Origin of the sequence: Lysinibacillus sp. NPDC056185 (assembly GCF_047737915.1) — a bacterium.
Lineage (GTDB): Bacteria > Bacillota > Bacilli > Bacillales_A > Planococcaceae > Lysinibacillus.
The window spans coordinates 57672-115342 of the sequence record NZ_JBLLLQ010000014.1 but is presented as its reverse complement, the minus strand read 5'-3'; the positions used below and the strand labels follow the sequence as shown (position 1 = coordinate 115342).

At 37.3% G+C, this 57671-nt stretch carries 48 protein-coding genes and 5 pseudogenes (1 of these 53 only partly in view); 44 read left to right on the top strand and 9 right to left on the bottom strand.

Annotated features, from left to right (window positions below):
* Both ACMZ42_RS14940 and ACMZ42_RS14935 read left to right on the top strand, forming a co-directional pair.
* Nucleotides 1–136 carry the final stretch of a metal-dependent hydrolase gene (locus ACMZ42_RS14940; RefSeq protein ID WP_370075701.1) on the top strand. It extends 548 nt beyond the left edge of the window, so 136 of the gene's 684 nt are visible here — the last part of the coding sequence; the start codon falls outside the window, past its left edge; its stop codon occupies nucleotides 134–136.
* 153 nt (nucleotides 137–289) lie between these two features.
* The gene (locus tag ACMZ42_RS14935; protein ID WP_370075699.1) at nucleotides 290–1597 is read left to right on the top strand and encodes a DRTGG domain-containing protein; all 1308 of its coding nucleotides are present in this window, start codon (nucleotides 290–292) and stop codon (nucleotides 1595–1597) included.
* 98 nt (nucleotides 1598–1695) lie between these two features.
* Here ACMZ42_RS14935 and ACMZ42_RS14930 read toward each other — a convergent pair whose 3' ends face one another.
* A complete protein-coding gene (locus ACMZ42_RS14930; protein ID WP_370075697.1) occupies nucleotides 1696–2001 on the bottom strand; it encodes a YtpI family protein in 306 nt (101 codons plus the stop codon).
* 90 nt (nucleotides 2002–2091) lie between these two features.
* Here ACMZ42_RS14930 and ACMZ42_RS14925 point away from each other — a divergent pair, with 90 nt between their 5' ends.
* The 8 genes from ACMZ42_RS14925 to ACMZ42_RS14890 all read left to right on the top strand — a co-directional run bounded on the left by ACMZ42_RS14925 (nucleotide 2092) and on the right by ACMZ42_RS14890 (nucleotide 13182).
* Nucleotides 2092–3036, top strand: coding sequence for a DHH family phosphoesterase (locus tag ACMZ42_RS14925; protein ID WP_370075695.1), 945 nt, complete (start codon nucleotides 2092–2094; stop codon nucleotides 3034–3036).
* A 317-nt stretch (nucleotides 3037–3353) separates the two neighbouring features.
* A complete protein-coding gene (gene dnaE, locus ACMZ42_RS14920) occupies nucleotides 3354–6437 on the top strand; it encodes a DNA polymerase III subunit alpha (RefSeq protein ID WP_415731920.1) in 3084 nt (1027 codons plus the stop codon).
* A 486-nt stretch (nucleotides 6438–6923) separates the two neighbouring features.
* Nucleotides 6924–7565, top strand: coding sequence for a FadR/GntR family transcriptional regulator (locus tag ACMZ42_RS14915; RefSeq protein WP_370075691.1), 642 nt, complete (start codon nucleotides 6924–6926; stop codon nucleotides 7563–7565).
* A 21-nt stretch (nucleotides 7566–7586) separates the two neighbouring features.
* The gene (accD, locus tag ACMZ42_RS14910; RefSeq protein ID WP_415731919.1) at nucleotides 7587–8435 is read left to right on the top strand and encodes an acetyl-CoA carboxylase, carboxyltransferase subunit beta; all 849 of its coding nucleotides are present in this window, start codon (nucleotides 7587–7589) and stop codon (nucleotides 8433–8435) included.
* Nucleotides 8428–9384 (top strand): acetyl-CoA carboxylase carboxyltransferase subunit alpha, encoded by a 957-nt coding sequence (locus tag ACMZ42_RS14905; protein WP_415731918.1) that lies wholly within the window; start codon nucleotides 8428–8430, stop codon nucleotides 9382–9384. Before accD ends, ACMZ42_RS14905 begins: the two co-directional genes overlap by 8 nt.
* Before the next feature lie 266 nt (nucleotides 9385–9650).
* A complete protein-coding gene (gene pfkA, locus ACMZ42_RS14900; protein ID WP_415731917.1) occupies nucleotides 9651–10610 on the top strand; it encodes a 6-phosphofructokinase in 960 nt (319 codons plus the stop codon).
* Nucleotides 10611–10638: 28 nt separating this feature from the next.
* Nucleotides 10639–12399, top strand: coding sequence for a pyruvate kinase (gene pyk, locus ACMZ42_RS14895; RefSeq protein ID WP_370075683.1), 1761 nt, complete (start codon nucleotides 10639–10641; stop codon nucleotides 12397–12399).
* Nucleotides 12400–12792: 393 nt separating this feature from the next.
* Nucleotides 12793–13182: an FxsA family protein gene (locus tag ACMZ42_RS14890; RefSeq protein ID WP_402868379.1), complete on the top strand. Its 390-nt coding sequence runs from the start codon at nucleotides 12793–12795 to the stop codon at nucleotides 13180–13182.
* Here the strand turns inward: ACMZ42_RS14890 and ACMZ42_RS14885 are convergent.
* A complete protein-coding gene (locus tag ACMZ42_RS14885) occupies nucleotides 13166–14131 on the bottom strand; it encodes an AI-2E family transporter (protein ID WP_402868381.1) in 966 nt (321 codons plus the stop codon). The genes ACMZ42_RS14890 and ACMZ42_RS14885 overlap by 17 nt on opposite strands.
* 251 nt (nucleotides 14132–14382) lie before the next feature.
* Here ACMZ42_RS14885 and citZ point away from each other — a divergent pair, with 251 nt between their 5' ends.
* The 25 genes and pseudogenes from citZ (at nucleotide 14383) to ACMZ42_RS14760 (ending at nucleotide 42294) form a co-directional block, all read left to right on the top strand.
* Nucleotides 14383–15498, top strand: coding sequence for a citrate synthase (citZ, locus tag ACMZ42_RS14880; RefSeq protein WP_370075677.1), 1116 nt, complete (start codon nucleotides 14383–14385; stop codon nucleotides 15496–15498).
* A gap of 80 nt (nucleotides 15499–15578) precedes the next feature.
* The gene (icd, locus tag ACMZ42_RS14875; protein ID WP_370075675.1) at nucleotides 15579–16841 is read left to right on the top strand and encodes an NADP-dependent isocitrate dehydrogenase; all 1263 of its coding nucleotides are present in this window, start codon (nucleotides 15579–15581) and stop codon (nucleotides 16839–16841) included.
* Nucleotides 16842–17157: 316 nt separating this feature from the next.
* Nucleotides 17158–18096, top strand: a complete 939-nt coding sequence (gene mdh / locus ACMZ42_RS14870; protein WP_370075673.1) for a malate dehydrogenase — start codon at nucleotides 17158–17160, stop codon at nucleotides 18094–18096.
* Nucleotides 18097–19227: 1131 nt separating this feature from the next.
* Nucleotides 19228–19668, top strand: coding sequence for a MaoC/PaaZ C-terminal domain-containing protein (locus ACMZ42_RS14865; RefSeq protein ID WP_402868386.1), 441 nt, complete (start codon nucleotides 19228–19230; stop codon nucleotides 19666–19668).
* A gap of 52 nt (nucleotides 19669–19720) precedes the next feature.
* The gene (locus ACMZ42_RS14860; RefSeq protein ID WP_370075669.1) at nucleotides 19721–20437 is read left to right on the top strand and encodes a response regulator transcription factor; all 717 of its coding nucleotides are present in this window, start codon (nucleotides 19721–19723) and stop codon (nucleotides 20435–20437) included.
* On the top strand, nucleotides 20434–21969 hold the full coding sequence (pnpS, locus tag ACMZ42_RS14855; protein ID WP_415731916.1) for a two-component system histidine kinase PnpS: 1536 nt from the start codon (nucleotides 20434–20436) through the stop codon (nucleotides 21967–21969). Before ACMZ42_RS14860 ends, pnpS begins: the two co-directional genes overlap by 4 nt.
* Before the next feature lie 438 nt (nucleotides 21970–22407).
* Nucleotides 22408–22776, top strand: coding sequence for a CidA/LrgA family holin-like protein (locus tag ACMZ42_RS14850; protein WP_370075665.1), 369 nt, complete (start codon nucleotides 22408–22410; stop codon nucleotides 22774–22776).
* Nucleotides 22773–23486: an LrgB family protein gene (locus ACMZ42_RS14845; protein WP_415731915.1), complete on the top strand. Its 714-nt coding sequence runs from the start codon at nucleotides 22773–22775 to the stop codon at nucleotides 23484–23486. The genes ACMZ42_RS14850 and ACMZ42_RS14845 overlap by 4 nt, the downstream gene beginning before the upstream one ends.
* Before the next feature lie 178 nt (nucleotides 23487–23664).
* On the top strand, nucleotides 23665–24654 hold the full coding sequence (gene hflK / locus ACMZ42_RS14840) for an FtsH protease activity modulator HflK (protein WP_415731914.1): 990 nt from the start codon (nucleotides 23665–23667) through the stop codon (nucleotides 24652–24654).
* Nucleotides 24654–25664: a protease modulator HflC gene (gene hflC / locus ACMZ42_RS14835; protein WP_402868393.1), complete on the top strand. Its 1011-nt coding sequence runs from the start codon at nucleotides 24654–24656 to the stop codon at nucleotides 25662–25664. The genes hflK and hflC overlap by 1 nt, the downstream gene beginning before the upstream one ends.
* Nucleotides 25665–26625: 961 nt before the next feature.
* Nucleotides 26626–27057 (top strand): DNA polymerase I, encoded by a 432-nt coding sequence (locus tag ACMZ42_RS14830; RefSeq protein WP_370075657.1) that lies wholly within the window; start codon nucleotides 26626–26628, stop codon nucleotides 27055–27057.
* A gap of 200 nt (nucleotides 27058–27257) precedes the next feature.
* Nucleotides 27258–29885, top strand: a complete 2628-nt coding sequence (gene polA, locus ACMZ42_RS14825; protein WP_415731913.1) for a DNA polymerase I — start codon at nucleotides 27258–27260, stop codon at nucleotides 29883–29885.
* A 12-nt stretch (nucleotides 29886–29897) separates the two neighbouring features.
* Nucleotides 29898–30770, top strand: coding sequence for a DNA-formamidopyrimidine glycosylase (gene mutM, locus ACMZ42_RS14820; protein WP_415731912.1), 873 nt, complete (start codon nucleotides 29898–29900; stop codon nucleotides 30768–30770).
* Nucleotides 30771–30783: 13 nt separating this feature from the next.
* Nucleotides 30784–31380 (top strand): dephospho-CoA kinase, encoded by a 597-nt coding sequence (coaE, locus tag ACMZ42_RS14815; protein WP_370075651.1) that lies wholly within the window; start codon nucleotides 30784–30786, stop codon nucleotides 31378–31380.
* A gap of 874 nt (nucleotides 31381–32254) precedes the next feature.
* Nucleotides 32255–33277, top strand: coding sequence for a glyceraldehyde-3-phosphate dehydrogenase (locus ACMZ42_RS14810; RefSeq protein ID WP_370075649.1), 1023 nt, complete (start codon nucleotides 32255–32257; stop codon nucleotides 33275–33277).
* 303 nt (nucleotides 33278–33580) lie between these two features.
* Nucleotides 33581–34051 carry a transcriptional regulator NrdR gene (nrdR, locus tag ACMZ42_RS14805; RefSeq protein WP_370075647.1) on the top strand — a complete coding sequence of 157 codons (471 nt, stop codon included), beginning with the start codon at nucleotides 33581–33583 and terminating at the stop codon, nucleotides 34049–34051.
* An 18-nt stretch (nucleotides 34052–34069) separates the two neighbouring features.
* Nucleotides 34070–35440: a replication initiation and membrane attachment family protein gene (locus ACMZ42_RS14800; protein ID WP_370075645.1), complete on the top strand. Its 1371-nt coding sequence runs from the start codon at nucleotides 34070–34072 to the stop codon at nucleotides 35438–35440.
* A 24-nt stretch (nucleotides 35441–35464) separates the two neighbouring features.
* Entirely contained in the window at nucleotides 35465–36394 is a 930-nt protein-coding gene (dnaI, locus tag ACMZ42_RS14795; RefSeq protein WP_370075829.1) for a primosomal protein DnaI, read from the top strand.
* A gap of 449 nt (nucleotides 36395–36843) precedes the next feature.
* Entirely contained in the window at nucleotides 36844–38775 is a 1932-nt protein-coding gene (gene thrS / locus ACMZ42_RS14790; RefSeq protein WP_402868402.1) for a threonine--tRNA ligase, read from the top strand.
* A gap of 781 nt (nucleotides 38776–39556) precedes the next feature.
* Entirely contained in the window at nucleotides 39557–40060 is a 504-nt protein-coding gene (gene infC / locus ACMZ42_RS14785; protein WP_025114499.1) for a translation initiation factor IF-3, read from the top strand.
* A gap of 31 nt (nucleotides 40061–40091) precedes the next feature.
* On the top strand, nucleotides 40092–40292 hold the full coding sequence (rpmI, locus tag ACMZ42_RS14780; RefSeq protein ID WP_004226312.1) for a 50S ribosomal protein L35: 201 nt from the start codon (nucleotides 40092–40094) through the stop codon (nucleotides 40290–40292).
* A gap of 54 nt (nucleotides 40293–40346) precedes the next feature.
* Nucleotides 40347–40706, top strand: coding sequence for a 50S ribosomal protein L20 (gene rplT / locus ACMZ42_RS14775; protein ID WP_370041477.1), 360 nt, complete (start codon nucleotides 40347–40349; stop codon nucleotides 40704–40706).
* 755 nt (nucleotides 40707–41461) lie between these two features.
* Nucleotides 41462–41536 (top strand): annotated as a pseudogene (locus ACMZ42_RS14770) (IS607 family transposase); the annotation flags it as partial.
* Nucleotides 41535–41888, top strand: a pseudogene (locus tag ACMZ42_RS14765) (RNA-guided endonuclease InsQ/TnpB family protein); the annotation flags it as partial. The pseudogenes ACMZ42_RS14770 and ACMZ42_RS14765, both read left to right, overlap by 2 nt.
* 151 nt (nucleotides 41889–42039) lie before the next feature.
* Nucleotides 42040–42294 (top strand): DUF1294 domain-containing protein, encoded by a 255-nt coding sequence (locus ACMZ42_RS14760; protein WP_370075641.1) that lies wholly within the window; start codon nucleotides 42040–42042, stop codon nucleotides 42292–42294.
* Between the two features lie 82 nt (nucleotides 42295–42376).
* Here ACMZ42_RS14760 and ACMZ42_RS14755 read toward each other — a convergent pair whose 3' ends face one another.
* Nucleotides 42377–42769, bottom strand: a complete 393-nt coding sequence (locus ACMZ42_RS14755) for a sigma-w pathway protein ysdB (protein WP_370075639.1) — start codon at nucleotides 42767–42769, stop codon at nucleotides 42377–42379.
* A 103-nt stretch (nucleotides 42770–42872) separates the two neighbouring features.
* On the opposite strand from ACMZ42_RS14755, the gene ACMZ42_RS14750 reads away from it, so the two are divergent.
* Together ACMZ42_RS14750 and ACMZ42_RS14745 are read left to right on the top strand one after the other, a co-directional pair.
* Nucleotides 42873–43358: a dUTP diphosphatase gene (locus ACMZ42_RS14750; protein WP_415731911.1), complete on the top strand. Its 486-nt coding sequence runs from the start codon at nucleotides 42873–42875 to the stop codon at nucleotides 43356–43358.
* A 99-nt stretch (nucleotides 43359–43457) separates the two neighbouring features.
* Nucleotides 43458–44546 carry a M42 family metallopeptidase gene (locus ACMZ42_RS14745; protein WP_402868406.1) on the top strand — a complete coding sequence of 363 codons (1089 nt, stop codon included), beginning with the start codon at nucleotides 43458–43460 and terminating at the stop codon, nucleotides 44544–44546.
* A gap of 199 nt (nucleotides 44547–44745) precedes the next feature.
* Here the strand turns inward: ACMZ42_RS14745 and ACMZ42_RS14740 are convergent, their stop codons facing one another.
* The gene (locus ACMZ42_RS14740) at nucleotides 44746–45120 is read right to left on the bottom strand and encodes a peptidylprolyl isomerase (protein ID WP_402868408.1); all 375 of its coding nucleotides are present in this window, start codon (nucleotides 45118–45120) and stop codon (nucleotides 44746–44748) included.
* Between the two features lie 144 nt (nucleotides 45121–45264).
* Between ACMZ42_RS14740 and ACMZ42_RS14735 the strand changes: the two are divergent.
* Nucleotides 45265–45447, top strand: a pseudogene (locus ACMZ42_RS14735) (peptidase M28); the annotation flags it as partial.
* A gap of 54 nt (nucleotides 45448–45501) precedes the next feature.
* Here the strand turns inward: ACMZ42_RS14735 and ACMZ42_RS14730 are convergent.
* Together ACMZ42_RS14730 and ACMZ42_RS14725 are read right to left on the bottom strand one after the other, a co-directional pair.
* Nucleotides 45502–46206 carry a 4'-phosphopantetheinyl transferase family protein gene (locus ACMZ42_RS14730; RefSeq protein ID WP_415731910.1) on the bottom strand — a complete coding sequence of 235 codons (705 nt, stop codon included), beginning with the start codon at nucleotides 46204–46206 and terminating at the stop codon, nucleotides 45502–45504.
* Between the two features lie 8 nt (nucleotides 46207–46214).
* Complete coding sequence (locus ACMZ42_RS14725) at nucleotides 46215–47177, bottom strand: helix-turn-helix transcriptional regulator (RefSeq protein ID WP_415731909.1); 963 nt, start codon at nucleotides 47175–47177, stop codon at nucleotides 46215–46217.
* 171 nt (nucleotides 47178–47348) lie between these two features.
* Here ACMZ42_RS14725 and ACMZ42_RS14720 point away from each other — a divergent pair, with 171 nt between their 5' ends.
* The 5 genes from ACMZ42_RS14720 to ACMZ42_RS14700 all read left to right on the top strand — a co-directional run bounded on the left by ACMZ42_RS14720 (nucleotide 47349) and on the right by ACMZ42_RS14700 (nucleotide 53878).
* Complete coding sequence (locus tag ACMZ42_RS14720) at nucleotides 47349–47957, top strand: MptD family putative ECF transporter S component (protein WP_415731908.1); 609 nt, start codon at nucleotides 47349–47351, stop codon at nucleotides 47955–47957.
* A 16-nt stretch (nucleotides 47958–47973) separates the two neighbouring features.
* Entirely contained in the window at nucleotides 47974–48717 is a 744-nt protein-coding gene (locus ACMZ42_RS14715; protein ID WP_415731907.1) for an energy-coupling factor transporter transmembrane component T, read from the top strand.
* Nucleotides 48711–50171 (top strand): ABC transporter ATP-binding protein, encoded by a 1461-nt coding sequence (locus ACMZ42_RS14710; RefSeq protein WP_415731906.1) that lies wholly within the window; start codon nucleotides 48711–48713, stop codon nucleotides 50169–50171. Before ACMZ42_RS14715 ends, ACMZ42_RS14710 begins: the two co-directional genes overlap by 7 nt.
* Before the next feature lie 87 nt (nucleotides 50172–50258).
* A complete protein-coding gene (locus tag ACMZ42_RS14705) occupies nucleotides 50259–52010 on the top strand; it encodes an ABC transporter ATP-binding protein (RefSeq protein WP_415731905.1) in 1752 nt (583 codons plus the stop codon).
* 155 nt (nucleotides 52011–52165) lie between these two features.
* Nucleotides 52166–53878 carry an ABC transporter ATP-binding protein gene (locus ACMZ42_RS14700; protein WP_415731904.1) on the top strand — a complete coding sequence of 571 codons (1713 nt, stop codon included), beginning with the start codon at nucleotides 52166–52168 and terminating at the stop codon, nucleotides 53876–53878.
* Between the two features lie 165 nt (nucleotides 53879–54043).
* Here ACMZ42_RS14700 and ACMZ42_RS14695 read toward each other — a convergent pair.
* From ACMZ42_RS14695 to ACMZ42_RS14685, 3 genes and pseudogenes are all read right to left on the bottom strand, one after another.
* Nucleotides 54044–54547: pseudogene (locus ACMZ42_RS14695) on the bottom strand (IS30 family transposase); the annotation flags it as partial.
* Between the two features lie 14 nt (nucleotides 54548–54561).
* Nucleotides 54562–54630 (bottom strand): annotated as a pseudogene (locus tag ACMZ42_RS14690) (ATP-binding protein); the annotation flags it as partial.
* Between the two features lie 344 nt (nucleotides 54631–54974).
* Complete coding sequence (locus ACMZ42_RS14685) at nucleotides 54975–55970, bottom strand: serine hydrolase domain-containing protein (RefSeq protein WP_415731903.1); 996 nt, start codon at nucleotides 55968–55970, stop codon at nucleotides 54975–54977.
* A 608-nt stretch (nucleotides 55971–56578) separates the two neighbouring features.
* Here ACMZ42_RS14685 and argF point away from each other — a divergent pair.
* Nucleotides 56579–57544, top strand: a complete 966-nt coding sequence (argF, locus tag ACMZ42_RS14680; RefSeq protein WP_415731902.1) for an ornithine carbamoyltransferase — start codon at nucleotides 56579–56581, stop codon at nucleotides 57542–57544.
* The last annotated feature ends 127 nt before the right edge of the window (nucleotides 57545–57671 follow it).

Genomic DNA, 57671 nt, shown 5'->3' with positions numbered 1-57671 from the left:
GAAGCCGAAAATTGTCGTACCAGTTCATTACAATACATTTCCTCCAATCGAGCAGGATCCACAAATTTTTGCGGATTTAGTGCAAAATGCAGAGGTTCAAATATTAAAAGCGGGTGAAAAAGTAAACTGTTCCTAATTAGTGACACTGCTGTACTATATGAGTTGGCACCACGTGCGTAGTTGAAACGATGGGAAAAGTAAAACAAATTCATCACTTTATATTAAATATTTTTATAAAAAATATGGTACACTAAGAGCAGAATTTGATGCTTGAGAAATAGGTGATATTTTGTCTACAAAACATGAGAGAATTTTGCAATACATCGAATCATTACCCGTGGGTGATAAAATTTCAGTACGTCAAATTGCAAAGGAAATGCAAGTGAGTGAAGGAACGGCATACCGTGCCATTAAAGAAGCGGAAAATCGCCGTTTAGTAAGCTCTATTGAACGTGTTGGAACAATTCGTATTGAGAAGAAAAAGAAAGAAAATATTGAGCGATTAACCTTCGCTGAAATAGTTAACATTATAGACGGCCAAGTTTTAGGTGGAAAAACAGGTCTACATAAAACGTTAACGAAATTTGTTATTGGTGCCATGCAATTAGAAGATATGATGCGTTATACAGATGCAGGAAGCTTGCTCATCGTTGGTAACCGTATTAAAGCACATGAAAATGCACTGCGAGCTGGTGCAGCTGTTTTAATTACAGGGGGCTTTGATACAACCGAGGAAAACAAGTTACTCGCAGATTCTTTGGACTTACCGATCATTTCAACAAGCTATGATACCTTTACTGTGGCAACAATGATTAACCGTGCAATTTATGACCAATTAATCAAAAAAGATATTTTATTTATTGAAGATATTTTTGTGCCAATGACGGATACTTCTGTTCTTCGAAATGATGAAACAATTCAACATTTCCATAAGTTAAATGAACGAACAACTCATGGTGCATTTCCTGTTGTGACAGCAAACAATAAGCTTGTTGGGATGATTACCGTAAAAGACGTTATTGGTCGAGAAGAAAACGAGCTTATTGATAAGGTTATGACTAAAAATCCGATTGCTGGATCGATGAAAATGAGCGTTGCCTCTGCAGGACATCGTATGATTTGGGAAGGGATTGACCTATTACCAATTGTTGATGATGACAATGTTTTGCAAGGTGTGATTAGTCGACAAGATGTACTAAAAGCGCTTCAGCTTGCTCAAAGACAACCGCAGCATGGTGAAACGATTGATGATTTAGTGAAAAACGAGATGAAGGTACTTGGCGATGAAGAATTAATCGTAGAATTTAAAGTAACACCACAAATGACAAATCAATATGGGGCAATTTCTTATGGAGCATTTACAACTTTGTTAGCGGAAGTTGGCTCATTCGCATTAAAACGCCGTAAACGTGGGGATGCAGTTGCCGAAAACATGACGATTTATTTCATCAAGCCTGTGCAAATGGAAAGTACACTTACTGTAAAGCCTCGAATATTAGACATGAGTCGTAAGTTTGTGAAAATGGACTTCGAAGTGTTTAATCAACAAATGCTTGTTGGGAAGGCTATGATGATGTTCCAACTACTGGAACGTTAAGAAAACACAAAAAGGGATGGTCTAGGGTAAATGCTAGACCATCCCTTTCACTTCTTTCAGCGGGTGTCCAAACACCCGTCGGAGGCATATTTGATTATTTATTGGTTAATTCGGTACTCTTCGTCAACAAATTGACCGTAGTGACGAACCCTTTTAATATTTTCCATAACAACAAAGATGCCTAAAACGACAAGAATTGCTACAATAATAAATGTATATAACCCAGGGAATAAATAGGCTTGGTTTAAACCAAATAAAAGAATAAATGCACCGAAACTTACATTAGCTTTACTTTTGTACCAATTTTTAGCAATTGGTAGTGAAGAACGAAACTGTTTTGTTTTAAAATAAAAATAAAAAACAAATGATATGATTATTGTAAACACAAATATTAAATTGAGCATAGTAAACCTCCTAGCATAACTAGTCATTATTGTAACGATAATTAAAGAAAAATGCTAACGGTTATTACTATCATTTTGGGGGAAATTAATTTGAAAAGACAAATCATCGACACAATTGCTTCATATGAAACAATCATTATTCATCGCCATGTGCGTCCAGATCCAGACGCATATGGATCTCAGCAAGGGTTAAAAGAGCTTATTTTAGCAAATTATCCAGAAAAGAAGGTTTTTGCTGTAGGTGAGCATGATGAATCTTTATCATTTTTAGCAAATCCAGATCATATTACGGATGATAAATACGACGATGCTTTAGTTATTGTGACAGATACGGCTAATACTGAACGTGTAGACGATCAACGCTATACAAAAGGTAAAATGATCATTAAAATAGATCACCATCCAAATGATGATCCGTATGGCGATTTACTTTGGGTGGATACGAATGCGAGCTCATGTAGCGAAATGATTTATGAGCTTTTTGAGGAAGGAAAACAAGTAGCAAACTGGATTCTACCTGATGCCTCCGCTAGATTATTATTTGCCGGTATTGTAGGGGATACAGGACGTTTCCAATTCCCTAGCACGACCGTAAAAACGTTTAAAATTGCAGGAGAGCTTATTACATATAATTTTGATCGAAATCAAATTTTCGATGGAATGTATGAAATGGAGCAAAAGCTATTAAATTTACAGGGCTATATTTATCAAAATTTCAAAATGGATGAGTATGGAGCAGCACATATCAAGCTGACAAAGGAATTGCTGGCAGAATTCAATGTTGTACCGTCAGAGGCGTCACTGTTAGTTGGCTGTCTTGGAAGTGTGAAAGGTATTTGTGCATGGGTGGTCTTCATTGAAGAGGCCGATCAAATTCGTGTGCGTTTACGTTCAAAAGGTCCTATCATTAACACTTTGGCGAAGGAATTTAACGGTGGAGGACATCCGCTTGCATCTGGGGCTACAGCTTACACATGGGAAGAAGCAGAGCATGTTATAACGAGATTACAGGAAATTTGTAAGGCATATCAATAAACATGATTATTTGGGCTCATCACTAAAATTTATGGATGACATTTGTTAAACGTATGCCATATATAAGTTGATTGGAGTGGAGGCTGGGCGACTCCTTGGGGATTAGCGTCACAGATGAGACCCTGCAGCGAAGCGAAGCGGCTCATCGGACGCCCCCAGGAAAGCGCCCAGCCGGAACGGAAATCAACCTCTCATTATGGTGATTATCCAATATTTGGCGATGATTTGTAAACTCAATAGAATAAGAACGTGCTTCTACCATAATAATAAAGCTTTGAAATTAACATTTTTTAATACCTAGAAAGGAAGGGATTCATTTGACACATGTATACACGAAAATGCATACGAGTGCGGATTTATTGAAAAGTACGATTCGGCTTGAACAATTGATCCCTTTTTTACAAGAGCAAAATACTCAGGCCTGTGCAATCGTCAATTCAAAATTGTACGGGCTTTTGCCTTTTTGTAAAGCATTGCAGCAAGCGAACATTCATGCTGTATTAGGGCTTACGATAAATGTACAGTGGCAAGCAAGAAAGGTTCCACTTGTGCTCTATGCTCAGACGCTAGAAGGCTATCAGCATCTTTTGAAGATTAGTAGTGCAGTTTCGATTAGAGAGGATGAGACACTTCCGTGGAAATGGCTTGAAGGATATGCAGCGGGCTGTGTGGCATTACTTTCTTCGGATGACTTAATAGAAATTGAGGATTGGACAGAAGTAGCAAGTGCTCTAAACAAGGTGTTTGGTAAGCACTTGTTTATGGGGATAGCAAGACCTGCAGGGATGATAACTGAAAAAGAGGAAACGTATGTAGCATGGTGTGAAACTATGAACATAACACTGGTTGCCTCTCAGAGCTGCTATTTTTTACGCCCAGAAGATCATTTTGCCTTTGAGGTTGCAAGAGCGATAGATTCAGGTGACAAGATTACCGACACAATGTTATCAGCTCATTTACAAGGTTATTTCGCTCCAACGAAAGAGGAATGGCGAAGTTGGTTTGCTGATCATCCGGAATGGCTTGAGTCTAGTGCGATGATGCTTGCTAGCTGTACGGCGGAAATTCCTGAAATGCACGTTCAAATGCCTAAATTTCCTGTGCCAACAGAGGAAACGGCGGAAAGCTTGCTTGTCAAAGAGGTTTTTGCAGGATTGGCAGAACGTTTAAAGCAAACTGAAATTCCTCAAGTTTATCGGGAGCGACTTCAATATGAGCTTGAAACTATTTGTTCAATGGGCTTTGCAGATTATTTTTTAATTGTTGCAGATTTCATGCGTTTTGCTAAAGAAAATCGTATTTTAACAGGTCCTGGTCGTGGTTCATCGGCGAGTTCTCTTGTTGCTTATAGCTTATCTATTACGCAAGTAGATCCATTAGTTTACGGCTTATTATTTGAACGATTTTTAAACCCTGAACGTGTTACACTGCCAGATATAGATATCGATTTTGTCGACAGTAAAAGACAAAAAGTTATCCATTATGTCACTCAAAAATATGGGAAGGCAAATGTAGCGCAAATTATTACGTTTGGTACTTTATCTGCTAAGGCAGTTGCTAGAGATGTTGCCCGTGTTTTTGGTTTTGACGCTGAAACATTGGAGAAAATCTCAAAAATGATTCCGAATAAACCTGGGATAACATTGCAAAAAGCACTGGCCGAATCACAAGGTTTACAAGGCTGGCTAGCCGAGGATGAAAAACATCGTCGCTGGTTTGAAGTGGCGTTAAAACTAGAAGGGTTGCCAAGAAATTCTTCTACTCATGCGGCTGGGATTGTGCTGTCACCTTCACCATTAGTCAATACGATACCGATTGAAGAAGGACATGATGGAATATATTGTACGCAATGGCCGATGGGAGATGTAGAAGCTAGTGGACTTGTCAAAATGGATTTTCTAGGATTGCGCAACCTGACAATTTTAGAGCAGATACGTTGGTCGATTTATAAAGCTGGTGGTCCTTGGATAGAGTTTGAGCTTATTCCAATGCAAGATGAAAAGACATTTGAACTTCTTCAAAAGGGAGATACACTAGGGATTTTTCAATTAGAATCGGAAGGTATGAAGCAAGCTTTACGTGATATTCATCCGAATCATTTTTTAGATATAGTGGCAGTCAACGCGTTATATCGCCCTGGTCCGATGGATTTTATTCCTGTATATGCAAGACGAAAAGCAGGAAGGGAATCGGTTACTATGCCACATCCAGCTTTAGAACCCATTTTACGAGAGACGTTTGGTGTCATAGTTTATCAAGAACAGATCATGCAAATTGCTTCGGTGATGGCTGGTTTTACGATGGGACAAGCGGACTTACTGCGTCGAGCGGTAAGTAAGAAAAATCGTCAAGTATTAGAGGAGCAACGTGCCGCATTTGTAAAGGGAGCAATGAAGCAAGGCTTTGACGTTCATGTGGCAGAAGAAGTGTATGCATTAATTGTGCGCTTTGCAGACTATGGTTTCCCTAAAAGCCATGCTGTCGCATATAGCGTTATTTCCTACCAAATGGCTTATTTAAAAGTACATTTCCCACAAAGCTTTTATACAGCACTTTTATCAAACGCAACAGGAAATGTGGAGAAAATCCTACAGGTTGTGAGTGAGGCGAAAGAGAAGGGGATTCCATTTTATCCACCGTCATTGAAACAGAGTACAAAATTTTTTACTGTTGAAAAGGATGGAATTCGCTATAGTTTATCCGGAATAAAGGGTGTACCTCATACATTTATAGAGACAGTGAATGCCTTACGCCAAACGAATGTAGAAGCATTTGATAATTTATTTGACATGGCAGTTGCCTTAAGTGCACAGCAATTTAAACCAAAAGTAATGGAAGCTTTAATTTTCGCCGGAGCTCTCGATTATATAGGGAAAGATCGTGCTGTACTAATAGCAACATTGGAGGCAGCCTTAAAGCAAGCTGAGCTGCTAAGACCAACTGAGGATATTGATATAGAATCGGCTACTGCCTTTAGCTTTGGTAAGCCGAAGTATATGGAAGCGGAAGCGATGCCACAAAAGGAAAAATTACTTCATGAAAAGGAAAGTCTTGGTTTTTATATTTCTGCACATCCGGTCTCAGAGGAAAGAGCTTTTTGGAATGAAGTAAATAGTACATGCCGAGAGTTGAAGCATGCTCGTGAGGGAACGTATGTAAAAATGATTGGCATAATAGAAGAAATAAAAAAAATACGCACAAAAAAAGGTGAGCAAATGGCTTTTGTTCAGCTTCAGGATGAGTTTGGAACGGTATCTGTAACCTTATTCCCGCAAGTCTTTCATCTTGTTCAAGAGCTGTTACTCGAAGATGAATTGCTTTACATTGAAGGAACGCTTGAAAGACGCTTTGGTAAACCTCAAGTGAAAGTAAAACATGCACAGACGACGAAAAGAATATGAAATTGAAGAAAATTATAGAAACTGCATAAATTTTTATGCAGTTTTTTCTTTACTTTTTAATAATTATTTTGTAAGCTAGAGTCAATGTCGAAAAGTGGTCAGACCACTTTTTCTCTTCATTCGGTAGGAGACGCCATCTTCTGAAGGTGGTGGATTTAGTTAGGTATCCAAACACTTATTGAAATAGAGGAACTCAGTCTAAGAACGCCACGTCCTGTGGCAACGACTGAGTGACCAACATCATGTTGGCCCAAGCCTTTGGACGCATTGATTATCTGAGCGAAGGATAAGCGACAGCAACAAAATGTTTTCTGTGCGAAAGCGAAGCGACAGCAACAAAATGTTTTCTGTGCGAAAGCGAAGCGACAGCAACAAAATGTTTTCTGTGCGAAAGCGAAGCGACAGCAACAAATGTTTTCTGTGCGAAAGCGAAGCGACAGCAACAAATATGCCAAGGCGAAATTGATAGAACGAGGAGTTGATCGTATGGATAAAAAAACCGAACAAAAGAAAGTTTTTTTAGATATCGTCCAACAATTACGACAACTTATTAAAATGGAAAAAATACAGGCTGGTGAAAAGCTACCTTCCGAACGAGTCCTTTCAGAACGTCTAGGTGTCGGGCGATCCTCCGTGAGAGAGGCATTGCGAAGCTTAGAGTTGTTAGGTCTTATTGAAACGAGACATGGGGGAGGTACATTCCTAGCTTCCACACAAAAACATCAGCTCGTAGAAATATTGTCGATGTTTATATTAGAAGATGAAAAATCAAAAAAGGATGTCGAATTAACGCGAGAAATTCATGAAAAGGAAGCCATTCGCGTAATAAGTTGTACAGAGACTCTGAGAACACTACCTGTGTGGGAAAGTTTTTTTGTAAAGCTTGAGATAGAAAGCGCGATTAATTGTCGAGACGTTTTACGGGAAATAATAATCACGTCAGGAAATCGTCTTTCACTAAAAGTATGGTTTCAGTTAGCAGTTTATGACGGTGACCGTTTAAATCGAAACTCAACAGAAGAAGAAAAATTAATCATTCAAACTATGTTGAAATCGATGCAGCTCGGCTATGAAAAAGAAGCATTACAAGCTTACGAGCAGTGGATGAAGACTGTACGAAGTAATTAGACAACAAAGGGGGAGTCAAACATGGCAATTCGCAGCCTATTTACTAAAAAGAAAGAGGATGGACAAGAAAAGGGATTTCCTGAAGGACTTATGACAAAATGTCCAGAATGCCGTCATATTCAATTAACGAAGGAATTAGAAAAAAATCATAAAGTATGTTCAAAATGTGACCATCACTTCAAAATGACAGCGCAGGAGCGCGTAGCAGATTTTTTAGATGAAGGTTCATTTGTTTCAATGGACGATCATTTACAAACAAGTAACCCACTTAATTTCCCTGCTTATGTAGAAAAAATTTCAGCGGATCAACAAAAAACGGGATTAAACGAAGCTGTGATGACTGGTTTAGGTACCCTGGACGGAGAAGAAATTGTTGTAGCAATTATGGATTCTCATTTCCGTATGGGCTCAATGGGCTCAGTTGTCGGAGAAAAAATCACACTAGCAGTTGAAAAAGCTACTGAATTACGTCTACCATTTATTATCTTTACTGCTAGTGGTGGAGCGCGCATGCAAGAAGGTATTCTATCATTAATGCAAATGGCAAAAACGAGTGTGGCATTAAAACGCCATAGCGATGAAGGACTATTGTTTATTTCTATCTTAACGCATCCTACAACAGGTGGCGTTTCTGCAAGCTTTGCCTCTGTTGGAGATATAAATATTGCTGAACCACAAGCATTGATTGGCTTTGCTGGTCGCCGTGTCATTGAAGAAACAGTAAGAGAAAAACTGCCAAGTGATTTCCAAACGGCAGAATTTTTATTAGCTCATGGACAGCTTGATGCCATCTTCCATCGAAAAGATTTACGAAACCAAGTAGCAGTGCTTGTGAAAATGCATACGAAAGGCGGCTTGCAACATGTCTAAAAATTTAGCTTTTGAAGAACCAGTAGTACAATTACGTGAAAAAATTGATGAGTTAAAAACGATTGCTGCTGATGCAGATGTAGATATGACAGGCGAAATCGAAACTTTAGAAACACGTCTAACACAGTTAGAACAATCCATTTATGCCAATATGAAGCCGTGGGATCGTGTACAGGTTGCTAGACATCCAGAACGACCAACGACATTACAATATATAGAGGCTATGTGTGAAAACTTTATTGAGTTACATGGTGATCGTACGTTTGGTGATGATGCGGCTATTCTTGGAGGAATTGCTCTTTTTGAAGGTCAGCCAGTAACAATTGTTGGACATCAACGCGGAAAATCAACGAAAGAAAACATTCGTCGGAATTTTGGTATGCCACATCCAGAAGGATATCGTAAGGCATTACGTTTAATGAAACAGGCCGAAAAATTTAAGCGCCCAATTATTTGTTTTATTGATACGAAAGGTGCTTATCCCGGTAAGGCTGCTGAGGAACGAGGTCAAAGTGAAGCGATTGCCAGAAATCTAGTTGAAATGGCGGGCTTAACAGTGCCAGTTATTAGTATTGTTATTGGAGAAGGCGGTAGTGGAGGTGCGATTGCATTAGGTGTAGCGAATCGTGTCTTTATGTTAGAAAACTCAACGTATTCGGTTATCTCGCCGGAAGGGGCTGCATCGATTTTATGGCGTGATGGTAGCCTAGGAAAGCAAGCAGCAGAAGCAATGCGTATAACAGCACCTGACTTAAAAGAGCTTGGCGTTATCGATGGAATTATCCCTGAGATAACAGGTGGAGCTCATCGCAATGTAGCGAAGCAAGCACTTTATATAAAAGAATGTATAAGCGACACACTAAAAGTATTGAATTCTTTAAATGGCGAACAATTAATTGAGGACCGTTATGAGAAATTCAGAAAGATTGGACAATATACAGAAGCTTAAATTACAGTTTTAGGTTTTTGGATATGTAAATTTGCTCGAAAATAGTTAAAAATTGTGATTCGTATTAATAAAAAAAATAGAGTGAATAGCACGAGAAATAAGGAATAAATGTTAAAATTAGGATGTTTTTGACTAGAAAGAGTGTGTGAAAGCGCATTCTTTTTATTTTTTATGTAAAAGTTATGTTTTTCTAGCCTCAGAACCCTTACATAGTTTGTTTTTTCATGTTAATGTGAATAATAATAGTATCTGCAGGAGGTTCGACAATGAAAAAAATTGCGGTATTAACAAGTGGTGGAGATGCGCCAGGAATGAATGCAGCTATTCGTGCAGTCGTTCGTAAGGCAGCATATCATGGAATTGATGTTGTCGGAATTAAGCACGGCTATGATGGCTTAATAAAAGGAAGTATGGAAAATCTTGATTTAGGTTCGGTAGGTGGCATTATTCAACGTGGTGGTACACATTTAAATTCTGCAAGATGTCCCGAATTTAAAGAAGACGCTGTTCAGCAGCGAGGCATTGACAATATGCGTGAAGCTGGCATTGAAGGACTAGTCGTTATTGGCGGTGATGGTTCTTACCGTGGAGCTTTGGATTTAGTGAAAAAAGGCTTTCCTGTTGTTGGCGTACCAGGAACAATTGATAACGACGTACCAGGAACCGAGTATACGATAGGATTCGATACTGCACTAAATACGGTTGTGGAATCCATTGATAAAATCCGCGATACAGCAACTTCCCATGAAAATTCCTTTATCGTTGAGGTGATGGGGCGAGATGCAGGGGACATTGCTTTATGGGCAGGTCTTGCAGCTGGAGCTGAAACAGTTTTAATTCCAGAAGAAGATTATAATTTGGATGATATTGTGGCACGCTTAGACCGTGGTGCAGCTCGCGGGAAAAAGCATAGCATTATTATCGTCGCTGAGGGTGTCATGTCTGGTAACGAATTGGCAAAGCTATTATATGAAAAAACAGGAAAAGAAACGCGTGTTTCTGTTCTTGGACATATCCAACGTGGTGGTTCACCTACTGCGCGTGATCGTGTTCTAGCGAGTCAATTTGGTGCACATGCAGTTGAATTGCTAATGGAAGGAAAGTCTGGCAGGGCGGTAGGTATCCGTAATCATCAAGTGATTGACTATGATATGCCTGAGGCTTTCGAAAAAAATCATGAGGCAGATGTAAGCTTATATACTTTAATGAAAGAACTATCAATATAATTTGTTATAAAAACGGAGTGGGCAGAAAATGAGAAAAACAAAAATCGTATGTACAATTGGTCCAGCAAGTGAGTCACCAGAAATTTTAGAGAAACTAATTGAAGCAGGTATGAATGTTGCCCGCTTAAACTTTTCGCATGGTTCCCATGAGGAGCATGAAGTACGTATTAATTTAATTCGCGAAGTAGCACAAAAATTAGGGAAACCAGTTGGGATTTTACTCGACACAAAAGGCCCTGAAATTCGTACACACAATATGAAAAACGGAGAATTGCATTTAGCAGCAGGGCAAGTCATTGATATTTCAATGACTGAAGTGGAAGGAACGGAGTCAAGCTTCTCTGTAACGTATGATCGTTTAATCGAAGACGTTGAACAAAACTCCATTATTTTATTAGATGATGGACTAATTCAACTACGCGTATTAGCAAAAGATATGGAAAAAGGTCTTATTCATACGATTGTAGAAAATTCAGGTGTCTTAAAAAATAAAAAGGGTGTTAACGTTCCAGGTGTTTCTGTACAACTTCCTGGAATTACAGAAAAAGATGCACAGGACATTCTATTCGGTAGTAAGCAAGGTGTTGACTTTATTGCAGCCTCGTTCGTTCGTCGAGCAAAGGATGTACTAGAAATTCGAGAATTACTTGAACAAAATGGCGGTAGCCACATTCAAATTATCCCGAAAATCGAAAACCAAGAGGGTGTCGATAATATCGATGAAATCATCTTAGTTTCAGATGGATTAATGGTAGCACGTGGTGACCTCGGTGTAGAAATCCCAGCAGAAGAAGTACCACTTGTACAAAAGAAATTAATTTTAAAATGTAATCAAGTAGGTAAACCAGTTATTACAGCTACACAAATGCTAGATTCGATGCAGCGTAATCCACGTCCGACACGAGCAGAGGCTAGTGACGTAGCAAACGCAATTATTGATGGTACAGATGCAATTATGCTTTCTGGTGAAACTGCAGCAGGGCTTTATCCAGTAGAGTCCGTACAAACAATGAATAAAATCGCACTGCGTACAGAAAATTCATTAGACTATAAGGCAATCGTCTCTACACGTAGTCGTGAAAAAGAGGCAAATATGACTGAGGCGATTTCTCAGGCAGTAGCATACACTTCGATTAACCTAGGCGTAAAGGCAGTACTTGCACCAACAGAAAGTGGTAACACAGCTAGAATGATTGCAAAATATCGTCCTGGTGTACCGATTGTTGCTGTAACAGGTTCTGCTAATACAGCTCACGCATTAACACTAGTTTGGGGTGTGAACCCAGTCGTTTGTCAACGAGTTACGACAACAGATGAAATTTTAGAGCTAGCTGTTGATGAAAGCTTGAAGCATGGTTTTGTAACGCACGGTGATGCAGTTGTCATTACAGCAGGTGTACCAGTAGGTGAAGCAGGTACTACTAACTTAATGAAGGTACACATCATCGGCGATTTATTAGCTCGTGGTCAAGGAATCGGTAAAGCTTCTGTAGTAGGTAAAACAGTTGTTGCTAAAAATGCAGCAGAGGCACTAGCTTATGACACAGACGGATGTATTATAGTAACGGTTGGTTCCGATCGTGATATGATGCCAGCACTTGAAAATTGTATTGGTTTGATTACAGAAGAAGGCGGGCTAACAAGTCATGCAGCGGTTGTAGGACTAAGCCTTGGTATCCCTGTTATCGTCGGGGTAAAAGAAGCCACTACATTGATTCGCCACGGTCAAGAAATTACAATGGATGCTGAAACAGGAGTTATTTACAAAGGGCATGCAAGTGTTCTTTAATCTATAATAAAAAGCTCTAGTGCAACTTATTTGCACTAGAGCTTTTCTTATAATAAAGAAGTAATTGCGGTCTTTCAATGAAATCTAGGGATGACATTTTGTTAAAAAGTATGTCGTGTGTATAAGTTGATTTCCGTTCCGGCTGGACGCCCTCAGGAAAGCGCCCAGCCGGAACGGAAATCAACCCCGCGTTATGGTGATGAGCTAATTTTGCCTAGTTTAAACTTACTTTACTAAATAAAAATTATTCCCTTTCTCTCATGGAACGAGATTTACTATAAAAAGAATAACGTCATCGTCTCCTTAAATAGGACCCATTGTTTTTTTATGAAACTTATTGGGCTATAATAACGTATATAAGGTATAGCTTTTTTAGCTAGAAAGGAGAAAAATATGAGAAAAGTTTTTCTTGGTTTCATTGTCTATGCATTAGCCGAGTTGGCGTTATTAATAGTAATCGGTCAAAATATTGGTGTTCTAAATACATTATTGCTTATAGTCGCTACGAGTATTATAGGTATTTATATAGTGAAAAATAAAGGTATGAATTCTGTACAAAAGGTAAAAAATACGATAGCACGCGGAGAAGCTCCGGGACCAGTATTAGTTGACACAGTATTAAATTTCAGTGGTGGTGTACTTCTAGCATTACCAGGTTTTATAACAGATCTTGTTGGTTTATTACTGCTCATGCCTTTTTCTCGCAAAATGTTCCAGCCAATCTTTTATTATTGGATGCGGAAAAAAATGAAAAAAGGTCAATTTATCATCGTTCAAAAATAGCATTATCCTTTAGTTTAACCGCCAAAAATAAAAATATAGGGCTCAGTAAGATGCCGTAAAAACCAAATAATAAAATAGAGGCAGCACTGATGAAAAAAGTATGGAATGTACGTAATTGTAATGTATTTGACCAAAGCATGGATTCAGCTAGCTGCCTTGTTAATTGAACGAAGAGATACAAAAGTAAAATAGCTACACATAAAAAGGTATTGCCTTTTAAGTAAAAATAAATGCTCATAGGTACAAGAAATACCCCAATCCCAAAGAACGGAAGTACATCTGCAAATGCAACTATAAAAGCTTTAATGATGGCTTGTTCAAATTGGAGAATCATAAATCCCGCACAAAGGATGAGCAGTGTAATCGTGAATAGCTGAAACTCCACGTACAAAAAGTAATGAAATAGCTGCATTATTTTAGAAAAATGCTTCTGCCATTCATTGCGGAATTTTTTTGGCACATATTGAAAAAACCAATATCGGGATTTGCGAGTTTCCAATAGGGCGAAATAGTAAGCAACAAGGAATATAAATACTTCAATTACATGCTTCATGAATAGTTGGAAAATATTAGCTGTATATAAAAAGATTGAATCGAAAATGGAAAGCGATTTTTCCTTTAAAACTTGAATGAACATTGATTCATATTCATTGAAAAGTGGGAAATTTTGCAATGTATCTCTGATTTCAGGGAAGACAAGAATAATACTGTTTATCGATATGATAACGAGAAGAAAAACGCAAGCTAGTATAAGTGCTTCCACAATAATTGCTGCAAGCCAATAGGTGATTTTACAATAAGAGTGAAGGAATTTTATGATAGGATAAGTAGAAAAAGACAAAAATATCGCAAGTGATACAGGTAATACGAACCACAATATCACTAAATAGAATATAAAAAACAAAGCACTTGTAGTTCTTTCGTATGAAAAATATTTAATATTCCTCATTTTTACAAATTCACCCCGTTTCAATTGATAAATCAATATTGAAATATGCAAAAGAATCTCTTTGAAGCCCATTTATAATCGCTCGTGCACCTTTTTCTTTATTCGGAGGTTTTTCATTCACAAAGCTGTCAAAAATGATTATAATAGCAATGTAAGCGATTAACTTAATGGTTCATATGAGCAAAAAACGTAAATGCGAGCTAATAATTGCATTTACCACAAAAAAATATATTATGAGGGAGCGATAATTTATGTCAGCAACTAAAGGTTTAGAAGGTATCGTAGCAGCGGAATCTAAAATCAGTTCAATTATCGATGACACACTTACATATGTTGGTTACAACATTGATGATTTAGCAGAGAATGCGTCATTCGAAGAGGTAATTTATTTATTATGGCATACTCGTTTACCAAAAGCGGACGAGCTAGCTGAATTAAAACAACAATTGGCAGACAACATGTCTATTCCACAAGCAATCGTAGATCAATTCAAAACATACCCACTTTCAACTGTACATCCAATGGCTGCACTACGTACTGCAGTATCTTTACTTGGTGTATTCGATGAAGAAGCGGATGTTATGGATACAGAAGCTAACTACCGTAAAGCAATCCGTTTACAAGCTAAAATTGCAACAGTAGTTACTGCATTTGCGCGTGTTCGTAAAGGTTTAGAGCCAGTTGCACCAAAACCAGAATTAGGATATGCAGCAAACTTCTTATACATGCTTAAAGGTGAAGAACCAGCAGCAATCGAAGTTGAAGCATTCGACAAAGCATTAGTATTACATGCTGACCACGAATTAAATGCATCTACATTCACAGCACGTGTATGTGTAGCTACATTATCAGATGTTTATTCTGGTGTAACTGCAGCTATCGGTGCATTAAAAGGACCACTTCATGGTGGTGCAAATGAGCAAGTTATGAAAATGTTAACTGAAATCGGCTCACTTGAAAACGTTGAATCTTATATTCAAAATAAATTAGATAACAAAGAAAAAATCATGGGCTTCGGTCACCGCGTATACCGCAAAGGCGACCCACGTGCACCACACTTACGTGTAATGTCACAAAAATTAACTGAGCTAACTGGTAAACCAGAGCTTTATGAAATGTCAGTTAAAATCCATGACATGATCGTAGAACAAAAGAAATTACCTGCAAACGTAGACTTCTTCTCTGCGTCAGTGTATGATTCTTTAGGTATTGATCATGACCTATTCACACCAATTTTCGCAGTATCACGTACTTCTGGTTGGGTAGCTCATATTTTAGAGCAATATGCTAACAACCGCCTAATCCGTCCACGTGCAGAGTATGTTGGACCAGGCATGCAAAAATATGTTCCAGTCAGCGAGCGCTAATTCGGAAAATATGCTAGAATATTTGGGACTGTGTTACTGAAAACACAGTCCTATGATTATGAATTTAGGAGGCAACATCAATGTCAAACAAAATTGTAGTTGAAAATGGCGTACTTAATGTACCAAACAATCCAGTAATTCCTTTCATCGAAGGTGACGGAATTGGTCCAGATATTTGGGCTGCAGCATCACGCGTAATCGACGCAGCAGTAGAAAAAGCTTACAATGGTGAAAAGAAAATTGAATGGTTAGAAGTTCTAGCTGGTGAAAAAGCATTCAACCAAACTGGTGAATGGTTACCACAAGAAACTTTAGACAAAATTAACGAATACCTAATCGCAATCAAAGGTCCTCTTACTACTCCAATCGGTGGTGGTATCCGCTCTCTAAACGTAGCATTACGTCAACAGCTTGACCTATATGTATGCTTACGTCCAGTACGTCACTTTGATGGAGTACCTTCTCCAGTTAAACGCCCAGAAGACGTTGAAATGGTTATCTTCCGCGAAAACACAGAAGACATCTATGCTGGTATTGAATTCGAATCTGGCTCTGAACAAGCACAAAAAATCATCAACTTCCTACAAACTGAATTTGGTGTTAACCAAATCCGCTTCCCAGAAACTTCTGGTATCGGTGTAAAACCTGTATCTAAAGAAGGTACTGAGCGTTTAGTACGTTCTGCTATCGAATACGCTATTAAACATAAACGCCCATCTGTTACTTTAGTACACAAAGGTAACATCATGAAATTCACTGAAGGTGGATTCAAAAAATGGGGTTATGAATTAGCTGAAAAAGAATTTGCTGATCAAACATTCACTTGGAACCAATATGATGCTATTAAAGCTGAACAAGGTGAAGAAGCAGCAAACAAAGCACAAACTGACGCTTTAGCAGCTGGTAAAATCTTAGTTAAAGATTCTATCGCTGATATCTTCTTACAACAAATCTTAACTCGTCCAACTGAGTTCGACGTAGTTGCTACAATGAATTTAAACGGTGACTATATCTCTGACGCATTAGCTGCACAAGTTGGTGGTATCGGTATCGCTCCAGGCGCAAACATTAACTATGTAACTGGACACGCGATCTTCGAAGCTACTCACGGTACAGCTCCAAAATATGCTGGTCAAGATAAAGTAAACCCATCTTCAGTATTACTTTCAGGTGTATTAATGCTTGAACACTTAGGATGGCAAGAAGCAGCTGACATGGTTACTAAATCTGTAGAGAAAACAATCTCTTCTAAAGTTGTAACTTACGACTTCGCTCGTTTAATGGACGGCGCTAAAGAAGTAAAATGTTCAGAATTCGCTACTGAATTAATCAAAAACCTATAATTTTCTATTCTAAAATAGAAATTATAGTTAAAGCGGAAGTATATTCTGCCGATATAATTAGGGTGAAATGTAAATTTCTATTGACCTTAGCTTAATAAAATATTTACGATGAACTTGTTTGATCGAGGGAGGAGAATTTATTCTCCTCCTTCTTTTAATTTCTTTCAGCGGGTGTTTAAACACCCGCTGAAAGAAGCCTCCGGCGGATGTCATGGAATCGGAAAGGAGTTCTTTGTGCTTGCACAAAGCCGATTCCTGACGCAATTATGCCGAGGCATAATTGATTAAATAACCTAATTTAAAGGAGCGTATTCGAATGTCTCTGAAACGAAAAAAAATCTCAGTAATCGGTAGCGGTTTTACTGGCGCTACTGCAGCATTTTTAGCGGCTCAAAAAGAACTTGGTGATGTAGTGTTAGTGGATATTCCTCAAGCTGAAAATCCAACTAAAGGTAAAGCTCTAGATATGTGGGAAGCTGCACCAGTGCAAGGCTATGATTCTTATGTTAAAGGTACTTCTAATTATGCAGATACTGCAGATTCTGATGTAGTAATTATCACTGCTGGCGTTGCTCGTAAACCAGGTATGAGCCGTGACGATCTTGTTCAAATTAACCAAGATGTAATGAAAGCTGTTTCTAAGGAAATTGCTAAGTACTCACCAAATGCAACAATCCTCGTTCTTACAAACCCAGTTGATGCAATGACTTACACAGTATTCAAAGAAACTGGTTTCCCTAAAAATCGTGTAATAGGTCAATCAGGTGTACTTGATACAGCTCGTTTCTGTGCGTTTGTAGCTGAAGAACTGAATATCTCAGTAAAAGACATCACAGGTTTTGTGTTAGGTGGTCATGGTGATACAATGGTGCCACTTACTCGCTACTCGTTCGCTGGTGGTATTCCATTAGAATCATTAATTCCAGCAGATCGTCTTGAAGAGATTGTAGACCGTACACGTAAAGGTGGCGCTGAAATCGTTAACCTCCTTGGTAATGGTTCTGCATATTATGCTCCTTCAGCGGCGCTTATTGAAATGGCGGAAGCTATCATTAAAGACCAAAAACGTATACTTCCATCTATTGCATACTTAGAAGGCGAATATGGCTACAATGATTTATATCTAGGTGTTCCGACATTATTAGGTGCAAATGGTATAGAAAAAATCTTTGAGCTTGATTTAACAGACAATGAAAAAGCAGCTTTAGATAAATCGGCAGAGGCTGTCCGCGACGTTATGAAAGTTTTAGCTTAATAAGAGTTTATGAAATCGAGTGGGATTCATTCCTACTCGATTTTATGTTGTTGAAAAACTATTATTTCAATGAAATTAAAGTCATATTAATTAAAGTATGACTCTTTTGCAAAGCGAGTGGTTGATTTCCGTTCCGACTGGGCGCTTTGTAGCTGACGCTTTGCTTTCGCTACAGAAACACATTTGTTGCTGCCGCTTCGCTTTCGCACAGAGCAAAGCTTCCTGGGGGCGTCCGATGAGCCGCTTAGGCCAACACGATGTTGGTCACGAAGGCGTTATCACAGGATGTGATGCTCTTAGCCTTCGTTCCCCTATTTGCTCGCTCCAGGGTCTCGGGCCAACACGATGTTGGTCACGAAGGCGTTATCACAGGACGTGATGGTTTTAGCCTTCGTTCCTCTATTGCTGATCCCCGAGGAGTCGCCCAGCCTCCACTCCAATCAACCACTTCATATAGCATGTATTTTCTGACATATCTATTAAGCGATAAAACGAAACCTTTGCAATGTTCTGTCTGTGTAAAAGTAAAGTGCTAACGAAGCTATAGCAATAGATTTACAATTGCGTCACTGTTATATGTCTGTTCGATTTTGGTGAGTAGCCATGGCGATAATAAATGCGCTTGTAAGTATGCTCGTATAACAATGTACATTTTTGCTCACCAATGTATATTACAACTTTACTTGGATTGGCTAGCATGATAGCCTTGTTCGGCTATGTAGTCGCTGGTTTTGGCTGATATTTATGAGAGTAGAGGTTTCAATGTCAAGTTGTAAATATTCATACACATGAATATTTGAGAGAAAGTGTACATACTAAGACAAACAAAAATGTACATTTCGATGCGAACATTTATAGCGTTGAAATATATAAATTTATAAGAAATTCTACGCTATCGCAAGGCTACTCGACTCCCGTGGGAAAGCGAGTAGCCTGGAACGGAAATCAACCCCACGTTTTGGTAGTAAACTTTTATCATTTTCGCTTTGGTGTAATGGTAGCTGTCGCGTTCTATTTGTTACAAATAAAAAATGCTAAATGAAGATAAAATGGTTCTTCTGCTTTTCGTTGTACTTTTGGAATAAAATTGATACTATGAAGGTATATGATAGAAAAGGGGTTGGCGTATTTTTGCTTCAAAAAAACAGTAAGCTTGGTCTCACTATTGATGAAATTACAGTTGGCGAGAAGATTCATATTACCGAAAAGATAGAAGATAAGGATTTACTGCTTTATTTAGGACTTACGAATGATAATAATCCGCTTTATATTCAACATGATTATGCAGCGATGACACCTTTTCAAAAGCCAATCGTACCAACAATCATGTTAAATGGCATTATTACTTCAGCTGTGTCAAAGTATATCCCTGGACCAGGTGCACGAATTATTGAGCAACATATAAAATATTTAGAACCGCTCTATCATTATGAATTATTTGATACTCTTTTAGAGGTAACAGAAGTAAATAAATTGCAAAATACAATTACTGTATCGGTACACTCTTATAATGAGCAGAAGCAGCTTATGATTGAGGGTACTTTGCTGGTGACACCACCGCTTACTTTATAGACGTCTTGAGATTTGAAATGGGGGTTTCAAATCACTAACGGAGGCTTTAAACATGACAAAAACGATTTTAGTTGTAGAAGATGAATTTTCGATTGCGACATTATTGAAATATAATTTAGAACAGGCTGGATATCTTGTAGAAACAGCCGCAGACGGTCAAGAGGGTCTAGATAAGGCAATCGACTTACAACCAGATTTAATTTTATTAGATTTGATGCTTCCAAGGCTTGATGGTATGGAGGTTTGTAAACAGATCCGTCAACAACGTATGAATACACCTATTATTATGCTAACAGCAAAGGATGATGAGTTCGATAAAGTACTTGGTCTAGAGCTAGGAGCAGATGATTATATGACAAAGCCCTTTAGTCCGCGCGAAGTGTTAGCACGGGTAAAGGCGGTTTTAAGACGTTTTACACAAAATGTAGTGCCAGAAGAGAAGAATGGGCCACAAGAGAAAATGTTTGAATTTGGACAATTGCGTGTTTTTCCAGAGCGTTTTGAAGTATTTTTACAGGATGAGGCACTGGAATTTACACCAAAGGAATTTGAGCTACTCATTTATTTACTTGAAAATAAAAACCGGGTTTTAACACGTGATCAGCTATTAAGTGCTGTATGGAAGTATGACTTTGCTGGTGATACTCGAATTGTAGATGTACACATTAGCCACCTTCGCGATAAAATCGAAGAAAATAGCCGTAAGCCGATGTTCATCAAGACAATTCGTGGCCTTGGCTATAAATTCGAGGAGCCGAAGACGACATGAAATCAATGAGCAACCGCTTATTCTTGACATTCATGCTATTGCTTGGATCGATATTAGCTGTCCTAATGATTGTTATAGGTCAGCTTTTTCCTGTTTATATAGAACAGTACAATGAGCAAGCTAGTTCACAGGTGCAAGAATCCGTTAACCAAGTATTAGATGAACGAAAGATTGAACTATCAAAAGAAGATAGAGAGGCACTGTATACTGCTCAAAACATTGAGGCAACAGATTCTCTAATATCGACTGTTCATGCGCGACTTTATGTTGTGCTAGCGATTCTTTTTTTTATAGCGCTTATTTTAATGGCTATTGTAAGTCGCTATATGATTCGAAATTTCACTGCTCCTATTGATAACGTGACAGATACAGCACTTGAACTGGCGAAGGGAAATTACCGTGCTCGTGCCCATGAAAATGAGCATGAACGCATGATGCCACTTAGTCACTCCATCAATATTTTAGCGCGTAACTTACAGGATATTACGGCGATTCGCGAGGTAGAAGAGGAAAGGCTTAAAACGTTAATTGAAAACATGGGAAGCTCCCTCATGATGATTGGACGTGAGGGGAATATATCTATCGTGAACCGTGTATTTTTAGAGCGTTTCGGTATGCAAATTGACGATGTACAAGGGAAAGTTTTTCGTACAATTGGCTTACCTAAATCCCTGGAGCAATTTATCGACCATGTGTTTCTAACTGAAATGCCTTATCGACAACAAATTAAAATGGAGGTCCAACAGGAGCTGTACAATAAGGAAGTGTATGGAGCACCTGTTATAGGGGATCATGGTCGATGGCTTGGTGTTGTTATCGTTATGCACGATATTACAGAGCTTGTTCGTTTAGAGCAGATTCGTAAGGATTTTGTAGCAAATGTATCCCATGAATTGCGTACACCTATTACATCTATTAAAGGCTTTTCTGAAACTTTACTGGATGGTGCATATAAGGATGAAAAAATGCTGCTATCTTTTTTAGAGATCATTTATAAGGAAAGTAACCGTCTGCAGATGCTTATCCAAGATTTACTAGAATTATCGAAAATTGAACAGCATGGTTTTACCGTTAATATTATGCCGATGGGCTTGCAAGATGTACTTATACGTGGAGCAGAGCTGACTGGACCTCGTCTGGATGAGAAAAATATGAGCTTTCATGTTGATATAGAACGTGATGTTCAGGTAATGGGTGATGCGAATCGTATCATTCAAATTGTCACTAATTTAATTACTAATGCTATTACGTACTCTCCGGAAAATACAATCGTTACGATTCGATTAAAGGAAAATGAAACGTACGGTATTCTTGAAATTGAAGACCAAGGTATAGGAATTGAAAAGAATGAAATTGCCCGTGTCTTTGAACGGTTTTACCGTGTGGATCGTGCACGAAGTAGGAATTCTGGGGGTACAGGTTTAGGGCTTGCTATTGTGAAGCACTTAGTAGAGGCGCATCACGGTCGCATTCAGGTAGAAAGTGAAGTTGGCGTCGGGACAAAAATGATTGTCATGATTCCGAAAAATTAACGAATTCTTTACAATAGCACAATTTTAGATTCACAATGGGGCCTTATACTTGTCAGTAGAAACCCCTATATAATTGTTAAGACTTTAAAATAGCCAAAAAAATCTTTATATATGAGGAATTTTTAACTTCTTTCAGTGGCTGTCTAAACATCCGCTGAAAGAAGTCAAACCTTCCAGACGCAATTATGCCGATGCATAACTTATTTGTGTTGCTTAGTTATCGCCAATAGGAAGAATCTATTACCAAACTTTTTGGTGGTAGATTCTTTTTCTGTTTTACACGTAACGTAAATAGGTGTAAAGTATAGTAGCATAATATTCAACTAATAAACAATGTACTTGTTAGTTGAACCAATCAGGCTTTTACGGTCTGCACTTATCAGAAGTGATCTATATTCTGACCGTTAAGCGGGATAAAAAATTGAAAGAAGGATGACCATGAAAATCGTCAATAGTATCGTGCAAATCGGCTATCTTTATGTAATTTTATTTATTGGGAATAGTATTGCACGTCTACTTCACTTGCCGATTCCAGGGAGCATAATTGGACTAGTCTTATTGTTTTTACTTTTGCAGTTTCATATTATTAAGCTTGAATGGATTGAGCTAGGTGCAGGTTTATTACTTAGTGAATTATTACTATTTTTCATTCCATCTGCTATCGGAGTAATCGATTATACTGCATTATTCGGTGTGCAAGGTGTGAAAGCTGTGCTTGTTATTGTATTGAGTGCCATAGTTGTAATGTTTGCAACAGGTTTCACAGCACAATTGCTAGGGCAACGAAAGAAAGGTGATACTGCATGAGCTTGTTAATAGCTTTAGTAAGTTTACTAGGTACTATTGCAGTTTTTTATACTAGTAAAATGTTTTATAAAAAGTATCAGAAGGAATGGTTAACACCTATACTAATCACACCATTAGTGGCAATTATCATCTTGCTACTAACGGGTACATCCTATAAATCCTATACTGCAGGGGCCGGTATTTTATCAAATTTACTAGGGCCAGCAACAGTTGCATTTGCGGTACCAATTTATAAAAATTTTGACCTATTAAAGAAACATGCTTTTGAAATTGTTCTAAGTATTGCAGTTGGCTCAGCTGTTGCTATTACATCATCATTTATCTTTGCTGTATTAGTTGGATTAAATAATGAGCTTGTGCATAGCATAGTTCCACGCTCAGTTACTACACCAATAGCGATGGACATTTCCAATATGATTGGTGGCTCTCCTACTCTTACTGCAGTTTTCGTTATGGTAACTGGTATTTTAGGGAGTCTAATAGCACCATTAGTTATTAAAGTATGTCGTTTCCATCGACCATCCTCTAGAGGTCTACTGTTAGGAATGGGAGCACATGGTACGGGTACCTCTAAAGCATTTGAATTTGGTGAGCTAGAAGGTACTTTTGCAAGTCTTGCTATGATTGTAGCTGCATTAATTAGCATTGTTTTATCAACAACATTTTTCCCAGCATTTGAACATCTAGTTGTCAATATCCTGTTGCCTTAAATGGTAGCAGGATTTTTTTTCAGTTCTATTTTATTTGGATGGCCAGTGCAGGAACGTTTGGTGAACTTGCTCCTTATGTCAAACTGCCTAAAATAAAAAAATGGTTTATTAAAATATTTTGAAACTTTTTAAGAGGTGCCCCGTATACATTAGTACTAAGCTTAAGGGAGGATTAGACATGAGTGTGAAAAGGTCACTAATGATGGTGGGACTTGGCATTTTCGGGATTGTTGCACTTATTTCGGTATTTACATCATGGTACACGGTAGATGAATCAGAACAAGCAGTTGTCATTACGTTCGGTCGTGCCGATAATACAGTAACAGAACCAGGTTTACATTTTAAATTACCTTGGCCTGTACAATCGGTTGAGGTATTATCGAAGGAAACATTTAGTTTAAAGTTTGGCTATAAGCAAGATAAAAATGGAGAATTGGAAGCTTATGATGCTGAAACGAAAATGATTACAGGGGATGAGCATATTGTTTTAACAGACCTTGTCGTTCAATGGAAGATTACAGAACCGAAAAAGTATTTATTCAGCTCACAAGATCCAGAAAAAATATTACATAGCGCTACGTCGAGTGCAATTCGATCAATTATTGGGAGTTCAAAAATCGACGCTGCGTTAACAGAGGGAAAAGCGGACATAGAAGCAAAATCACGAGATTTACTCGTTTCTCTTATTGAAAAATACGATATTGGTATTAGTGTTTTAGGGGTAAAACTACAGGATGTTGAGTTACCGAACGCAGATGTGCGAGCAGCCTTTACAGCTGTTACAGACGCACGTGAAATGAAAAATACAAAAATTAATCAAGCAAAAAAATATAATAATCAGCGTACTAATGAGGCTGAAGGTGAAAAGGATGCTATTATCTCGAAGGCTCAAGGTGAAAAAACAGCCCGTATTGAGCAGGCTCAAGGGGATGTAGCTGTCTTTAATAAAATGTATGAGCAATATAAGGGTAATAAACAAATTACACGCGAGCGTTTAATTTTAGAAACGCTTGAAAATGTTTTACCGAAAGCACAAATTTATATTATGAATGATGATGGCAGTACAATGAAATACTTGCCTCTTCAAGCTTTGCAACCTGGGAAACAGGAGACACCTGCTGCACAGGAATCACCAAAAGAGGAGAAAAAAGAAGGGGGCGGTAACTAATGGACCAAAAAAATAAGGATCTTGAAAAATTCCTCAATTTTTTATCAGGTAAATCCAAAAATACTGCTCCAAAAGAAGAGGGTACAGTGGATAATGTGGTCAAAATGTCGAAAAAAGGCCCGTTGAATCCGAAAAAATATATTTCTCTTGCCGTAACATTTACAGCGGTTTTTGCTATTGCTTTAATATTATTTACTAATGTTTATATAGTTAAAGAATCCGAATACGCAGTTGTTAGACAGTTTGGAGAAGTAGTGAAATTTCAGAGTGAGCCTGGCTTGAAGATAAAGGTTCCATTTATTCAAAGCGTAACGAAGCTACCAAAAAACCAAATGACGTATGAAGTTTCTGAAGAAGAAATTAATACAAAGGATAAAAAACGAATTATTATTGATAATTATGCAGTTTGGCATATAACAGATCCAAAGCAACTAATTTCAAACGCAGGAACAATAGAAAAAGTTGAATCACGTATGGAAGAGTTTATTTATTCAGTTATTCGTTCAGAGCTTGGTCGAATAGAATATAAGGCGATTATTAATGATGAAGATTCTTCACGTGGGAGTATCAACGATCAGGTAACTGCACGTGTCAATGAGTTGCTTTCAAATGATAAGTATGGAATCGAAGTAATAGATGTTCGTATTCGTCGTATCGACTTGCCAACTGTAAATGAGCAATCCGTTTTTACAAATATGATTTCGGATCGTGAATCAATGTCGCAAAAATACCTATCAGAAGGTGATGCGGAGAAACGCCGTATCGAAGCTCAAACAGATAAGGAAGTTCAAGAAATGCTCGCAACAGCGAAAAAGGATGCAGCATTGATTCAAGCGGAAGGTGAAGCAGAAGCGGCTAAGATTTACAATAAATCATTCTCTCAAGACCCTGAATTCTACTCATTGTACCGTACATTAGAATCATATAAGAAAACTGTAGGGGAAGATACGGTCATTATTTTACCATCCACTTCACCATATGCAAAAATATTATCAGGCTATATAAAATAACACTATTATTCTTGCAGGGATAAGCATATGAAGTCGTCTCAAACTTTTTGAGACGGCTTTTTTACATTTATGAAACTGGCGATATATTTCTACATATTAGTTACTGGTTTAAGACTCATTAACCATAACGTGGGGTTGATTTCCGTTCCGACTGGGCGCTTTGTAGCTGCCGCTTTGCTTTCGCTACAGAAAACATTTGTTGCTGACGCTTCGCTTTCGCACAGATAAAACATTTGCCGCTGACGCTTCGCTTTCGCGCAGAGCAGAGCGGGCGTCCGATGAGCCGCTTAGGCCAACACGATGTTGGTCACGAAGGCGTTATCACAGGATGTGATGCTCTTAGCCTTCGTTCCCCTATTTGCTCGCTCCAGGGTCTCAGGCCAACAGATGTTTTTTGCGCGAAAGCGTAGTGCTAACGTAGCGGCAGCAAAAGGGTTTCATTCTGTGCGAAAACGTAGTGCAACGAAGTGACAGCAACAGCACCGATGTTGGTCACGAAGGCGTTATCACAGGATGTGATGGTTTTAGCCTTCGTTCCTCTATTGCTGATCCCCAAGGAGTCGCCCAGTCTCCACTCCAATCAACTTATGCATGGCATACGTTTACAATAAATATAATCTCTAATAAGCAGTTTATAGAAGAAATGTTTAATGAATCCGATAATATATCTCAGTTTTCATGAAATTTAGAAGGTATCGGTACTTTCGTTGATAAAAAATTCTTCAAAATAAGAAAAGTGAAGCTGCTTTTTAAGAGTGATCTAGTTATAAATTGCAATCTTATATACTATTTAATTTTTCTAGTCTGGTTTTAGGGATTTTTAATCATGTTTTTATAAATATCTTTCAATTATAGATGTTATGTTATGAAAATGATAGAAATATATAATTTTGTGTTTCGTTTATGACTATTATCTGATAGAATGATATTGTTCGAGAAATAAAAAATGGGGGTAATAGTTGTGAAGTTGCAAATTAGCAAGTGGCTCCAAAATTTGGGAATAGCCTGTAGTATTGCATCGTTATTTACACTTTTCTTCCGTCTATCAGATTTTGCATGGATCACAAAAAGTGTTTATCATATACCAGTATTTTTTGTCATTTTGTTTTTATTAGGTTTAGTTATTGCTGAGGATGTACGCAAGATATTTAAAAGAATATTTTTGTACGAGAAACGCAAGGTTAAACGTCCTATATGGCAAGTAGGGATTGGCTTTATTTTCTTCTTAGCGCAAATCGGCACTGTCATGGTGTTTAATACAGAGCTTACACATCCACAGCTTGGTGGTATGCCATTATTTTTAGTATTTGCCTTTATGAATGCCTTTATTTTGACAGTCCTATATGAAGAGATTTTTTATCGTAAAGAAAAAACTAATAAAGCCAGTGAATAACATAGATGAAGTCAATTACAACGCGTGATTGGCTTTTTTTGTGCAGTCAATCCTAAGCTATTGATGTAGAAAATTTGGCGATTTTCAACGTTATGATTGGTAAAATACCCGTTTTCTCGATAAAGTAAAAGGAAGAGGCATTTTCAAACATACGTTTTCGTTTTACAATTAAGAAGACGAAAACGCAGGAGGATAAAATCATGACAAAGGAAAAATTGCTATTATTGGACGGCAATAGTTTAGCATATCGCGCGTTTTTTGCGTTGCCATTATTGACGAATGATAGTGGAATTCATACGAATGCAGTGTACGGCTTTACAACAATGCTACAAAGAATATTAGAGGAAGAGCAGCCAACGAAAATTTTGGTTGCCTTTGATGCGGGTAAGACAACCTTCCGACATGAAACATTTACGGAATATAAGGGTGGTCGACAAAAGACTCCACCAGAATTATCTGAGCAGTTCCCTTATATACGTAAGCTTATCGATGCTTATGGTATTAAGCGATATGAGCTTGAACTGTACGAAGCGGACGATATTATAGGGACACTTGCCAAAGAAGCTTCATCACATGATATGGACGTCATCGTCGTATCAGGAGATCGTGACTTAACACAGCTCGCGACTGAGCAAGTAACAGTATATATTACTAAAAAAGGCATTACTGAAATTGAAAGAAATACACCAGAATTTATTGCAGAAAAATACGGCTTAACTCCCCAACAAATTATTGATATGAAAGGTTTAATGGGGGATTCTTCAGATAATATCCCTGGTGTACCAGGTGTCGGTGAAAAAACAGCAGTTAAATTGCTAAAAGAGCATGGTTCAGTAGAGTCGCTTTATGCGGCAATGGATACAGTGAAGGCTTCTAAAATGAAAGAAAAATTAGTTGCCAATGAAGAACAGGCACTAATGAGTAAAAAGCTAGCTACCATTTTTACAGAGGCACCGATTGAAATAACGCTTTCGGATCTTATTTATAATGGTCCGAATGAAGAAGAATTAATTAGCGTGTGGCAAGAGCTTGGCTTTAAATCATTGCTAGAGAAAAGTGATTTTACTGTCCAAGAAGAGGAACAAGCACCTTTTGACTATGAAATTGTACAAGAAGTAAAACAAGAGCATTTAAAAGATGTAATGGCAGTGCATTTGGAGCTAGAGGATGAGCATTATCATACATGTCAGCAACTAGGCATTGCACTAACAGATGGAGCGAAAACAATGTATGTGCCGTTTGATATTGCGGCTAAATCAGATGTCCTTCGTCTTTGGTTAGAAGATGCTACTAAAATAAAGTATATGTCTGATTCAAAAGCATCTCAGGCTGCGTTAAAACGTGCGGGAATTCGTTTGGCTGGTGTGGAATTTGACTTATTACTTGCTTCTTATATTAATAATCCTGCGTTAAGTGGAGATGATGTGGCAACACTTGCGAAAGAACTAGGTTATCGTAACGTGCAGGCAAATGAGACTGTTTATGGTAAAGGCGCGAAACGAGCTATACCTGCCATTGACGCACTTTCTGAGCATGCCAGCCGCAAAGCCTTTGCTGTGTGGTCTTTACAGCCGAAGCTTGAGGCATTGTTAAAGGAAAACGAACAGTTTGAACTCTATAAAAATTTAGAGCTTCCGCTTGCTTCTATTTTAGGGGAAATGGAAAGTGAGGGAATCACGGTCAATCGTGCCACATTAGAGAAGATGGGTCAGGAATTAAATGACAAGCTAATTGTTATCGAACAAGCAATTTATACTGAAGCAGGAGAAGCCTTCAATATTAATTCACCAAAGCAATTAGGTGTCATCCTCTTTGATAAACTTGGTCTTCCTGTTATTAAAAAGACAAAGACTGGTTATTCCACTGCAGCAGATGTATTGGAAAAATTAAAACCAGAGCATGCCATTATTGAGCATATTCTTTTATATCGTCAGCTTGGGAAATTACAGTCAACTTACATCGAAGGCCTGTTAAAGGAAATCCATGAAGAGGATGGAAAGGTGCATACTCGTTTCCAACAAGCACTAACTGCTACAGGACGTTTAAGCTCGACGGATCCGAATTTGCAAAACATCCCGATTCGTTTAGAAGAAGGTCGAAAAATTCGTCAAGCATTTGTGCCATCGAACGAAGATTGGATATTATTTTCTGCCGATTATTCGCAAATCGAATTGCGTGTATTGGCCCATATGTCAAAGGATGAAAACTTAGTCGATGCTTTCCGTGAAGGTATGGATGTTCATACACGTACTGCTATGGATGTATTCCATGTCTCAGAAGATGAGGTCGACAGTAATATGCGCCGTGCTGCAAAAGCAGTAAACTTTGGTATTGTCTATGGTATTAGTGATTACGGCTTATCGCAAAACTTGGATATTACCCGTAAGGAAGCTTCTACATTTATCGAGAAATATTTTGCGAGTTTCCCGGGTGTAAAACAATATATGGATGATATCGTCCAAGATGCGAAGTTTAATGGTTATGTGACAACGATTTTAAATAGACGTCGATATTTACCTGACATTACGAGCTCGAATTTCAATCTGCGAAGCTTTGCAGAGCGTACTGCGATGAATACGCCAATTCAGGGAAGTGCAGCAGATATTATTAAAAAAGCAATGATTGATATGGATGCTCGTTTGAAAAAAGAAAATATGCAGGCAAAAATCCTCTTACAAGTGCATGATGAATTAATTTTTGAAGCACCTAAAGAGGAGATTGCATTGCTTGAAAAAATAGTACCAGAGGTTATGGAGAACGCAATCGAGCTTTCAGTACCATTAAAAGTAGATTTTAACTACGGTGCGACTTGGTACGAAGCAAAATAAGGAGGGGTTAAAATGCCTGAATTACCAGAGGTTGAAGGTGTCGTCCAGGCATTAAAACCTAAAATTGAAGGGCGTACAATTCAACAGGTTCAACTATCTGAAATTATTCGTTTTTCCTTTGGAGAGGGAAAGCAATGTATCGTGAAGCAAGCTGAGCCTGATGCATTTGAAATATCCTTGTCTCAAATGACGATTACAAAAGTCGAACGACGTGCGAAATACATCTTTTTTCATTTGCTAAAAGCGGATGTCCCTTATGTGCTTGTTAGTCATTTAGGGATGACAGGTGCATGGTTTGTGGTGAACTCGCCTGAGGAAATCCTTGAGGCAAAATTTAAAAAGCATATTCATGCTACATTTCAAATGGCAGATGGTGGCTATTTAATTTATTCGGATATACGCCGCTTTGGTGAACTACGTTTTTTAACAAAAATTGAAGATCATGTACCATTAACAAAAATGGCGCCAGAGCCATTCGATGAAATAGCGTGTGATTATTTTATTGCGAAATCAAAGTTACCGAAATATGAGAAAAAGGCCGTTAAGGATGTCATTATGGATGGGCAGGTTATTTCGGGCTGTGGCAATATTTATGCTACCGAAGCATTATTTGCTCAAAAAATTCATCCGGCACGCACGATGAACCGCATCAGTGAAAAGAGTAAGCGTGCATTATTCGAGGCAATTGTCGCGATTTTACGTCAAAGCATTGAAGCTGGGGGTTCAACAATTTCAGATTATCGTAATATTAATGGTGAGGCTGGAAGTATGCAGAATCGACTGCAAATGTATGGAAAGAAGATATGTTCTACGTGTGGTACTGCAACAAGCCAAATGACGATAGGTGGGCGCACATCAGTCTTTTGCCCAAATTGTCAACATTAAAGGGGATTTAACTATGATTATCGGATTAACAGGAAGTATTGCAAGCGGAAAAAGTACAGTAGTAAAAATGATGACAGCACTTGGTTTACCGATTGTCGATGCAGATATTGTTGCACGTGATGTTGTAGAACCAGGAACGGAGACTTTAAAGTTAATAGCTGAAAATTTTGGACAAGATATATTGCTAGAAGACGGTAGTTTAAATCGTGCCAAGCTTGGCGATATCATTTTTCACGAACCTGCCAAGCGTAAAATGCTAAATGATATTATGCATCCTGCTATTCGTCAGGAAATGCTACGCCAACGCGATGCTTATTTAGAGGCTGGCGAAAAGCATGTTGTGATGGATATTCCGCTTTTATTTGAAAGTCAGTTACAGCATTTTGTCGAGCGTATTATCGTGGTATCGGTCAGTGAAGAGGTACAGCTTCGTCGATTAATGGAGCGTAACAACTTATCGAAAGAAGATGCACTAGCTCGAATGCGTTCTCAGTTACCTATGTCAGTCAAAGAAAAAGGTGCCCATGCGGTTATATATAATAATGAAAATCTAGAACAAACAGAGCACCAATTAACAAAAATCCTGACATATTGGAACGTAATTAATTAAAAATTTGTAAAATCATTTGATGCGTAGCAATGACATATTGCTACGCATTTCATTTTTTTGAAAAACTATATGTCAATGAAATTAAGATGTCATATTAAATAAAGTATGGCTCTTTCGGCAAAATGGGTGGTTGATTTCCGTTCCAGCTGGGCGCTTTCCTGGGGGCGTCCGATGAGCCGCTTCACTCGCGATGCTCGCTCCAGGGTCTCATCTGTGACGCTAATCCCCAAGGAGTCGCCCAGCTTCCACTCCAATCAACACTTCACATAGCAAGTATTTTCTTGAAGGGCATTCTAATTTATAGTTATAAAATTAACCTACAGCAGTATTGTGAAAAAGCAAAGCATTAGCAATAATAGGTTACAATGCGTCACTGTTATAAGTCTTTCCTGTTCGATTAAGGTGAGTAGCAATAGTGTTACTTTTTAAATGAATAAAATTTATAGAAATTATACGCTATTGCTGATTGGAGTGGAAGGCTACTCGACTCCCGTGGGAAAGCGAGACAGGCGAGACCCTGCACGGAGCGCAGCGGAGGAAGCGGCTCGACGCTCGCCTACAGGAAGCTCTGCTCTGCGCGAAAGCGAAGCGAGTAGCCTGGAACGGAAATCACATTAAAGAGGCATGCCATTCACCGAGATTTCCTTGCCAATTTTGTTTTTTTAACAACACGAATGCGTAGCAAGAACACTTTGCTATGCATTTTTTTGTGGATTTATACCATAATAAGGACTAATTTAGGTGATTTTATTTTTCAGAAAATAAGAACTTTAATATTATGAATATATAATGTTCATCTTTTTTGAAATTGTGTTATACTATTCGCATAAAGTATATAATTAATCTGAGTATGACTCACAGGAGGATTTTATAAATGACAGTATCAGTTGCTATTAATGGTTTCGGACGTATCGGACGTATGGTTTTCCGCCAAGCGATCGTGCAAGAAAGTTTAAATATCGTTGCGATTAACGCTAGCTATCCAGCTGAAACTTTAGCACATTTGATTAAGTATGACACAAATCACGGAACATTCGAGGGTACAATTGAGCCAGCAGGCGATGCTTTAATTGTCAATGGTAAACGTGTTCAAATTATTAGCGAACGTGACCCATTAAAATTACCATGGGCAACAATGGGTGTAGATATCGTTATTGAAGCAACTGGTAAATTTAATGATCGTGAAAAAGCAGCAATGCACTTAGAAGCAGGAGCAAAGAAAGTTATCTTAACAGCACCTGGTAAAAACGAGGACGTAACAATTGTTTTAGGTGTAAATGATGAGAAACTTGATATCGCAAAACATGATGTTATTTCAAATGCTTCTTGTACAACAAACTGCTTAGCACCAGTTGCCAAAGTATTAAATGACACATTTGGAATTGAAAGCGGATTAATGACAACAGTTCACGCTTATACAAATGACCAAAAGAATTTAGATAATCCACATAAAGATTTACGTCGTGCACGTGGTTGCGCACAATCAATCATTCCAACATCTACAGGTGCTGCAAAAGCATTAAAATTAGTGTTACCAGAATTAGAAGGTAAAATTCATGGTATGGCACTTCGTGTTCCAACACCAAACGTATCATTAGTTGACCTAGTAGTTGATTTAAATACTGACGTAACAGTAGATTCTATCAATGCTGCATTTGTGAAGGCTGCTACTGAAGGTCCAATGAAAGGTATCTTAAACTTCTCAGTTGAGCCTCTAGTATCTTCTGATTACAATACAACAACTTACTCTTCTACAGTAGATGGACTTTCTACAATGGTAATGGGTAACCGCAAAGTGAAAGTACTTGCTTGGTACGACAATGAGTGGGGCTATTCTGCACGTGTAGTTGATCTTGTGAAAAAAGTGGCAAAAGCTTTAGAAACAGTTAATGCATAATTGCGTTCGAAATCGGCTTTGTGCTTGCACAAAGAACTCCTTTTTCCGATTCAGTGACATTCATCAGAGGCTCTAACTTCTTTCAGCGGATGTTTGGACACCAGCTGAAAGAAGTTAGGCTGAAGCACATTGAAATCCAAGTGATTTCAATGTGCTTTTTTTGTTAGACAACAGAATCTATGCTTGTACTTTCTCCTTTCAAGGTTTATCATGAGCACACTAGCGTCAATGCGCTTTTCTTATACATAGGAAATTTGTTATAATAAAGATATTAAATTGTTGTGAAATCAGGAGAGTAATTATATGAGATGTCCATCTTGCCAATTTAACGGAACGCGTGTTGTAGATTCGAGGCCAGTTGATGATAATAAAGAAATTCGTAGACGTCGTGAATGTGAGTCATGTGGCTTCCGCTTTACAACGTTTGAAAAAATTGAAGAGACACCTTTAGTTGTCGTGAAAAAAGAAGGTTCGCGAGAAGAATTTAGCCGTGAAAAGGTACTTCGTGGACTTATTCGTGCTTGCGAAAAACGTCCTGTTTCTCTTGAAGTACTTGAGGGCCTAGTAATGTCCATTGAAAAAGATCTTCGCCGCATTGGGAATTCCGAAGTCCAATCTGAGGATGTTGGAGAAATGGTAATGGATCGCTTAGCGAAAATCGATGAGGTTGCATATGTGCGCTTTGCATCGGTTTATCGTCAATTTAAGGATATCAATGTCTTTATTGAAGAAATTAAAGAAATTATCCAACGTCAGACAGAACAGAAATTATAAGGTAAACAGAGAGGGTGAATGACGTTGAACCATTTGTATAAGGAATTGCAGCCAGCTGATTCTTTTGACATTCGTCTACCTCATGCACTTTCTACGCAGGAACGTCAATTAGTAACGCTTTTTTATCAGCCTTTAATTGGAGCGGAGCCAATCAGCCTTTATTTAACACTATGGGCAGAAGCTGAACAAATGTCTAAGCAGCAAATGACACATTATTATTTAATGAATGTGCTAGGGCTTCCTATTGGTAAAGTATTTGAGGCACGTATTGCGCTCGAAGCAATTGGTCTGTTACGCACATGGAAAAAAGAAGATGCTGGCCAGCGAAGCTTTTTATATGAGTTGATACGTCCACTTGATGCAGATAGCTTTATGAAAGACCCACTGCTCTCGATGTTTTTATTTAGTAAAATAGGGGAGCAAGCTTATCGGAAGTTACGTCAGCGTTTTATTCCATCTACAAGAGATGCAGAATTTAAAGATGTATCGCGTGCCTTCATAGATGTTTTTAAGCCTGTAAGTACAAATATTCCAGATGATTTACAAGTTGATACTAGTCATAAGGATAAACAGCAAAAGGTATATCCGTTTTATTTTGATCAGTTTGACTTTGAACTACTGCAAACGGGCTTATCGGAGCAACTAGTGCCGGCAAGCCTACTAACATTTGAGGTACGTGAATCAATAGCAAAATTAGCGTTTTTATATCACTTAACGGCACTTGATATGCAAAAAGTAGTGATTCTTGCATTAGATGATGATTTAGGGATTTCATTGGAACGTTTACGTAAGGCCGCTGCGGATTTTTATAAGCTAACGGTATCAAAAGAACCACCAAAACTTGCTAGAGTGAGTAAACAGCCGTCATCCATAGAGGAATCAAGCCAAAAAACAAAGGATCAGGAGCTTCAGCAATATTTAGAAACGACTCCTCCAGTGCAAGTACTGCGAGATATCAATAATGGCAAAGAACCTTTGCAGACCTCCGTGCAGCTTGCTGAGAGTTTAATTGTCCAGCATGGAATGCCAGTAGGTGTTGTTAATGCTCTTTTGGAATATGTCATGCTAACAACTGATATGAAGTTACCTAAAAAATATGTGGAAACGATTGCGGATCATTGGGTACGTAAAAATATTCAAACAGCAAAAGAAGCAATGGAACTAGCACGCCAAGAGCATGATAAATACACTACGTGGAAAAATAAGCCGCAGACACCGAGGAAAAGTAATCAAAGTGCTAGAGGGCGTTCAGGAAATCAACGTGAAGAGAAGGTACCTGAATGGTTTTACAAACGTAACGAGCAACAAGAAGAAAACACTTCAAGCACGATAGATTTTGAGCGAGAGCGTCAAAAGATATTGGAGATGCTTGGGAAAAGTGATAAGTAAGGAGGGTGAACGACAATCGAACCAATTAATGGACCATTAAAAAGAGCAATTAATGTACCATCATTTCAAGAACGTTACGAAGCGATGCGTCGAGAAATTTTAGAAAACCCTCGTGTGCAAGAATTTTTAGCAGAGCATGCAGATGAGTTAAGCTATGAATCAATTGAACGTAATTTACCGAAGCTCCATGAGTTTATTAGTCAATCTACAGTATGCTGTGGCTGCGATAATACGGAAAGTTGTACAAACTACTTAAAAGGTTTTTTACCATCTTTACGAGTAGTCCGGGGTACCGTTGAAATTGATTATGTACGATGTGAACAAAAGATGCGTGAGGAGGAACGTCGTGATGTAGCCAATATGATTGCGAGTATGCATATGCCGAAGGATGTGCTACAAGCAACCATTCAAGATTTACTCATTGACGATGAATCTCGTGTCATGATTGCTCAAAAAGCGGCACAATTTGTAAAGGCAACATTGGAAACAGGAAAGCTTCCTGCAAAGGGTTATTATTTATACGGTAAATTTGGTGTAGGGAAGTCCTTTGTACTGGGCGCACTTGCGAATGAATTAGCCTCTATCAAAATTCGTTCTGTAGTCGTTTTCGTGCCTGAATTTTTACGAGAAATGAAAAATGCAATTGGCGATAATACGTTGAATGAAAAAATAGATTATGTAAAAAAGGCACCAGTGCTAATGCTCGATGATTTAGGAGCCGAGACACTGACTGCTTGGACGCGAGACGAAATTCTAGGGACTATTTTCCATTACCGCATGGCGGAGCAACTGCCAACATTCATTACATCTAATTTTAATTATGATGAGTTGGAGCATCATTTAGCACAGTCGCAAAAGGGTGACATTGAAGTCGTGAAGGCTGGACGTATTATGGAACGTGTTAAAGCCTTGACAGAGCCAATTGAAATGCGTGGCAAAAATCGCCGTATGTAAGATTGACTGTTGCATTTTGCGACAATCGAGCGTATACTGTCACATATAATAAATTACAAAATGCATTGATGAGGACATGAATTTTGTGTAGCGGCTTTTAGAGAGGGAAGTCATTGGCTGTAAGCTTCCTAGTTCGAGCACACTATTTACTACCAACTGAGCAGCGAAAGGGATAATCTTTCGCCGGTCCCTAGCCCGTTAGCTAGCCTTGAGCTTCGTCTGACTATAAAAAGTCGGAAGGAAGAAGGGTGGAACCACGAGCATACGCTTCGTCCCTTTCGTAGGGACGGAGCTTTTTTTATTTCCGTTCAATGGAAAATAGTGGTGAGATGAATGCGGATGTAGTTCCTTTTCAGTGGGTGTCCAAACACCTGCAGAATAAGGATAAATTCCGGGGATTCTTGGACTTCAATCATGCATCACAACAAAACTAGAAGGAGTGCAAAAAAATGTCAGATATAATTAAATTAACTTTCCCAGATGGCGCTGTAAAGGAATTTGCAAAAGGTACATCTACTGATGACGTAGCATTATCAATTAGTCCAGGACTTCGTAAAAAAGCATATGCTGGTAAAGTAAATGGTGTCTTAGTCGATTTAAAAACACCAATTGAAGAGGATGCAACAATCTCAATTATTACACAGGATGATGAGGAAGCACTGGAAATCCTACGTCATTCTACTGCACACTTAACAGCACAAGCGATTAAACGTTTATTCCCAGAAGTTAAACTTGGTATTGGTCCGGTTATTGAAGGTGGCTTCTACTACGATATCGATGCACCAACGCCAATCACTGCTGAAGACCTACCAGCAATCGAAAAAGAAATGAAAAAAATTATCGCTGAAAACCTAGAAATCGAGCGTAAAAATGTTAGCCGTGCAGATGCACAAGCGATTTATGAAGAAATTGGCGATGAGTACAAATTAGAATTACTTGAAGCAATTCCAGAAGATGAACAAGTTTCTATTTACTATCAAGGTGAATTTTTCGACCTTTGCCGTGGTATCCACGCACCATCGACTGGCAAACTTCGTGAGTTCAAACTTCTTTCATTAGCAGGTGCTTACTGGAGAGGTAACTCAGATAACAAAATGCTACAACGTATTTATGGTACAGCATTCTTTAAAAAAGAAGAATTAAAACATCACCTGCAAATGCTTGAAGAAGCCAAAGAGCGTGATCACCGTAAAATCGGTAAAGAATTAGAGTTATTTACAACTTCTCAAAAAGTTGGTCAAGGCTTACCGCTATGGCTACCAAACGGTGCAACAATCCGTCGTGTTATTGAGCGCTATATCGTGGATAAAGAATTATCTCTTGGTTATAAACATGTTTATACGCCAGTACTTGGTTCTAAAGAGCTGTACCAAACTTCTGGTCACTGGGATCACTACCAAGATTCTATTTTCCCACCAATGGAAATGGACAATGAAACATTAATTATGCGTCCGATGAACTGTCCTCACCATATGATGGTGTACAAAAACAGCATGCATTCTTATCGTAACCTACCATTACGTATTGCGGAGCTTGGTACAATGCACCGTTACGAAATGTCAGGCGCTGTTTCAGGCTTACAACGTGTACGTGGGATGACTTTAAACGATGCGCATATCTTCGTTCGTCCAGACCAAATTAAAGCGGAGTTCCAAAAAGTAGTACAGTTAATTTTAGAAGTATACAAAGACTTCGATTTAAAAGATTACTCATTCCGTTTATCTTATCGTGATCCAGCAGATACTGAGAAATACTTCGATGACGATGCAATGTGGGAAAAAGCACAAAGTATGTTAAAAGAGGCAATGGATGAGCTTGGCTTAGATTACTTCGAAGCTGAAGGTGAAGCTGCATTCTACGGTCCTAAACTTGACGTACAAGTGAAAACTGCCATTGGTAAAGAAGAAACTTTATCAACAGTTCAGCTTGACTTCTTATTACCAGAGCGCTTTGACTTAACTTACGTTGGGGAAGATGGTAAACCACATCGTCCAGTTGTTATTCACCGTGGTGTTGTATCAACAATGGAACGCTTCGTTGCCTTCTTAATCGAAGAATATAAAGGTGCATTCCCAACATGGTTAGCACCAGTACAAGTTGAAGTTATTCCAGTTTCAAACGAAGCACACTTCGATTATGCAAAACAAATTGAAGAGCAATTAACTGCAGCGGGCTTACGTGTTGAAATGGATGACCGTGAAGAAAAACTAGGCTACAAAATCCGTGAAGCACAAATGAAAAAAATCCCGTATATGCTTGTTATCGGAGACAAAGAAGTAGAGGCTGGAGGCGTAAATGTACGTCGTTACGGCTCAAAAGACTCAGAAACAATTAGCTTCCAAGACTTCTTAGCTAACATTAAAGCAGAAATTACAAAATAATTTTAATGATTTTGCCGTTGATGCGATTAATTAGAATTCGCCGGCAATTTTTGAAGGGTAATCTTAAATTTATTAAAACAATATTATTGATTTTATTACCAAATGTTGGGGTGACACTTGTTAAAACAAATGCCATTTTTATAAGTTGATTGGAGTGGAGGCTGGCGACTCCTCGGGGATCAGCGATTAAGAGGAACGAAGGCTAAAACCATCACGTCCTGTGATAACGCCTTCGTGACCAACATCGTGTTGGCCCGAGACCCTGGAGCGAGCAACGCGAGTGAATCGGCTCATCGGACGCCCCCAGGAAGCTCTGCGCGAAAGCGAAGCGTCAGCGGCAAATGTTTTATCTGTGCGAAAGCGAAGCGGCAGCAACAAAGCGCCCAGCCGGAACGGAAATCAACCTCACGTTATGAAGATGAATCATTATAATAGCTTAGATTATAAATTTTCAGGTTACTTTATTAATAATAAGCTAAAAAATATTTGACAGCTTATAAAGTACATGCTATTATAGTTAAGGTTAATGAATACAAAGTTTGTGGTTGAAGTAGAGGCTGCCCGCTTCTCACCTGATACAACGCTCTTAGGCTGTGAACAGGTATTACACGTTGAATTGTTTTGCGCAGACTTGCGCATGCACATATAGCGGGCGGACATCTTAGTGTCCGTCCTTTTTTTATGGACATGACAAGAGGATGTACCGTTCAACCGGGCAAGGCTTTGCCCAAACCATGTATTCGCGACAACTACTTGGAGGTGGATTACTATTAGCAAAGACATGTATGTAAACGAAGGCATTCGCGCACGTGAACTTCGATTAATCGATCACAATGGTGACCAGCTTGGTGTAAAGACACGTAATGAAGCGCTAGAAATCGCCACTCGTGTAAACTTGGATCTTGTCCTTGTGGCCCCTCAAGCCAAGCCGCCAGTCGCTCGTATCATGGACTATGGTAAATTTAAGTTTGAACAGCAAAAGAAAGACCGTGAAATTCGTAAAAATCAAAAGGTCATCGTAATGAAAGAGGTTCGTCTGAGCCCATCAATCGATGAGCATGATTTCCAAACGAAGCTACGTAATGCGATTAAATTCCTTGAAAAAGGCGATAAAGTAAAATGTAGCCTACGTTTCAAAGGTCGTGCGATTACACACAAAGACATTGGTCAACGTGTATTAGATCGTTTTGCTGAAGCTTGTGCTGAAGTATCGACGGTTGAACAAAAACCGAAGATGGAAGGCCGAAGCATGTTCTTAGTTCTTCAACCAAAGAACGAGAAATAATATTAGACGAACAGTTTAGGAGGAATTCGACATGCCAAAAATGAAAACTCACCGTGGAGCTGCGAAACGTTTCAAAAAAACGGGTTCAGGTAAATTAAAATATGACCGTGCTTATGGAAGCCACTTATTCGCAAACAAATCTACAAAACAAAAACGTCACCTACGTAAAGCAAACATCGTTTCATCTGGTGACTTCAAACGCATCAAATCTTTACTTGTTTACATGAAATAATTGACTAAAAAATACTAACATTCATTTTTAAATGAAAAGCAGGAGGTAATTCATATGCCACGCGTAAAAGGCGGAACAGTGACGCGCAAACGTCGTAAAAAAGTATTGAAATTAGCTAAAGGTTACTATGGTTCAAAACATACATTATACAAAGTTGCTAACCAAGCAGTGATGAAGTCAGGTCAATATGCATACCGTGACCGTCGTCAGAAAAAACGTGATTTCCGTAAATTATGGATCACTCGTATCAACGCAGCTGCTCGCATGAACGGTCTTTCATACAGCCGCTTAATGCACGGTTTAAAAGTTGCTGGTATCGAAGTTAACCGTAAAATGTTAGCTGACCTAGCTGTAACTGATGCAGCAGCATTCACTCTATTAGCTGAATCTGCTAAAAAAGCTGTTGCTAAATAATTAGTGATATAATGCTTTCACAAGACTGATGGATTTATTCGTCAGTCTTTTTTTGTGTTAGAGTAGTAGTAAATAGTAAAAATAAAGGAGTACTTAACAATGGGGCAAGTATTATTGGCCTATATGGCAGTTGTTTCTATAGTTCTGCTCGTGATGATGGGTAACTAAACTGTTACAACAAATTTAAACCAAACTATACAAACCTGTATAGAAACATAGATTTATAACAGAATACCCTTCGTATCAAGCGATTGGTGCGAACTCCACGTTAATTGCTTTTAACTCCTAAAGCCTTGTGACCAAAGCGGAGCTGGAAACGGCAGACGTAACGGTGCGAAAGCAGAAAAAACAACAAGGATAGCATAAGCTGAAAAAAATTACTCAGTGTCCGTAACGGATCATCGTGACAACGGAAAACGGTGGCGCTAAGTGCTTTGACAATGGATGTTTAGCAGCGAACTCCTAAATCTCTCATGAGACAAGGAAGACGTTCAACGACTATCTCCTTGAGGGAGAGTAAAACCGCAAGCGAATGGCGGAAGAAAAATGTGGCTCTTATTAGAAGATAAGATGAAGATATAGTCTGCGCTTATGTGAAAGCATAAGAGGTCTACTCGTGAGAGAAAGACTGCATGAAGGGTTGCGCCTTCGTGTGAACAAGAAAAAGATATACAACTATAAAAATGTTAGCAACCTCTCTAAATAGGGTAAAGTGATTTTATCATATTGAAAGAGAGGTGGTACGCATGGAATGAATGTCCATTGGGAAATTTGCTAAACGTGTTGGTGTAAATGTTGTAACGCTAAGAAGAATGGAAGCAAAAGGCGATTCGAACAAATCATTTACATCAATGTTCTAATGAGATTGTGAAAACCAAGCCATCTCGTATTGTAATGGAACATTTAAATGTAAAAGGGTTGATGAAAAATAAACATCTGGCGAAGGCGGTAGCCGAGGAAAAGATATATGAATTCAAACGGCAAATTCAATACAAATGCCAAAAATACGGAATTGAATTTGTTGAAGCTGACAGATGGTTTCCATCATCAAAAACTTGTTCTAATTGTGGACAAATCAAAACCGATATGAAACTGAAAGACAGATTATTTATCTGCTCTTGCGGATTAAAGCTGGATAGAGATTTGAACGCAAGCATTAACTTAGCAAATTACTCAATCTAAGGAATTTAACTGACACTAAACCTTAGATGTGTACGCAACGATACTGCGGAATTTAAGCCTTTGGAGAGTCATACTAAATGGTAGTAGCTTTGGCGAAACCAGACTCGGAGAATAAGGAAGACACAAATACGAAAGTCGGAAGATATAAGTTGTGTCACAGTGGAGATGTCTACATTTTTTAAGAAATGTATATGTTTTTCGTATCGGCATGGATAAATCGAAAGCAAAAAAGCATGAATGGCGTATTGCAGAACGCACATTATTTACATTAGCAATCGCTGGTGGTGCAGTAGGTGGGGTGCTAGGAATGTATTTATTCCGTCATAAAACACGCCATAACAGCTTTGCATTTGGCTTCCCGCTGCTAGCAGCTATTCAAATTTTTATCATAGTACAAATATGGTGATAAATCTCGAAAACATTCCGATAAAACACGGTAATGTTCCGATAAATCATGAAAATATTCCGATAAATAAAACACATCCTCATTATGAGGATGTGTTACGCATAAGCTTTTCAATGGGCTGCTTCCAATTTATTTTTGCGCTCGGATAGTTCAAGAGAATTTCTTGCTGTAGGTATTCAAAGTCTCTTTTTGTAAAACCTTGCAGTGTAGCGGCATCACGGGCGCCAACAAAAATCGTCACAACCTCGAAGGCATTTTCAGTCGTGCCGAGGTATTTTTCACCTTCGAAAAGAGCACCCTTATAAGAGATAAAGAAATTTTTTCGGACATTTTTGACGTCATCATAAAAATAATATTGGCCTTTTTCATAGGCTTCATCAAGTTTTCGCTTAGGATCGGTTATATAACGAATCGCTTTATAAAATACATAGATAATAAGCGCAATAACAGCAAGACGAATAAGTAACGGCAACATTTTTAATTTCCCCCTTGAAGAAAGGTTATTCCTTCCTATACGATTGTGAAGGACAATTAGTTTCACTTTTTATAAATATTTTTAAGAAATTTAGGAGAAAAAAATGAATTTACAACAATTGTTTAAAATGCAAAAAGGGCTTGATGATTTCATCGAGAAAACACAAAATATAGAACGTGATGTATTTAAAGAAAAAGGTTTAGCCTTAATGGTAGAGCTAGCCGAACTAGCAAATGAGACACGTTGCTTTAAGTTTTGGAGCACAAAGGGAGCTTCAGAACGTGATGTGATTTTAGAGGAATATGTGGATTCGATTCATTTTATATTATCACTTGGCTTATTAAAAGGTTATACAGCGATTGAAAAATGGCCGGTGATTGAAGAGAAGAGAGATTTAACAGAGACATTTTTAATGACACAAGACTATATTTTAAGTTTTATTAGTCAACCAACAGAGGATAGATACTTAGCGATCTGGCAATGCTATGGATTGCTTGCATTTAATCTGGGCTTTTCATTTGAGGATGTTGTTGCGGCATATATTGAGAAAAATGAAGAAAATTATAATCGTCAGCGCACAGGATATTAAAGTGTAAGAAATACACCAATTTTCTGACGATTAAGCTAGGAATATTTCGGTAAACGAAGTATAATAGAGAAGATACAAGAGTAGTCAGGAGGCAAAAGAATGACACAGCTAGATTCAACATTACAAATGTTTAAAGATTTAACAGATGCGAATGGTATTGCAGGTAATGAACGTGCACCACGCGAGGTCATGAAAAAATACATTGGACCATATGCAGACTTAGTTGAAACAGATAATTTAGGTAGCGTCATTGCTAAAAAAGTTGGGGATGAAAATGGCCCGAAAATTATGGTTGCAGGTCACTTAGATGAAGTAGGCTTCATGGTTACTCAAATCGATGACAAAGGGTTCATCAAATTCCAAACAGTAGGTGGCTGGTGGAGTCAGGTTATGCTTGCACAGCGTGTAACAATTACAACACGTAAAGGCGATGAAATTATTGGGGTTATTGGTTCAAAGCCACCTCATATTTTACCAGCAGATGTGCGTAACAAAGTGGTAGACATTAAAGATATGTTTATCGATGTTGGTGCGGCTTCAAAAGATGAAGTACTTGAATGGGGCGTACGTCCTGGCGATATGGTAACACCATATTTTGAATTTAATGTGATGAAAAATGAAAAATACTTATTAGCAAAAGCATGGGATAACCGCATTGGTTGTGCAATTGCAATTGATGTGATGAAAGCATTGCAAAATGAAAAGCATCCTAACATCCTTTATTCTGTAGGGAATGTCCAAGAGGAAGTAGGGCTTCGTGGTGCGAAAACTGCTACGCATAAAATCCAACCAGATATCGGCTTTGCTGTCGATGTAGGTGTAGCAGGAGACACACCAGGGGTAACTGCAAAAGAATCAACTAGTAAAATGGGCGCTGGTCCACAAATTGTTGTTTACGATGCATCAATGGTATCACACCGCGGTTTACGTGAATTCGTATTAGATGTAGCTGATGAGCACAATATTCCATATCAATTCGAGGCGATGGCTGGTGGCGGTACAGACGCTGGTTCTATCCACGTAACTGCAAATGGTATACCTGCCCTATCTATCGGTATTGCTACACGCTACATCCACTCACATGCAGGTATTTTACATCGTGATGATTATGATCATGCTGTAAAATTAATGGTGGAAGTAATTAAAAAATTAGACCGTGATGCAGTCAATAAAATTATTTTTGACTAATATTGCTGAATAGTTTTGCCTTCTAACAAAAATGTTAGGAGGCTTTTTGCGTTGGTTAGACTAAAGAAATATATCAATTAGCGATTCAAATAGGAGCGATTGAGAAAGCATAACAAAAGGGACTTGTTTTACGCATAAGTCCCTAAATTGATGTGTGGTAGGTTAATATTTCGATTGTAGAAAAGAGGATAATTGCTCCTCATATACCTGTTACATTATCAATAGTTGTAGATTTTCCATTGATGTGAATATCAATCGTATCCTGGTTAGAGTCTAACGTTAATTTATAGACATGTTGTTTTATTGCATTATCTTGTTGATTCTTAACATCTAATTTTATTATTAATGTATCACCTTGTGTTTCAAGGCCTGTTGTAACTGTTCCTTTTGACTGAAAAACGAGATAAGAAATATTCTTATCTACATCGTTGATTAATTGAAGTGTATTTTTTTCTTCGATTACCTTTTGCACTTTTTCTGGAACACTCTCAATTTCACTAATACTTAGCGTTGATGAGTTACATGCTGTTAAAATAAATACTGTCAAAAACATTAAAAATAATAATTTTTTCAATGCCTTTTCATCCGCCTTCCTTCAACTAATTGAAAATTCTAGTTATGGTAAATTGTAACATAGAAAATCATGAATTGGTAAAGGAATAGTAAATGTGTAGCAAGATAAACAAGCGATACGAGCATGTCTAAATCGATACAAATCGCTGGTTCTATCCATGTAACTGCAAATGGTATACCTGCGCTATCCATTGGTATTGCAACACGCTACATCCACTCACATGCAGGTATTTTACATCGTGATGATTATGATCATGCTGTAAAATTAATGGTGGAAGTTATTAAAAAATTAGACCGTGATGCAGTCAATAAAATTATTTTTGACTAAGCAAACAACCCTCAAACGAAATAAAGTTTGAGGGTATTTTATATGAAAAATAATTTAATCATCAAATTGTTGAAAAAAGGATATGATAGTTTGTAAAGAAATTTGTTCGATAGCATTTGCTTCAATTTGCTCGTTTGAACAGCAAGCTAAGGAATATTGTTGTTCAACTCTGGAGGCTAAAAAGTATAGAGAATTCAATTGGTTTGTAACAGATAAATGAATGCCATCATTATTAATTTTAAAAAAGAAGGAATGAAGTGGCAAAGATAAGCCTACGCCACAATATTTAATATAGGCTTCTTTCAAGGTCCATAGTTTATAAAAATAATCTAATTGATTTCTGTCAGATAAAGCGATTAAATCTTGAAATTCCTCAGGAGCAAAAATATGTTGAGCGAGATTGAGATCCAGTATATTTTGCTTTTCAATATCGACACCGATTTCCATATTACTGATACCACAAAGAACATAATTCCCTGAATGTGAAACATTAAAAAAGGCATTAGGTAGATTTTTTACATATGGTTTACCATATGGATTATTATCAAATTCAATATCTGATGGGGCTATATTAAAATTTGTTGAAATTAAATATCTAGCTAATATGTCAGCCAATAAACCTCGCTTATAGTCATCTTCGAAATGGAATCGCTGAAGTTTGTTTTGTTTGTCATCTGAAATGAAAGCTGCGAGTTTTGAATGGTATATATCAAAATGTGAATCTGTAATGGAAAGTAGAGCAAGTTTTATGATGATCAATAACCTCCTTATTTAGCCTTAGATATTTGCTGCCTATATTCTTTTGGTGTTAAATCTGCATAGCGTTTAAATAACTCTGAAAACCTACCTGCACTTTGATAGCCTACTGTTCGAGCAATTTCGTTAATAGGGAGCTCTGTATGAGCTAGTAATTTCTCAGCCTGATGGACTCGTTGTTTTTGAATATATTCAGTAATTGTACAATGATAAACTTCTTTAAATAATTTTTTTAATTTTGTAGCACCCATACAAGAAATTTTAGTTAAATGATCTAAAGTTAGTTGTAGGGCGTAGTATTTTTTAATATGAGTGGCTACATGCTCAATTTGGTGAATATCTTCTTTAGAAATTTGTGAGCAATGACAAGTTTTATTGAAAAGTACACGTTCCATTATAAGGGCTAATGCTTCGTATACTTTTCCTTCATAAAATAGTGCAGAAGTTAGGTCAGAACCACGATAAGCCGCTATTTGTCGAAGTAGAATAATCATTTCTGGAAAAGTAGTTGTGGCTTTTAGTGTTGTTAATGCTTGACGTGGATTTACATATTTTTCACCATATTTATGTGCTAAAAATTGATCACAAAAAATAGGGGTAAACTCAATACCGATTGATTGTACTGGAATATTTTTATGAATAATAGCACTATATTTTTCTCCTTTTCCCCAATAACTCCTTATATAACCTGGTTTTAATGGTTGGTAAGGGTTAAGCTCCTCACCTGAAATAGATTCATAGTATGTGACAGTTAAAAGTTCAGGCATTGCTAATTCTAACTGATAATGCTCAAAAAAATAAAAATCATGAATGAGAATAGAAAACATGTCCTCAAAATGGTATATCCAATAATAACCTTTACCTAAAGTTGGATCGATTGTATATGTAGTACCTACTGAGTTATATTTGCTCATTTGGTCAAATTTTGAAAAACCATTTTCTAATAACAGAGGTTTAAAATGATGAGATGTCATCTGATTTCTCCTTTCCTCAATTAGACTTTCCTCTTCCTTGATTGGACGTAAACATAGTGTAGTTATTTTTTTATGTACTACTATTTATTATAATAGATAATGATAATCATTATCAATGAAACGAAAGAAAATATAGTAATAATTACTATAGAAAGGAAAAGAGGTATAAATATGTATTCACAAACAATGCAGAATAAATCTCTAAGTATTAAAGATTTAATTACGGTTGGTATTTTCTCAGCACTATTTTTTATATTCATGATGATTGGATCAGCCTTTTTTGCCCCCAATCCTGTATTAACGTTTTTAATGCCAGCTGGTGCGGCTCTATTAACAGGACCTATTTATTTATTAATGATAGCGAAAGTACCAAAATTTGGACCAATCCTAATTTTAGGAATATTATTAGCGATTATTACTTTTGTTACAGGGATGTACTGGTTATGGTCGTTAGCTTGTATAGGATTAGCTTTAATTGGTGAATTAGTAGCATCAATCGGTAAGTATAAAAATATATCAATTAATATGATAAGTTATATTGTTTTTTCACTGCATCCAATGGGGTCTTACGTAATGCTATGGTTTAATCAACAGGCATATAAGGAGTATTTGGTAGGTCAAGGAACCGAACAAGCTTATATGGATACGATGCTAACAACTGCCCAAAGTTGGATGTTACCAACAATGATTGTTGGCACAATGCTATGTGCTTTGATAAGCGGTTTATTGGGAAAAAAATTATTGAGAAAACAGTTTGAGAAATCTGGAGTACTAGCGTAGGTAGGGCGGTGAACTTATGAGTAAAGAGAAGAATTATATGTATAAGCAGAGTAATATGCATATGCATGTTTTCACCGTCAAACTTGATCCAAGAACGAAAATATATCTGTTACTGTTAGTAAATGCAGCGGTTTTTTTGTCACCTTCTTTTCAATATGAACTTATATTAATGACCATAATATTTAGTCTTTGCATACTGATGGGCATGTTTTCTTTTTCGTTGAAAATGATGCTTGGTTATGTGTTTATTCTAGGAATTCACGTAGTAAGTGAAACGTTTTTGTCAGGCGTATGGGAGTTAATGTTTGTATCATTTGCAATGTTTATCAGAAAAATATTCCCTTGTGTTGTAATGGGCGGATTATTAGTTGGAACAACAAGAATTAATGAATTTATGACAGCCTTAGAAAAAATACGTATTTCAAAAAAGGTAATTATTCCATTAGCCGTAATGTTACGCTATTTTCCAATGATTGGTGAGGATTGGCGATATATAAAGGATGCCATGAAATTAAGAGGTATCTCGCCCTCACCAATAGGCTTTGTAAAAAAACCTGTGCAAACAGTTGAATGTATTTACGTTCCTTTAATGATGGCAGCCTCAAAAATTGCTGATGAATTATCTGCTGCAAGCATAACAAGAGGGATTGAAAACCCAAAAGAGCGCTCTTGCTTTCAACATGTGTCATTCCAATTCAGTGATAGTATTGTAATATTTGTATTTACATTTTTTGTGTTTGGAGGAGTGTTTATATGTTGAAAATAGAGCAATACTCATTTCAATATACAGATGAAAAAAGTGAAGGTATAGAAAATATAAATATTCATGTCAAAAAGGGACAGTGCATTTTACTATGTGGTAAAAGTGGCTGTGGTAAAACAACTATTATCCGAGCAATTAACGGTTTAATTCCTTATTTTTATTGTGGAAAGCATAAAGGACAAGTGTTATTAAATAATCAACCTGTAGAAAATAGGAAAATGTATGAATTAAGCGAACATGTTGGGACGGTTTTTCAAAATCCAAGGTCACAATTTTTTAATGTTGATACAGATAGTGAAATTGTATTTGGAATGGAGAATATGGCATATCCAAAAGAAATGATGAAAGAACGGATACAGCAAATTACTTCTGACCTTCATTTAGAAAAGCTACGTCAGCGCAACATTTTTCATTTATCAGGGGGAGAGAAGCAGAAGATTGCTTTTGCAAGTGTTTATGCTGTAGAACCGGATATTTTTGTATTAGATGAGCCGTCCTCAAATCTAGATACTGCAGCTATCGAAGATTTAAAAAACATGATTACATTACTAAAAAAGCAAGGCAAAACAATTATTGTATCAGAGCATAGACTTTACTATTTAAAAGAGTTAATTGATAGAGCCATTGTATTAGATAAGGGACAAATTGTATCAGTTTACTCACAAAAGGATTTTTTACAGCTTTCAGATCTTCAACTGAGGCAATTAGGACTCCGCACACTTTATTTAGACAATGTACAGTTTCAACATAAATCGCTACCTGCTGAACAAAAAGTTCATGAGCTTGTTGTGAAGGATGTCACTATATCGCACAAAAAAAGAAAGGTATTAGAAAATATTCAATTCACAGCAAAAAGCGGAGAAATAATTGCAATCACAGGACATAATGGTGCAGGAAAAACGACCTTTGCTAGAGCGATATGTGGTCTACATAAACTATCATCAGGAAATATTTATTTTAATAAACAAAAACTAACATTGAAAAAACAGGCTCAGCTTTCCTATATGGTAATGCAAGATGTCAATTATCAGTTATTCGCAGAAACGGTTGAAAAAGAATGTGTATTTGGGGTGAAAAATCCCAATCCGAATTTAGTACGAAAAGCATTGGAGGAAATGGATTTATTAGAACTGGTCAATCGACACCCGAATACATTATCAGGAGGACAAAAACAGAGACTTGCTGTAGCTGCAAGTTTAATAAGTGAAAAGGAAATTATAGTGTTTGATGAACCGACAAGTGGATTAGATTTTGACAGTATGCAAAAGGTTTCTAGTATTTTACAGAATTTAGCGGAGGCTAATAAAATTATTTTTGTCATTACACATGACTTAGAATTTATAGCATCTTGCTGTCATCGTATACTTCGCTTCGGAGATGGAAAGAAGCAAGATGATTATAAGTTAAATAAAGAAAATCATCAGTATACAATTGAAACTTTCACTATGTAGCAGGGAAAAGCACTAACGTAACTGACCTGTTTGTGTAGAGATTTGTACATTATAAATTTACGATGTGTAGGAAGGGGCTGAACGATAATGGGGAAAATTGCAAAACAAAATAAAAATCCAATCTTTGTGCTTCTTTCTTGGGCTGGAAAAGATAAAAAATACTTATATTTGTCTGTCTTATGTTCATTAATTAGTGGTCTTTCAACAATTGTACCTTATTTCGTTATTTATCAAATTATTGAGCAAGCCTATCACAATAATTTAACAGAAGCTTCGTTAATTCGAAATTTATTGATTTTGGCCATTTCGATAATTGTTCGATTTGGGCTCTTTGCTATTTCTGGTACTCTATCGCATAAGGGCGCCTATCGAACATTATTTAAGGTGCGTTGTCAAGTAACAGAGCATATGGCGCAGGTTTCACTAGGTTCTTTAAATGAACGAAATACAGGAGAAATAAAAACACTATTAAATGAAGAAATTGAAAAGCTAGAGTTATTTTTAGCACACCATTTACCAGAGTTAGTCTTTTATATGAGTGGCCCAGTTGCTGTCTTTATCTATTTGTGTACAGTTAACGTACCATTAGCGCTTATCTCGTTTATTCCATTAATTGTTGCAGTTGCAGTAATGGCTATAATGTTTAGAGGTACGAATCAAATAATGGATCGTGCAGCACGTTCCATAGCCAATCTAAATGCAATCATTATCGAATATATTCAAGGAATGCGTTTAATTAAGGCGTATAACATGAGTAGTTCATCATTTAAAAAGTTTACTAAAGCAGTAGATGAAGAATTCAATATATGGAAAGAAATGTCTTTGAAAATGGGTCCACCATATGCTAGCTATATCATTATTATAGAATGTGGTCTACTTCTAATGGTACCTATTGGTGGAATGTGGTTTTTAAACGGTAGTTTAACAGGAAGTGTCTTTATTCTTTTTGCATTCGTAGGCTCATTGTATTTAACAGAATTACGACCTTTACAGGAATTAGGTTCAAACTTTGCACAGGTTTTAAATGCTGTAAAGAAATGCGTAGCCTTTTTAGAAATACCTGTTTTTGGACAAGGGCAAGCATTTCCGAACAATAATAATATTGAATTAAGAAATGTCTACTACTCTTATGATGGACAGAAAGAACATTTAAAGAATGTCAATCTGTCAATTGCTGAAAATGAAAAAATAGCTATTGTAGGTGCTTCAGGTTCAGGGAAAAGCACCATTGTACAGTTGATTTCACGCTTTAATGATGTTCAGCAAGGAGAAGTATTGATAGGTAATCAAAATGTAAAGGAAATTGATTATGAGGAATTATTAAAAAATATAACAATAGTATTCCAAAAGACATTTTTAACGAGTGGTACAGTGTTTGAAAATATTGTCATGGGCTCTAATGCCACCATTGATGAGGTAAGGGATGCGGCGAAAAAAGCGCAAATAGATGATTTTATTATTTCATTACCAGATGGTTACGATACGAGAGTAGGGAGTTTTGGAACTAGATTTTCTGGTGGAGAAAAACAGCGAATTGCTATTGCACGTGCCATTTTAAAAAATGCACCAATTTTAATATTAGATGAAGCAACATCTGCAGCAGATCCAGAAAATCAGGCAGAGATTGATCAAGCCATTGCTGAACTTTGTGTTGGTAAAACAGTAATTATCATTGCACACCGTCTTGGTATTATTAAACATTGTGATCGAGTGGCAATTGTAGAAAATCAAACACTAAAAGCATGTGGAACGCACAAAGAAATGCTAGAAGAAAGCCCTTCATATAAAAAGATTTGGCAGGATTATAGTAAAGCTAGAGAGATTACGTATGAACTTTAAGATGTTGTATGTGTTTTAAATATTAGTGAGTGTTGCAACATCCTGAGGGAAAAAGAAGTTAGATCGAAGTAAAGTGGAGTGAAAAAGGTTATTAGATATTCACAGAAAGGAAAGGGTCTTTCCAGGGAAAGCCCATTTATGAAGGAGACTTAAGTATGGACAAAAAACATGCATTTACAAAAAATGCTTCTTTTTATCTTTCTATTGTTTTCAATGTCATCGAGGGTATGCTAGCTGGATTTAATTTTATCGTACTATATTACACGATTAATGCTTTAATAACAGAGCAGCTAACGATGAATATGTTAACTCAAATTCTGTTATTGTTAGGCGCCGTTTTTATTATTCGTTTAATCATCTATGCGTTTGGCTATACGAGAGGGCAAATTGGAGGCGCCCAGATTAGTAGAATTCTTCGCTTGACACTAGGCGATAAAATGAAAAAAATACCGCTTTCCTCCTTTACGAAGGCACAAACAGGAGAGTATATTAATGCAACGACAACTAGTGTTAATAATTATGAAAATATTTTGACTCATAAAATAGGAGATATTATAAAAAATACTTCATTTTCTTTACTGCTAATTGGCTTCGTTTCGACTATTTATTTATCTGCTGGAGTAGTTCTGTTAAGTTCAGGTTTATTATTAATACCAACACTTTATTTGTCCTTTTTAATGGTAAAAAAATATGGAAACCAGAAGAAACACATTATGACAAGTAATACAAGTGCTGTAATTGAGTATATAAATGGTATTCAAACGTTGCGATCATTTGGTTTGGGCGGTGTTAAAAATAAGGCAACAACCACATCAATGAAGGATTATAGTGATGTTAGTTATTTATATGAGATTAAAGTAATTCCAATCGGGACAACATTTAGTATCGTTTGCTGGTTTAGTTTACCGATTGTTCTTTATTTAGCAGGACATCAATGGCTTGAAGGGAATTTAGATGCGTCTTCTTTCTTTCTAATTAGCATTACCCCTTTATTTACATGTAAATTATTTGGCACACTTTTTATTGATTTAACCTCTTATAAAAACTTAATGATTGCAAAAAGACAAATTGAATGTGTCATAGATGAGGTGGAGGAGTTACCAAATGATGCTTCTTTTGAACCTGAACAGTATAGTATAGCTTTTCAAAATGTAAATTTCGCCTATACCCAAGGGGAACCTGTATTACGTAATATCAATTTTGTAATTGATTCTTCACAGTTTGTGGCGATTGTTGGACCATCGGGTTCGGGAAAATCAACTATTTTAAATTTAATAACAAAATACTATGAGCCTGAACAAGGTGATATATTAATCGGTCAGCAACCTATTCAATCGATTGCTTCCGAAAAAGTATTGCAGAAAATTTCAATAGTTGATCAAGATATATTTTTGTTTAATGATACGATTTTAAATAATATTCGTTATGCAAAGCCAGATGCGACAGAACAAGAAATTATTAATGCTGCGAAAGAGGCAAACTGCCATGATTTTATTGAGAAATTAGAGTATAGCTATGACACGATTGTGGGGGAAAATGGTAATAATCTATCAGGCGGCGAAAGGCAGCGTATATCCATTGCACGTGCCATTTTAAAAGACAGCCCAATACTTTTATTAGATGAAGCGACAGCATCATTAGATATCGAAAATGAGTTGGCTGTAAAAGAAGCGATTAAAAATCTTTTGAAAAAGAAAAAAACGGTTGTGATGATTGCCCATACACTTTCCATTATTAAAAATGCAGACAAAATCCTAGTTGTTAATGAAGGACAGATCGTAGAAGAAGGATCCCATCAAAAGCTTATTGCTAAAGAAGGAAAATATGCAGCAATGTGGAAAAAGGAACATCAACTAAGTAGCGTATAGCAAATGTATTTTGTAAATCATGAGAGGATGGGAGCGAAAAAAATGTCCCGACAAATGGATTGGTATTTACATGAGGTTGAACGATATGAGCAATTAGTTTTTTTAAGAGATGATTTGTCAAATTAAGTGCAACAATTGCTCATTAAAAGCCTCGTTTGTAGTTTTCTAACCAAGACATTTTCTTGGTCGGTTGTTGATATAGTTCTTCTTCGAAATTTGTTTGCTTAGGGAAGAACTCACGAAGCAATCCATTTCCATTTTTGTTACTTCCGCGTTGCCAAGTAGAATAGGCGTCCGCAAAATAAACATCAATTTTCAAGTCTTTTTCTAACACTTTATAGCAGCTAAATTCTTTACCTCGGTCTGTTGTGGCAGTTTTTATAGTGCCTTTTGGTAATTTAGTATGAAGTAGACGCACTGCTCTTTCCATTGATTGAGCTGAGCGATCTGGTATCAAAAAGCCAACATACCACCGTGTCATTCGCTCAATAAATGTTGCTACACAACCTTTTGCTTTCCCACGTCCAGATACAACTGTATCTAACTCCAAATGTCCAAAGGTTTCACGTTTACGTACTTCTTTCGTTTAGAAATTGGTGTGCCAATGTTAAATCTTCCCCTTGTTTCGCGGGGCTTTTGGCGCTTTCCTTTTTGACGGAAAACGGTTATAGGCACTTCTAACTTTTAGCAATCTCACGTGAAAGAGTAGACTTGCCGGAACCAGAAAAACCTGACATTTGAACAAAAAACAAGCTTCATCCCCCTCCTCAATAATAAAATAATTTTAAAAAATAACTTGTTTTGTTAGTTAAATAACTGAATATCAGTGTTTGATAAAGTGTAACATATTTGCAAATATTGAAATGTGTATGGATAACTAGAAAGAATGATTGTTACAGAGAAACCCCTAAAATGCCTTAGAAGTCTATCCAACAAAAAAACACAGCTCTATGCAGAAAAATTTCTATACAATGATTATAAAAATAGCCCTCAAACTAAATGTTTGAGGGCTTTATGTCGATAAATTTAAAAAGTTAGGTGATAAGTCCAAAACTTTTAGCGATAAATTCACATTATCCCTCGATAAAAATAAAATCTATTTATTTTGTAAAAGCTGTAATATCTCTTTACCGATTTGCCCAGGGTTTGTCGCCAATATAGGAGAGCGATAATTAGATAAAACAACGACGCCTGTTTGTTGTGTTTTATCAAATCCTAGATAACAAGAGAAAGCTTTCGTCGAACCGTTATGCCAAATGATATTGTCCTCAAGAAGCCATCCTAGACCAATACCCATATGTTCCGAAAAGGTTTCAGTAGCTTGATGTGATAATGAATAACCTAAATTTTCATCACTTAAATGTACTTTCATAAATTTTAAAAGATCATTGACAGTTGAACGGACTGCCCCTGCCGCCATAAAGTCATTCATTTGGAGCGGAGGCTTCTTATGTCCAAGAATCGTGTAGCCTTGCAATACTGCCTCTGCCTGATCAGAAGGGATAGAGATAAATGTATTTGGCATATCTAAAGGATCTGTTAATCTTTGTTTAATAGCTGTTTCAAAATCAGTGTGCAGTGTATCGGCTAAAATGTATCCTAAAAGCCCCATTCCTACATTAGAATATCTGAATTTAACTTTTGGCTCGTCTGTGTGCGTTTTAAAATAATGAATAGTCTCGTCCAGTGAATATTGACAAAAAGGATCGCGGGGTGTTTGTGCGTCAAAAAGATTGGAAATGTTCTTCAGCACACCTAATCCCGGTAGTCCAGAAGTATGGTTTGCTAAACGTTTGAGTGTGACAGGGTGATTGTCGGGAATTTCAGAAAAGTATTTGCCAATAGAATCTTCTACATGTACTTTTCCCTCCTGAATCATTTCCCCTAATATGGATGTAGTAAAAACTTTAGAAATTGACCCAACTTCATATATATAAGGCTTTTCTTCCAGCATAAAATTCGATCCACCGAAAGTAAAAGTAGCTTCTTGGTCTTGAGAAATGATACCGATGGATAAAGCAACATTTGGACGGGTTTTTATATAGGGATAAGCAACTTTAAATATGTCCTTTTTTAAATCATGTAAATCCACAATAATACCTCCATTAAGAACGCTTATTTTTTTCCTGCTCCTCTGAAATAATAGAATGTAATTTCAAAAGTATGTATTTTGATTGTAACAAGTCCTCTCTATTGAGCTTTGTATAATGACAAGCTCAATTTCCCCCTGCTTAAATAAGATGTCCTCGTTCATCTAGCTCTATAATAACCTCTTTTCGATCCTTTTTATGCATTGTTCTAATTTACTAATTGGCCAACAGCGCCCGTGGATGTCCCAATTAACTATGGCTAATTCGGCTGTTCGTCTGAGAAGATTTGAAAATATTGCTTGTTTAGAAGTTAAATTCGTTTCGATCCAACTTGATTCATTGCTTTCACAAGATGCAACAAGTTCTTATCTGTGTATTTGGCCATCTAAATAACTAATATATATTAATTATTACCAATAATGCAATTCTCTTAAATGTGTGATTTGAGTTGAATTATTGAAAATATGCATAAATATTAGATAATTCGTATTTTCGTCATATTTAAAGATAAAATTCTAACTTTTTAAAATAAACATAAAAATTCAGTTGATTTTATATTTATGCATTTGTTATACTAAGCCCAACAGCAACTAAACAAGGAGCGAAGGCTATGAAATTACTCGAGGAAGTACAGTTAAAGTTAGTGTCTAGTTTAAAAGGTAAGGACTTATTAACCTTGCTAGAATACACAAGTGAAGAGGTTCAACAGTTAGTTGAATTAGCAACACAGTTGAAAATGATTACTAAAGAAGGGAAATGTACGAAGCTACTAGGAGGTAAGACACTCGGCATGATTTTTGAGAAACATTCAACTCGTACTCGTATTTCGTTTGAAGTAGGTATGAACCAATTAGGTGGAAAAGGTATGTTTATGCATGCGCGTGATTTACAGATTGGTCGTGGTGAATCGATTTATGATACAGCACATGTGTTATCAGGTTATTTAGATGGTATTATGATTCGCGCGAACTCTCATGCAATGGTGAAGGAGCTTGCAGAGCATGCATCTATACCGGTTATCAATGGACTAACGGATATTTATCACCCATGTCAAGCTTTAGCGGATTTAGAAACAATCGCTGAAAATAAAGGTCATCTAAAAGGATTAAAAATTGCATATGTTGGAGATGGCAACAACGTGGCGCACTCATTAGTAGTCGCTTCTGCACATGTAGGAATGAACGTGGCAGTGGCAACACCAGTTGGCTATGAATGTGATGCAGAGGTAATCGCAAAAGCTCAGGCTATCGCAGCAGCAAATGGTAGTACAATTATTATTACAAACGATCCTATAGATGCGGTTATAAACGCGGATGTAGTGTATGCAGATGTATGGACGTCGATGGGGCAAGAAGAGGAAGCTGCAAAACGTCTACAAGACTTTGCAGGTTATCAAATTAATGATGAGCTTGTCGCATACGCAAAACCGAATTATATGTTCCTACACTGTTTACCGGCTCATCGTGAAGAAGAAGTAGCGTCATCTGTTATTGATGGACCAAATTCCTACATCTTTGAGCAAGCAGAAAATAGACTTCATGCACAAAAAGCGGTGCTAGCCTCAATTCTAGCTTAACTTCTTTCAGCAAAAATGTTTTCTGTAGCGAAAGCAAAGCGTCAGCTACAAATGTTTTGAAGTATTGTGCTTCTCAGTTGAGAAATACTATATAGAGAGAGTTCAAATTGGCAACAGAGGGTGCCAA

What these genes read in the sequence shown, in the direction of transcription:
- ACMZ42_RS14705 (WP_415731905.1), top strand. Translation starts at nt 50,259, where the DNA reads ATGGGGAAAATTGCAAAACAAAATAAAAATCCAATCTTTGTGCTTCTT.
- ACMZ42_RS14845 (WP_415731915.1), top strand. Translation starts at nt 22,773, where the DNA reads ATGAGCTTGTTAATAGCTTTAGTAAGTTTACTAGGTACTATTGCAGTT.
- infC (WP_025114499.1), top strand. Translation starts at nt 39,557, where the DNA reads ATGTATGTAAACGAAGGCATTCGCGCACGTGAACTTCGATTAATCGAT.
- hflC (WP_402868393.1), top strand. Translation starts at nt 24,654, where the DNA reads ATGGACCAAAAAAATAAGGATCTTGAAAAATTCCTCAATTTTTTATCA.
- ACMZ42_RS14700 (WP_415731904.1), top strand. Translation starts at nt 52,166, where the DNA reads ATGGACAAAAAACATGCATTTACAAAAAATGCTTCTTTTTATCTTTCT.
- ACMZ42_RS14710 (WP_415731906.1), top strand. Translation starts at nt 48,711, where the DNA reads ATGTTGAAAATAGAGCAATACTCATTTCAATATACAGATGAAAAAAGT.
- ACMZ42_RS14715 (WP_415731907.1), top strand. Translation starts at nt 47,974, where the DNA reads ATGAGTAAAGAGAAGAATTATATGTATAAGCAGAGTAATATGCATATG.
- ACMZ42_RS14750 (WP_415731911.1), top strand. Translation starts at nt 42,873, where the DNA reads ATGAATTTACAACAATTGTTTAAAATGCAAAAAGGGCTTGATGATTTC.
- ACMZ42_RS14850 (WP_370075665.1), top strand. Translation starts at nt 22,408, where the DNA reads ATGAAAATCGTCAATAGTATCGTGCAAATCGGCTATCTTTATGTAATT.
- polA (WP_415731913.1), top strand. Translation starts at nt 27,258, where the DNA reads ATGACAAAGGAAAAATTGCTATTATTGGACGGCAATAGTTTAGCATAT.
- ACMZ42_RS14915 (WP_370075691.1), top strand. Translation starts at nt 6,924, where the DNA reads ATGGATAAAAAAACCGAACAAAAGAAAGTTTTTTTAGATATCGTCCAA.
- mutM (WP_415731912.1), top strand. Translation starts at nt 29,898, where the DNA reads ATGCCTGAATTACCAGAGGTTGAAGGTGTCGTCCAGGCATTAAAACCT.
- coaE (WP_370075651.1), top strand. Translation starts at nt 30,784, where the DNA reads ATGATTATCGGATTAACAGGAAGTATTGCAAGCGGAAAAAGTACAGTA.
- nrdR (WP_370075647.1), top strand. Translation starts at nt 33,581, where the DNA reads ATGAGATGTCCATCTTGCCAATTTAACGGAACGCGTGTTGTAGATTCG.
- ACMZ42_RS14800 (WP_370075645.1), top strand. Translation starts at nt 34,070, where the DNA reads ATGACGTTGAACCATTTGTATAAGGAATTGCAGCCAGCTGATTCTTTT.
- rpmI (WP_004226312.1), top strand. Translation starts at nt 40,092, where the DNA reads ATGCCAAAAATGAAAACTCACCGTGGAGCTGCGAAACGTTTCAAAAAA.
- mdh (WP_370075673.1), top strand. Translation starts at nt 17,158, where the DNA reads ATGTCTCTGAAACGAAAAAAAATCTCAGTAATCGGTAGCGGTTTTACT.
- pyk (WP_370075683.1), top strand. Translation starts at nt 10,639, where the DNA reads ATGAGAAAAACAAAAATCGTATGTACAATTGGTCCAGCAAGTGAGTCA.
- rplT (WP_370041477.1), top strand. Translation starts at nt 40,347, where the DNA reads ATGCCACGCGTAAAAGGCGGAACAGTGACGCGCAAACGTCGTAAAAAA.
- citZ (WP_370075677.1), top strand. Translation starts at nt 14,383, where the DNA reads ATGTCAGCAACTAAAGGTTTAGAAGGTATCGTAGCAGCGGAATCTAAA.
- icd (WP_370075675.1), top strand. Translation starts at nt 15,579, where the DNA reads ATGTCAAACAAAATTGTAGTTGAAAATGGCGTACTTAATGTACCAAAC.
- ACMZ42_RS14745 (WP_402868406.1), top strand. Translation starts at nt 43,458, where the DNA reads ATGACACAGCTAGATTCAACATTACAAATGTTTAAAGATTTAACAGAT.
- thrS (WP_402868402.1), top strand. Translation starts at nt 36,844, where the DNA reads ATGTCAGATATAATTAAATTAACTTTCCCAGATGGCGCTGTAAAGGAA.
- ACMZ42_RS14890 (WP_402868379.1), top strand. Translation starts at nt 12,793, where the DNA reads ATGAGAAAAGTTTTTCTTGGTTTCATTGTCTATGCATTAGCCGAGTTG.
- argF (WP_415731902.1), top strand. Translation starts at nt 56,579, where the DNA reads ATGAAATTACTCGAGGAAGTACAGTTAAAGTTAGTGTCTAGTTTAAAA.
- pfkA (WP_415731917.1), top strand. Translation starts at nt 9,651, where the DNA reads ATGAAAAAAATTGCGGTATTAACAAGTGGTGGAGATGCGCCAGGAATG.
- ACMZ42_RS14885 (WP_402868381.1), bottom strand. Translation starts at nt 14,131, where the DNA reads ATGAGGAATATTAAATATTTTTCATACGAAAGAACTACAAGTGCTTTG.
- ACMZ42_RS14755 (WP_370075639.1), bottom strand. Translation starts at nt 42,769, where the DNA reads ATGTTGCCGTTACTTATTCGTCTTGCTGTTATTGCGCTTATTATCTAT.
- ACMZ42_RS14860 (WP_370075669.1), top strand. Translation starts at nt 19,721, where the DNA reads ATGACAAAAACGATTTTAGTTGTAGAAGATGAATTTTCGATTGCGACA.
- pnpS (WP_415731916.1), top strand. Translation starts at nt 20,434, where the DNA reads ATGAAATCAATGAGCAACCGCTTATTCTTGACATTCATGCTATTGCTT.
- ACMZ42_RS14810 (WP_370075649.1), top strand. Translation starts at nt 32,255, where the DNA reads ATGACAGTATCAGTTGCTATTAATGGTTTCGGACGTATCGGACGTATG.
- ACMZ42_RS14930 (WP_370075697.1), bottom strand. Translation starts at nt 2,001, where the DNA reads ATGCTCAATTTAATATTTGTGTTTACAATAATCATATCATTTGTTTTT.
- accD (WP_415731919.1), top strand. Translation starts at nt 7,587, where the DNA reads ATGGCAATTCGCAGCCTATTTACTAAAAAGAAAGAGGATGGACAAGAA.
- ACMZ42_RS14905 (WP_415731918.1), top strand. Translation starts at nt 8,428, where the DNA reads ATGTCTAAAAATTTAGCTTTTGAAGAACCAGTAGTACAATTACGTGAA.
- ACMZ42_RS14720 (WP_415731908.1), top strand. Translation starts at nt 47,349, where the DNA reads ATGTATTCACAAACAATGCAGAATAAATCTCTAAGTATTAAAGATTTA.
- ACMZ42_RS14725 (WP_415731909.1), bottom strand. Translation starts at nt 47,177, where the DNA reads ATGACATCTCATCATTTTAAACCTCTGTTATTAGAAAATGGTTTTTCA.
- hflK (WP_415731914.1), top strand. Translation starts at nt 23,665, where the DNA reads ATGAGTGTGAAAAGGTCACTAATGATGGTGGGACTTGGCATTTTCGGG.